Below are 56,515 nucleotides of genomic sequence, written 5' to 3'. Positions count from 1 at the left end.
TATCGCGGTGGTGGTTGGCCTGATCGAACGCGACGGCGAGCGCCTCTACAACACCACGCTGTTCATCACCCCAGAAGGCATCGCCCTGAGTTATCGCAAAACCCATCTATGGGTTGGCGAGCCTGAACTGGTGTTGCCCGGCGACCGCTTCGCCACCGTGCGATGGCGCGGAGTGCGCATCGGTTTGTTGATTTGCTACGACATCGAGTTCCCGGAAAGCGCCTGCGCACTGGCCGCGCTCGGCGCCGAACTGATCCTGATCACCGACGGCAACATGCAGCCCTACGGCCACGTTCACCACACCGCCGTCGCCGCTCGGGCGCAGGAAAATCAGCTGTTCGCCGCCATGGTCAATCGCGTCGGCGATGGCGTTGGCGAAGTGTTTGCCGGCGGCAGCACCGTCGTCGATCCGTTCGGTCAGCGTCTGTTTGAAGCCGGCGCGGAGGAATGCCGGCATGTCATCGAGCTGGACATGACGCGCATCGCTCCGGCCCGCGCGCTCTACGATTATCGCGCCGAGAAACGTTTGAAACTCGCCGCTGACATCACCGAACACCCGGACGGTCGCCGCGAGCTGCTGATCCCCTGAACCTTGCGCTATCCATAACAACAATGTCGCGGCGAACGGCCAAGCGCTGGCCGATCCCCCAGGAGCTCCTATGAAACTCAAGCGTTTGCTGCACCTTGGCGTGTTCACCGTTTGCGGCTTGGTGGCGGCCGTCAGTTCGGCGCAGGGCCCCACGGTGAACTTCTACAACTGGTACGACTTTATCGCGCCGGAAGCGCCAAAAGACTTCGAGAAAGAGACCGGCACGCCAATGCTGCTCGACACCTTCGACAGCGCCGACGTCATGCAGAGCAAATTGATGGTCGGCCGCAGCGGCTACGACGTGGCTGTGGTGACCAACAGCGCATTGCCCAACCTGATCAAGGCCGGCGTCTTGAAGGAACTCGACAACAGCCAGTTGAGCAATCGCACGAACCTTGATCCGGACATTCTCGCCAAAGTCGCGCAAAACGATCCCGGCAACCGCTACTCGATCCCGTATCTGTGGGGCACCACGGGGATTGGTTATGACGTCGATCAGGTAAAGAAAATCTTCGGCGACGAGACGCCAGCGGATTCCTGGGATCTGATCTTCAAGGAAGAAAACATCAAGAAACTCAGCCAGTGCGGCGTGGCGATGCTCGACTCGCCGAGCGAGATCATCCCGATCACCTTGCACTACCTCGGCCTGCCGCCGGACAGCACCAACCCCGCCGACTACGAAAAAGCCGAAGCGCTGCTGCTGAAAATCCGCCCTTACATCACCTATTTCGACTCGTCACGCTTCATCACCGATCTGGCCAACGGCAACATCTGCGCGGTGGTCGCCTGGTCGGGCGGCGTGTACGACGCGAAAACCAGCGCCGAGCGGGCGAAGAATGGCCGACAACTGGCCTATCGCATTCCGCGCGAAGGCTCGTCGGTGTGGATTGAAAACCTCGTCCTGCTCAAAGACGCGCCGCACCCGGAGCAGGGCATGCAATTCATCAATTACATGCTGCGCCCCGAGGTCATTGCGAAAAGCACGAACTACCTGAGCTATCCGAATGGCAACAAAACGGCGCTGGCCTTCGTCAATGAGAACCTGCGGAACAATCCGGACATCTATCCGCCAGCCGCAACACTGGCGACGCTGTTTCCTTCGCAGCCATTGCCGCTGAAGATCGAACGGGTGCGTACGCGGGTGTGGAGTAAAGTTAAAAGCGGCACCTGAATCTATTGATGAAACATTACCTGTGGCGAGGGAGCTTGCTCCCGCTGGGGCGCGTAGCGGCCCTCGCTTTTCAATTCCGAAGAGCAGGAGCCTGCTGCGCAGTCCAGCGGGAGCAAGCTCCCTCGCCACAATTACGGTGTTGTTCGTCGTGTCGCGGGATAGCTTGCGATGCCATTTACATTGGCGGCGCAATCCGCGATCCGCGCCGTAATCCACTCACGACTGTACGCCAGCACACTCTGCGCAAACGGGGTCGGAAAGTGAATGAAACCGTGCGGCGAGGAAGGCAGCAGGTACACCTCGACCGGTGCGTATTTCATCCAGCGCTCGGCGATGTGGAGCGTGTCGTCCCTCAGTGGATCCAGCTCACCGGCAAACAGCAGCGCTGGCGGCAAACCACTGAAGTCACCGTACAACGGAGACAACGGTGGCTGACGCCGTTGTTCATCGCTCATGTCCGGCGTCAGCATGCGCAGCGCTTCAACCATCCCCGGCCCGTCCAGCACCAGCGTATCTGCCCGCGCATTGCGCACACTCGGCGTTCCCGTCAGGTCATAAACGCCGTAGTACAACAGCGCCCCGCAGATTCGTTGCAGCAATGGCGGTGACTGTTTCAGTGCCAGCAAAGTCGCTGCCGCCAGATGACCGCCCGCCGATTCGCCGACGACGATAACCGGCAGGTCGGCAAACTCGTCCTCATTGAGCAACCAGCGTACGGCGTTCAGACAGTCCTCGAGCAGGCCTTCAATCGGCGTCGACACGGCCAGACGATAATCGACCGACACCACCGCGACGTCGCAGGTGTTGACCATGGCGATGTTGAAGTTGTCGTTCATCTGCGCGTTGCCGATGACCCAACCGCCGCCATGAAAATCCAGCACCACACCTTTCGGCTGGCCTTTGGGGCGGATGATCCGAACGGGCACCGCGGCGCTGCCACTGCTAATCATTCTTCGCTCAGCCGTCAGGCCGTGCTGACGCAATTGCTTCGCGCCGCCGCCCACCTGACTGAGCCGCAACAACGCCTGAATCAGCCTCGGCGTAAGCCGATTACGAATGCGAAAACGCGGCAACCAGGCGAGTTTTTTATTGAAGGCGTGCACCTCCGCCAACTCCCGCTCGCCCTGCGGCCACGGTGCTTTTCGGGTCGACCTGAAGCCGCCCATCAACGGTTATTACGCAGAATGGAGAAATTCAGCGCCGCCGCCACGCACAACCACACGAGGTACGGAAACAGAATCAAACCAGTGATCACATCCAGCCGCAACGCCATCACCACCATGACCGCCACCACCAGCCACAGCAGCACCAGAATCACCATCGCGGCCAACACTTGATGCGCGCCGAAGAACACCGGCGTCCACAGCGTATTCAGCGCGATCTGCGCCGCCCACAACGCCAAAACCACCTGACTGCCAGGAATCAGCGTCAAGCGATAACCGGCCCAGGCCAGCAACAGATAAATCACCGTCCAGGCCAGCGGAAATGCCCAGTTGGGCGGGGTGAAACGCGGTTTGTTCAGCGACGCATACCATTCGCCCGGTTTGAAAATCACGCCGGTGGTTGCCGCCGCCGCGCAGGCCAGAAGAAAAATGAACAGAGTCATCGCCAGTCCTTAGCTGTGAACAGCTGGTTGGGGGAGGAGGGCCGAGTTGGCCGTGTTAGAGAGAAGACGCCTGGCGTGGCGAAAAGTTTGGAATTGTCTGCGGTTCAAGCACTGGCGGGTCAGCTACGCTCAGCGCAGGGATATTGTTTGGGATTGCTAAGCACAATGCATAAACCTATCGGGAACCCGCTCTGGCTCTGGCTCCTCATTCTGACGTTCAGCGTGTTGTGCCTGGCGATATACCGCGCGCACGTCAATCACCAGCGCCGTAATAGAAAACGCATCGACCAAGAATTTAGCAAAACCATAGCGCAGCACGGTATTGAGAATGTGCAGATCCACAAAGATCACACCCGGTTGGGCTACCGAACCAAAGGTGGAAAAAGACCGTTTGAAGTCCACCGAATTCTTCACGATCCACCTGATCGCTGGTTTGTTTATTCGCATACCGAAGACAGCGATCCGGTGCTGATGCCTATTTCACAACAGCGTGCGGTGGCCGCACGAGGATAAAATGGACTTCATCCTGGATCTGATAGCCCATCGCATCGGCGTGTTTGTGCTGAGATTGCTCAGCGGTGGCCGCTTCAAGGGCGAGAGTGGATTTGCGTGGGGCTGGGCGGTGGCGGTGGGCGGGGTGATTCTGATCGCGCCATTCGTGGCGTTTATCGCGTTGCTCATTCATTACAGTGGCCCGTAGCGTTTGTCGGCTACGGGTCATTTGTACTTAATCCTGATCCATCGCCTCGGCAATCCCTTGATCCTCACCGAGGAACCCGCCGCTCTGATGGTGCCAAAGCCGCGCATAGATGCCGTTTTTGGCCAGCAGTTCGGTGTGGGTGCCTTGTTCGATGATGCGCCCATCGTCCATGACGATCAGTCGATCCATCGCCGCAATGGTCGACAGTCGGTGGGCGATGGCGATGACGGTTTTGCCTTCCATCATTTTGTCGAGGCTTTCCTGAATCGCCACTTCGACTTCCGAGTCCAGCGCGCTGGTGGCTTCGTCGAGGAGCAGGATCGGCGCGTTTTTGAGCATCACTCGGGCAATCGCCACACGTTGACGCTGGCCGCCTGACAGTTTGATGCCGCGCTCGCCGACCAGGGTGTCGTAACCGCTGTGGCCCTGGCGATCGCTCAATTGACTGATGAACTCATCGGCCTGCGCGTTGGCGGCGGCAGTGCGCACTTGCGCGTCGGTGGCATCGGGGCGGCCATAGGCGATGTTGTCGCGAATCGAGCGGTGCAGCAGGGATGTGTCTTGCGTGACCATGCCGATGGCGCTGCGCAGGCTGTCCTGCGTGACGTGCGCGATGTCTTGCCCGTCGATGCGGATCTGGCCTTTGTCGACATCATAGAAGCGCAGCAGCAAGTTGATCAGCGTGGATTTACCGGCGCCGGAGCGCCCGACCAGACCGATTTTTTCGCCCGGACGAATGTTCAGGCTCAGGCCATCGAGCACTTGGCGTTCGCCGTTGTAGTTGAAGCTGACGTTGTCGAACGTGACCGCGCCGCCGGAGGTGACCAAACCCTTCGCGTCCGGCGCATCCTGCACTTTCGGGCTGCGCGTGAAAGTGGCCATGCCGTCCTGCACGGTGCCGATGCTTTCGAACAACGCGGTCATCTGCCACATGATCCAGTGCGACATGCCGTTGATGCGCAAGGCCATCGCGATGATCGCCGCCACGGCACCGGTGCCGATTTCGCCCAAATGCCACAACCACAGCGCATAGCCGCCGGCGCTCATGATCAGGCCGACGACCAATGCCTGGTTGACGATCTCGAACTGGCTGACCAGGCGCATCTGACGAAAACCGGTCTGTTTGAAATCTTCCATCGCCGCGCGCGCGAAGTGCGCTTCACGGTTGGAGTGGGAGAACAGTTTTACCGTGGTGATGTTGGTGTAGGCGTCGGAAATACGGCCGGTCATCGACGAGCGCGCATGCGCCTGTTCCTGGCCGACTTTGCCCAGACGCGGGACGAAATAGACCATGGCCAGGCCAAACAAGGCGATCCAGCCAACGAACGGCAGCATCAGTTTCAATGCAAACCCGCCGGCCAGCGCGATGATCGCGATGAAATACACGCCAATGCCGGGAAGAATTTCGATCAGGGTGAACAGCACGTCACGCACCGCCAGCGCGGTCTGCATGACCTTGGTGGTGACCCGGCCGGAGAACTCATCGGAAAAGAACGAAAGGCTCTGCCGTAGCATCAGCCGGTGGAAATCCCAACGCAGGCGCAACGGCAAATTGATCGCCAGAATCTGGTGCTGCACCATCGTGCGCAGCGCGACCAGGCCGATGCTCGCCACCATGACGATGCCCATGCCCCACAACACGCGGGTTTCCTGCGCACCGGCTTCGCCACCAGCCTTCCAGGTCGAGAGCAGGTCGACGACCTGACCGAGGAACGAAAACAGCCACGCTTCGTAGATCGACACTGCGGCACTGAGCAGCGCAAACAGCAGGATATAGCCGCGCGTGCCGCGAGTGCAGGCCCAAAGGAACCGCGCCAGACCTGCGGGTGGTGGCGGTACTTCGTCTGGGGGGAAGGGGTCGAGTCTTTTTTCAAAAGCGCGAAGCATGGTGGTTTCCGAAACGATAAAGATGAGGGCGATTTTGCCACTTTAAGACTGCATCAGGGTCGGAAGCCGTCATTTACCGATGACTGATTTCAACCCCGACGCAGTGTGGCGATTAACGGAGATGCCCGTTGCGCTGACCCTCAGGCGCGCTTTGGCAGTTTCCAGTTTGGCCGGATGAAGTGGCAGGTGTAGCCATTCGGGATACGTTCGAGGTAGTCCTGATGCTCAGGTTCCGCCTCCCAGAATGGCCCCGCCGGTTCGATTTCAGTAACGACGCGGCCCGGCCACAGTTTTGATGCGTCGACATCGGCAGCGGTGTCTTCGGCAGTGTCGCGTTGCGCTTCGCTGAGGTAATAGATCGCCGAACGATAGCTCGGGCCGAGGTCGTTACCCTGACGGTTCGGCGTGCTCGGGTCGTGGATCTGGAAGAAAAATTCAAGAATCTGCCGATAGCTGATCACCGCCGGATCGAAGACGATCTCGATGGCTTCGGCGTGGTTGCCGTGATTGCGGTAAGTGGCATTCGGTACGTCGCCGCCGGTGTAACCGACCCGCGTTTGCAACACGCCCGGATAACGCCGCAGCAGATCCTGCATGCCCCAGAAGCAGCCGCCGGCGAGAAGGGCAGTTTCGGTTTGAGTGGTCATGTCAGTGCTTCCTCTTGAGGGCATTGGTGTCTGCGTAGTTATGAGGGCGGGTTGGCGGATTCCAAGGAAAAAGGCACGGATTAGTTTTCCGGTCTTTCGACGGCGCTCACAAAGTGGTGCTCATCAACCCGCCGACAACACCGCTGCCGATCACGACCAGCCACGCGGGAAGCCGCCAAAACATCAACGCGATCAGGGCTGCCAGCGCCAGTCCGAAGTCTTCAAGCGTGAAAATGGCGTTCGTCCAGACGGGGTCGTACAGCGCCGTCAACAGCAAGCCGACCACCGCCGCATTGATCCCGGCAAGCGCAGCCCGCGTGCGCACGCTGCGTCGCAAGCGCTCCCAAAAAGGCAAAACCCCTGCGATCAATAAAAAGGACGGGGCGAAGATCGCCAGCAAGCAAAGCAGGCCGCCTGTCCAGCCGGACGGTGCCTGGTTCATCGACGCTCCCAGAAACGCTGCGAACGTAAACAATGGGCCTGGAACCGCCTGAGCAGCCCCATAACCCGCAAGAAAGGTTTCATTACTGACCCAGCCGGGCGGCACCACCTCGGCTTGCAGCAGCGGTAAAACCACGTGTCCGCCGCCGAATACCAGAGCGCCTGCGCGGTAGAAGGCGTCGATCATTGCCACGCTTCTGTCAGCGGTCAGTCCGGCTAACAGTGGCAGGCCCAGCAGCAGTGCAAAAAACAGCGACAGCCAGATTGCGCCGGACTTGCGGCTGATCGGAATTGGCAGTGAATCGTGCGCATCGCTTGGCCCGGGTTTGCACAGCAACACACCGGCAAGTCCGGCAATGACGATCACGCTGACCTGTCCCCACGCAGACGGTTCAAGCAGGGCGCCACACGCAGCAATAACCATGAGAGCAATGCGCGTGAAATCAGGGCAGAGGTTTTTCGCCATGCCCCAGACGGCTTGGGCAACGACCGCGACAGCGACCACTTTGAGGCCGTGAAGGGCGCCGGGCCCAAGTGCATCGCCGTAACGGGAAATACCCAAGGCGAACACAATCAGAAGAGCGGCCGATGGCAACGTGAAGCCGGCCCACGCCGCCAGCGCTCCGCGATAGCCAGCGCGTGACATGCCCAATGCGATGCCCACCTGACTACTGGCCGGTCCTGGCAGAAACTGGCAGAGCGCGACCAGATCGGCATAACTGCGTTCGCTCAGCCAGTGTCGTTTTGTGACGAACTCATGGTGGAAGTAACCCAAATGCGCGATGGGGCCTCCGAATGAGGTCAAGCCCAGGCGCAAGAAGATTGCCAACACCGACCAGGCACTGCTGCGCGTTTCGTTAAAGGGTTGGGCCATTAATACGGTTACTCAGCAGGTTGCCCAGAGCTTTTTTCAAAGGTGTCTTCCTTGAGTGGAGCGTTTTCAGATGTTTTGAGGGTGAACGGGCGGGCCCCTTCGCGAGCAAGCCCGCTCCCACAGGGGTTCTGTGTCGGGCTCAAAATCCGCGTTTGACGCAGATCCCCTGTGGGAGCGGGCTTGCTCGCGAAGAGGCCGGCCGCGCTACCACAAACCTACCGTTTACCAACCGGTATCTCGTCGAGGGCGCGATAAATCGGCAGCCCCAGCTGCACAGCCAGTTCTTCGATCAGATCGGCGCTCCCGGCGGTTCCACCAACATGCAAAACCCCATCGCAGCGCTGCAACAGCGCCTTCGCATAGTCGCGATAAACCCCATCCCCCAACCCCGCCGACGCCACCAACGGAAAATGTCCCGCCTGCAGCAACTCGCTACCAGTGGCCAGCGCTACCCGATCATCTGAACCACACACCACAATCGTCCGTGCCAGCGACGTCGGCATCACTTGCTTGAGGTACTGCAAAAGCATGATGGTCTTGCCATCCATGATCCGCCCGTCATCAACCATCGCCAGTGCTTCGGCAAACGGCAACTCCAGTACCTCGATGTCTTCGCCTTCCTCGGCCAGACCACCGCCATCGCTGATGCGGTCTTGCGGCTGGTACTCACCGACAAAAAAATGCAGGCGTTCAGTCACCGAGCCAGGGCTCATGAACGCTTCGTAGACCTTGCGCACCGATTGCACGCGATAGCCGGTTTCTTCTTCGGCCTCAAGGCGCACGCGCTCTTCAGGGCTGGCGTCATCCAGCAATCCGGCAGCGGTTTCGATCAGGTAGCCCTCATGGCCATTGACGAACGTCGGGATGCGGAACTGGCGGATGAGAATGACGGTGCGTTTCGCCAGATTGTAGAGACCGATCGTGGCGCCATTGCCGCGATCGTAGACCTCACGGGTGAGCGCCTGCCAACTGCCGTCGCGACGTTGCAGTTCGAAATCGATTTTCTTCAGGATGTACCAGTTGTCCGACAGCAGATGCTGGGCGACGATGCGCACATTGCGGTGATTCATGAACAAGCAGCCTTGCTGGAAATTTATGAATTAATACCACACGTCTGCACGAAACTTCGCTAATCGACAGACACGCCTTGCACAGCCCCGTTGAGCAGGATGAGTTCGACGGCTTGATCGATGCTCAGTTGCGCCGTATCAACCGTGAGCGGTGCTGGCGACCAGGGTTCATAGTCATGATCAAGCACCGATTGCCACGAGGGTGGGATCAACCCCGGAACATCTGACTGCCGCTGTTCAACGCGCCGACGGTGCTCTTGCGGGTCTGAGCAGATCACTTCGATATTCAGCAGTGCAGCGTTAGCACGGGCGGCAACATCGGCCCACGCTTGTCTGCTTTCAGCCACAGGATTGACGCAGTCGACGATGACAGTGTGACCCGGTCGAAGATTGCCCAGCGCCAGTTCAAGCGCAACAAAATAACCACTGCGGCCGACATCGCCTGCGAGAACGTCGGCGTTACGGATAGCTTGTTCAATCGTATCAATCCTCAGGTACGTGGCTTTTAACCGCGTCGCGACAGATTTGGCGAGGGTCGTTTTGCCGGTGCCGGGCAAACCGCTGAACACAATAAGCATGGGGAGTTCCTCAGCGTTGACTCAGCCATTCTTCCCGGCTGATTTCCCAAAGATCCCGGGGCCAGCGGCCGCTGACGAAGTCGCCTTCATCGCTGCCGATCAGGCGCATGCCGCTGCGTTCGGAGAGCCGGCGCGAGGCGATATTGGGCGCCGCTTTTGGCACGCGCATGAGCGTGCGATTCAAGGTTTCGAACCAATAATCGGTGACGGCGGCGCAGGCTTCGGTCATCAAGCCTTGACCGTGCCATGCCGGCGCGAGCCAGAGCCCACGGTTGTTGTCCTGCTCATCCATCAGGCTGATGTTGCCGATCAATTGTTCAGGTGTCGATTTCAGCCGCAGCGACCAATGCCACTCCTTGCCAGCGGCCATCGCCGGCAATGCAATGTCGCGCAGGTAGGTGAGGGCGCCGTCGGCGGGGTAGGGCCAAGGGACGAGGGCGTTCAGGTAACGCACCACTTCCCAGTGCGCAAATTGCTGCTGCACGGCATCAGCGTCGGCCAGTTCCAGCGGGCGCAGGATCAGCCGTTCGGTGTACAACGTCGGTATCTCTTCCATAAACCTGCCGCCTCCTTGAGCATTGCTAATGAACGCTCAAGGCTAACCCATCTTTACCAAGTTGCGGCAGTGGCTTTCGGCAGGCTCAATTTGCCGCTGTCGACAAAACGCATGGTGCCGAACAAGCCGCCGGCGAGTTTTCCGCGCAGCACGTACGGCAGATTGTCGAGGGTTTGCGTCTGACTGAGGCCGAGGGTTTGGCGCAGTACCGAGAACGCGGAAATGCTCACCGGCACGCTGACGATGGTTTCGGAGAAGCGCGGAATCGAGCCGCTCTGATCGCTCACGCCCGAGGCCAGTGAATGGCCGTTGACTTCCAGATCGAGGGCGATGCCGTTGTAGTCGATGGCGGTTTCGTTGGGGTTCTGCACGCGGATCTTGATCGCGAAGCGCACTTCCAGATCCTGGCTCGGCAACGGTTCGAGGCCGACCACGTTGATGTTCACCGGGTCTCGGTTGGGAAACAGCGCGCAGGCACTGAGGGACAGCAACAGTAACGACAGAATGACGGCGTGGACGCGGCGCATAAACGGTCTCTCAACAAAAAAGGGCTGAACCGTTGCCGGTGCAGCCCTTTCTGTTAAAGGCCGGACGTCAGCGGTTCAACTGTGCGACAGCCGCCGGTTGGCCAGGTTCAGCTTTGGACGGCATGTCCGGGTTTTCCATGACCTGAAGAATAGAAGCTTCCGGGTCGAAATCGTCTTCTTCCAGCTCGATGAATTCTTCCGGCAGGAAGACGTTCAGCACGATAGCGCACAACGCACCGACGGTGATTGGCGACTCGAAGATGTTGCGCAGCGCTTGCGGCAGTTCGCGCAGCACCTCCGGCACAGCGGCAATGCCCAGGCCCATGCCGAGGGAAATCGCCACGATAAGCATGTTGCGACGGTGCAGGCCGGCTTCGGCGAGGATCTTGATCCCGGCCACCGCGACGGTGCCGAACATCACCAGCTCAGCGCCGCCGAGCACCGGTTTCGGCATCAGTTGCAGCACCGCACCGATCATCGGGAACAGTCCGAGCAGTACCAGCAGACCGGCGATGAAGAAGGCGACATAACGGCTGGCGACGCCGGTGAGCTGGATCACGCCGTTGTTCTGCGCGAAGGTCACCATCGGCATGCTGTTGAACACCGCCGCCATGGCCGAGTTGAGGCCATCGGCGAGCAGGCCGGACTTGATCCGGCGGATGTACAGCGGGCCTTTGACCGGTTGGCGCGAGATCATCGAGTTGGCCGTCAGGTCGCCCGCAGCTTCGAGCGGCGACACCAGGAAAATCACCGCGATCGGCACAAACGCGACCCAGTCGAAATTGAAACCGTACTTGAACGGCACCGGTACGCTGACCAGCGGCACTTCTGGCATCGAAGCGAAATCGACGGTGCCCATCAGCCATGCAACGAAGTAACCGAGGGTCAGGCCGATAACGATCGCGCCGAGGCGCAGGAACGGCACGTCAACGCGGTTCAGCACGACGATGGTGCCGATCACCAGCGCGGCCAGAAACAGATGGCTGGACGCGCCCAGATCCGCCGCGCCGAAACCGCCGGCAATGTCGGTCATCGCCACTTTGATCAACGACAGGCCCATCAAGGTGATGATGGTGCCGGTGACCACCGGGGTGATCAGCATGCGCAATTTGCCGATGAACTGGCTGAGCGCAACCTCGATGAACGCGGCGAAGAAGCACACGCCGAAGATCGTCGAGAGGATTTCATCGGTGCCACCACCGCGCGCCTTGACCATGAAACCGGCACTGAGAATCACGCTGATAAACGAGAAACTGGTGCCTTGCAGGCACAACAATCCGGAACCGACCGGGCCGAAACGCTTGGCCTGGACGAACGTGCCGAGGCCGGAGACGAACAGCGCCATGCTGATCAGGTAGGGAATTTCGCTTTGCAGACCGAGGGCGCCGCCCATGATCAGCGTCGGCGTGATGATGCCGACGAAGCTCGCCAGCACGTGTTGCAGCGCGGCGAACACGGTGGCGGTGAGGTGCGGACGGTCGTTGAGACCGTAGATCAAGTCGTTGTTGCGCGGGGCTTTTTCAGAGGCGGTCATGGTGATTTATGCGCCGCGAGGCGGGGCCGGGTCAGAAAATGGAGGCGCAGGATGCCGCAAGAGCGCGGCGAGGGCAACGAGCAAGAATTGCCTGAAAGGTCAGGTTTTATTGGGGGTTGTACCCAAATCCCTGTAGGAGCTGTCGAGTGAAACGAGGCTGCGATCTTTTGATCTTTAATGGCAAAGTCAAAAGATCGCAGCCTTCGGCAGCTCCTACAGGGGGTTGAAGGCAGCCAATAGGTCTTCTTCGAAGGCTTTCTGCGCATCCCCCGGTACTTGCGCCCGGTGCCGCGCCAGGTGAAACGCCACATCGAAACTCAACTCACCTTCACGCACCGGTCGCAATAAACCCTTGTCCTGCAAACCCCGCGCGTAGTGATCCGGCAAATACCCCACATGCTTGCCCGACAAAATAAACGCCAATGTGCCTTCAACCTGCTCAGATCGCGCCGAACACACCTTGCCCTGAAACGGCTCGTCACTGCGCAGAAACCGGTACGGATGATCGACCCGATCGCACGCCGCCAGCGCCGCATCGCTGGGCGCATCGTCGGTGAACAGCGGATGCCCCGCCGCGCAGTACAAATGCTGGGTTTCGCTGAACAACTCGCGATAGTCGAACGCACTTTGCACCTGGGAAAAATAACCGATCGCCAGATCCAGCCGCTGCCGCAACAACAAGCGCTCCATCTCGCCGGGCATCGCACTGATCACTTCGATGCGCACCGATTCATCACGCTCGCGAAAGCGCCGAATGGCCTCGGCCACCCGTTGCAGCACCGATTGATCAACGGCTTCAGAAATACCTAGCCGCACTTCACCAATCAAACGTCCGGCGACGCCGTTGGATTGATGGCGAAAGGTTTCAATGGATTCAAACAGCGTGCGCGCGGCGATCAGCAGTTGCTCGCCCTTGGGCGTCACGCCGAAACCACCCTTGCCACGGCTGCACAGACGATAGCCGAGGCGGGTTTCGAGCTTGGCCATTTGCTGGCTGATGCTCGACTGGCTGAGCCCCAGCTCACCCTGCGCCGCACTGAAACCACCGCACTCGACCACGCTGACAAACAGGCGCAACAGCTGCAAATCGACATCGTGGAGCTGACCGAGCATCACATTACTCCGCAATAAAGTCAGGATAACAATTCAGGTATTTTTCTAATGTATCCGACGGCGCACGCTGCAACCACTTCCCTCGGTCAGGTGTGCGTCATGGCTCCCATGTTCAAGCTGTGTTTCCCCGCGTTGCTGTTTACCGTTGTCAGCATGGCTCAAGCCGAGGACAAGACCCTCAACCTCTACAGTTGGGCCGATTACGTGCCGCCGCAAACCCTGCAGCGTTTCGAGAAAGAGACCGGTATTCATGTGCGTTACGACACGTTCGATACCTCGGAAGTGCTCGAGACCAAATTGCTCACCGGTGGCAGCGGTTATGACGTGGTGGTGCCGTCGTCCAGCGTGCTGGCCCGTGGATTGGCCGCGGGGGCGCTGAAGGAAATTCCTCACGAAGGGCTCAAGGGATACGCCAACCTCGATCCGGATTTGTTGACGAAACTGGCGGCCGTCGACCCCGGCAATCGTTATGCCGTGCCGTACACCTGGGGCACGCTCGGGTTGGGCATGAACGTCGAAGCGGTGAAAAAACGCCTGCCGGACGTGCCGCTGAATAGCCTAGATCTGCTGTTCAAACCGGAGTACGCCAGCAAGCTCAAAGACTGTGGCATCGCGATTCTTGATTCGCCGCAGGAAGTCATCGGCCTCGCGCTGCACTACCTCGGCAAAGATCCGTACAGCACCGACAAAACTGATCTGGCCGCCGCCGAAGCGCTGCTGCAAAAACTGCAACCGTCGGTGCTGTATGTCGCCACGGGTCGGCAGATCAGCGATCTGGCCAACGGCACGGTCTGTCTCGCGCTGACCTACAACGGTGACGCGAGCATGGCGGCGGATCAGGCGCACAAGGCCAACAAGCCGTTCGAAGTCGCTTACCGCATTCCCAAGGAGGGCACGTTGATCTGGCAAGACAACCTGGCCATCCCCAAGGACGCGCCACACCCTGAAGCTGCGCGGGCGTTCATCGAATTCATGCTGCGGCCTGACTCGGTCGCCGAGCTGACCAACACGCTGTTTTTTGCCACCGCCAACCAGGCAGCGACGCCGCTGGTGGATGAAGCGGTGCGCAACGATCCGGACATTTATCCGCCGGCCAATGTGCGCGAGCTGCTTTACGCCGACCGCAGCATGAGCCTCAAGGACATGCGTCAGCGCACGCGCCTGTGGACCACTTTCCGTAGCCACCAGTAACGATAAAAAAAGGAGCACTCCGATGGACGTGCCGATGCTCAACGACCAAGCCCTGACGCGCGACAGCCTGTATGGCACCTCTGCCGAAAGCACTTACGCCGGTATCACCAGTTTCATGCGCCGGCGTTACAGCCGTGACCTGCGCGGTGTTGATGTGGCGGTCAGCGGTGTGCCGTTCGACACCGCCACCAGCAACCGCCCGGGCGCACGTTTCGGGCCGCGCGGGATTCGTGCGGCGTCGACCGGGATTGCCTGGGAACGCCACTGGCCGTGGACGTTCGACCCGTTCGATCATCTGGCAGTGGTCGATTACGGTGACTGCGATTTCGATTACGGCTCGCCGCACAGCATCCCGGAAAGCATCGAGGCCCACGCTGAGCAGATTCTTGAATCCGGCGCGGCCATGCTCACTTTTGGCGGCGACCATTTCGTCAGCTATCCGCTGCTCAAGGCCCATGCGCGCAAGCACGGCACGCTGTCGCTGATCCACTTCGATGCGCACAGCGACACCTGGCCGGACGAGGAGGGCAAACGCGTCGATCACGGCACCATGTTCTGGCACGCCGCGAAGGAAGGTCTGGTGGATCCGGCGCGTTCGGTGCAGATCGGTTTGCGTACCACCAACGACGACACTCTGGGTTTTCAAGTGCTTGATGCGCGGCAAGTGCATCGGCGCGGTTGCGAGGCGATTGTCGAAGCGATCCGCGCAAGGGTGGGCGAAAACCCGGTGTATTTGACGTTCGACATCGACTGCCTCGACCCGGCATTTGCGCCTGGCACAGGTACGCCGGTGTGCGGCGGTTTGAGCACGGTGCAGGCGCTGGAGATTCTGGGCGGTTTGCGCGGGATCAATCTGGTGGGCATGGACGTCGTCGAAGTGGCCCCGGCCTACGATCACGCCGAAGTCACTTCACTGGCCGCCGCCACACTGGCCATGGAAATGCTCTGCCTCTACGCCGCGAAACACAAAGTCGACCTATAACCGCAATTGCCTGTGTAGGAGCAGAGCTTGCTCGCGAAAGCGGCGTATCAGTCGATGCATGAGTTGACTGAACCACCGCCTTCGCGAGCAAGCTCTGCTCCTACAAGGGTGTGTGGCGTTGAGGGTGTCAGGCCACTGGCATGATCGGCCGATCCAGCGTCTCCGGCCCGGTGTAGCGGGGTGCTGAATTGGCAATCGTCTCGAACGGCACGCCCGCCGGCACGCTACTCACACCATCCAGCCTCGCCAGTTGTTCATCGCTCAGTTGCACCGCAAGCGCACCCAACGTCGCATCCAGTTGTTCACGGGTACGCGAACCCAAAATCGGGATCAGCGCAGTGGTCGAGCGCTTGGCTTTTTCGCGCAGCCAGGCAATCGCGACGTGAGTGGGGCTAACGCCGATCTCGCTGGCAACCGCAAGCAAGGCATCAAGCAAAGCCGTTTCCCGCACGCTTTTTTCCGCATGCACCAGCATGCCGAGTTTGGCTGCGCGGTTGTTGTCATCGTTGCCGCGATACTTGCCGGTGAGGAAGCCGCCACCCAATGGCGACCACAGTGTTGCGGCCAGTCCGAGGGCTTCGGCCATCGGCAGTAATTCCCGTTCGGCGGTGCGTTCGGCGAGGCTGTACTCGACTTGAATCGCAGCAATCGGCGCGAACCCGCGCACCTCTGCCAACAAGTCGGCGCGAGCGATGCGCCAGGCCGGGAAATTCGACAAACCGGCGTAGTGAATCTTGCCGGCGCGCACCAGGTCGTCGAAGCCGCGCAGGATCTCCTCCATCGGCGTGACGCCATCGCTGATGTGCGCCCAGAACAGATCGATGTGATCGGTCTTCAAGCGCTTCAGGCTTTCTTCGACGGCGCGCACCATGTTTTTGCGGCTGTTGCCGGTGTGGGAAATATCGGCCGCCGGCGTGGTGCCCATGCTGTATTTGGTGGCGATGACCAGTCGATCGCGTTCCGGGGCGATGAACTCGCTGAGCATCGACTCCGATTGCCCACCCTGATAACCATTGGCGGTGTCGATGAAATTGCCGCCGGCCTCGAGGTAACCGTCGAAAATGCGTTTGGCTTCGTCACGCTCTGCGCCATGCCCCCAACCGGTGCCGAAGTTGCCGGCGCCAAGCGCCAGTTCCGAAACGCGGAGGCCGGTTTTACGGCCAAAAACCTTGTAGTGCATGGCGATGCTCCCGATCCGATTCAGTAAGATTACGGTTGAAATATGGCGCCAATATGATGCTGGTAATATTCCTCTGTCAAGACACACTCCGCTCAACGGTACCCTCGTATTTGTAGGAGCCGAGCTTGCTCGCGAAGGCGGTGGATCAGTCAATTCATGCGTCGACTGATACGCCGCCTTCGCGAGCAAGCTCGGCTCCTACAGGGTTTTGCGGTGCTCTCAAGCCTGGTTGGGTAACGGCGATGAGTCCGTTTTTAAGGCGGTCGTGGCATACTCCCGCGCATGACTTTCGACTCCCCCCTCAGCGCCTGGCAACACGCCATCGAGCACAAGGGCTTCATCCAGGATGAAGCTCAGGAGCACGCCGTCTGGGCGTTGCAAAAATGCCACGAAGCTTTGCACGCCGGGGCCAAGTCGGTCACCGGCGTGTACCTGTGGGGCCCGGTCGGGCGGGGCAAAACGTGGCTGATGGATCAGTTCTATCAAAGCCTGCGCGTGCCAGCGCGGCGGCAACATTTCCACCATTTCATGGGCTGGGTGCATCAGCGTTCGTTCCAGTTGACCGGTATCGCCGACCCGTTGCGCGCGCTGGCCAAGGAACTGGCAGCCGAAGTGCGGGTGCTGTGTTTCGACGAACTGTTTGTCAACGACATCGGCGACGCGATCATTCTCGGTCGGCTGTTTCAAGTGATGTTCGACGAAGGCGTGGTGGTGGTTTGCACGTCCAACCTGCCGCCGGATGATCTGTACGCCGATGGCTTCAACCGTGATCGCTTCACGCCGGCAATCGCTTCGATCAAGGCGCACATGCAGGTGGTGCCGGTGAACGGCGCCGAAGACCATCGTCTGCACCCCGGCACCGGGCTGCAGCGTTACTTCGTCGCCACGCCGGCGCAGGGCAGCGCGCTGGATGAGGTGTTTCAAACGCTGAACGCCGGGCAACCTGCCAGCGCCGAACCCGTTGCCGTCGGCCACCGCGTGCTGAACGTAGTGCAGGCCAGTGCGACGGTGCTCTGGTGTCGCTACGCCGATCTCTGTGAGCAACCGTTCGCCGCCATGGATTTCATCGCGCTGTGTGATGCCTATCAGGCTATTCTGTTGAGCGAGGTGCCCAACCTTAGCGCGCAGAAACGCGAAGGGCGCATTGCCCGTGGCACCGAGGACAACGCCGAGCGCGTGGCGGCCGGTGATCGCGAGTTGCCGCAGTTGTCGGTGCATGACGACGGTGTACGGCGCTTCATCGCCTTGGTCGACGAGTGCTACGACCGCAAGGTGCCGCTGTACATTGAGGCGCAAGTGCCAATGGATGCGCTGTACACCGAGGGTTATCTGGAATTCCCGTTCCGTCGCACCCTCAGCCGTTTGCAGGAGATGCAATTGCAGCGCTTTGCCGAAGCGTGAGTGAAGAGGGCGCCAACATGACCCAGCCGCTGTCCCATCATTTGCTGACCATGGCCTATCAAAATGCCTGGGCGAACCATCGTCTGGCCAAGGCCTGAATGCAGCTCGATGGCGCGGATCTCGCCGCGCCGCGCATCAGTTTTTTCCCCAGTATTCGTCTGACCCTCAATCACATCCTCACTTGCGACTGGTTCTACGTCGACGCGCTGGAACGCGAGTTGCGCGGGGCCGAGCCGCACCCGGATTGTTACGTGTTTTTCAATCAGGACGAGCCGTTTACCGAGGCTGCGTCCCTGCGCGAGGAACAGGCGCATGTGGATCGTCGGCTGATCGCCTATTGCGAGCAGATGCGCGATGCCGATCTGGGCCGAATCGTCACCATCGCCCGCGACACGCCGCAACATGACAGCCGCTTGCGCATGCTTTCGCATCTGTTTGAACATCAGATTCATCATCGTGGGCAGGTGCATACGATGCTCACTGATACCGCGGTGAAGCCGCCGCAACTGGACGAGTTTTTCTGCGCGGGAGAGGCCAGGTTGCGGGCTGAAGACTTCGCCGAACTCGGCTGGACGGAAGAGCTGATTTGGGGGCATTGATTTTTCACAAGCAAAAGATCGCAGCCTTCGGCAGCTCCTACAGGGGAATGGGGTCCGTGTAGGAGCTGCCGAAGGCTACGATCTTTTGATCTTGTCGACAACACCGTGCTCGCGCTAAGGTCAGGCAGCCTATCAGTGCGCACTTTGCGCGCCGGGGTTGTGTGTTTGGGGATGGAAATGGATTCCGCAGAAATTCTTGTACTTCAGGCCAGTTACACCAATCCAGTGCATGCCGAGGCCATCGGCGTGGTACTCAACAACTATGCAGAAGATCCCATGGGCGGCGGTCATCCGATTGCCCCCGAGCTGCTGCAACGTCTGCCGGAAGAACTTGCCCGGCGACCGCATGCGTTCAGCGTGCTGGCGTTCGTTGGCGGTGAGCCGGCCGGTTTGGTGAACTGCTTTGAAGGCTTTTCGACGTTCGCCTGCCGACCGCTGGTCAACGTTCACGATGTGGCCGTGGTGAACAAGTTTCGCGGTCTCGGTTTAAGCCAGAAGATGCTGCGCAAGGTCGAGGACATCGCCCGCCAGCGTGGCTGCTGCAAGATCACCCTTGAAGTGCTCGAAGGCAACGCTATCGCCCAGGGCTCTTACCGCAAATTCGGTTTTGCCCCGGGGATGTTTAACCCGGAGCACGGCCGCATGCTGTTCTGGATCAAGGATTTGCAGGCATAAAAAAAGGCGCCCCAACAGGGCGCCCAACTGTCATCTGCGGTGACCGGAGCACAGTCCACGCAGGTCCATCGGTGATTCAGTTGCGATAAGACTCGGTCACTTGGGCCGTCTGGTCGTCGGGAACCCGCAGTTCTTTGGTCTTGGCGTCGCTCACCTGTTCGCTTTGCGCGTGGTGAACGGGAAAGTTGTTGAAGTAGTAGCGCATGCGTTCGGCGCCCCCTTCGGCAAAAGCGCTGGCAGAGCCAAGGGCAAGCAGCCCGGCAAGCATTACAGTCGTGGTTTTCATGGTGCCTCCTACTGAACAATTCGGAGCCGTTCGTCCATGAAGCAGAACTCGAAAGCGAGTGTGTTCTTCAGGAATTAACTCGGGGTTAACACCCTAATACTTGTGGCGAGGGGATTTATCTGTGGCGAGGGGATTTATCCCCGTTGGGGCGCGCAGCGGCCCCGCTTTTAATCTGAAACAGCAGGGGCCTGCTGCGCAGGCCAACGGGGATAAATCCCCTCGCCACAGATAAATCCCCTCACCACAGATAAACCCTGCACCACAGATAAACCCTGCACTACTCAGACAGGGGAGGGACTAAAGCTTCCAGTCCAGACTCAGCGTCACCGTGCGCGGATCACCCCAGAACACGCCGTTGTAGAAGCCGACATTGTCGTAATACTTCTCGTCAAACAGGTTGTCGACGTTCAGCGACGCCGACACGTGCTCGTCGAATTGATAACGCGACATCAACTTGACCACGGTGTACGCGCCCTGATGAATCTTGGTGTTCTCAGTAATGAAATCACCATTCGCCTCACGCCCCACCGGTCGATCAGCGTAGTCGAACATCGCACTCTGCCAATTCACCGCACCGCCCACCGTCAGTGCCTGCCAATCACCCGGCAAACGATACGCCGTCGACACGCGCAGCATGTTCAACGGCGAACTGGTATTGGTGCGCTGTTTGTCGCCGTTAACCGAGTGGGTATAGGTGTAACCGGCCGTCATGTTCCAGCCCGTCATCACTTCGCCAGACACTTCCGCTTCGAAACCGTTGACCTTGTTGCCCTTGCCGCCAGACTTATAAAACTCTTCGCCGCTAGCCGGATCCGGTGGTACCGAATCGTCGAGTTCGGCCACGTTGTCCTGCTTGCTCCAGAACACCGCTGTCGCGACGTTGAGGCGTTCTTCCAGCAGACTGCCCTTGAGGCCGACTTCGTAGTTGCTGCCCACCACCGGATCCAGGTAGTTGCGGCTGCTGTCGCGGTAACTCTGCGGTTTGAAAATATCGGTGTAACTGGCGTAGACCGTGTATTCCGGCGTCAGGTCGTAGAGCAGACCGGCGTACGGCGTCCAGATGTCGTTCTGGCGCTGAGTGGTGCTGTCGACACTGGTCAGTTGCAGGTTCTCGTCATAGTAACGATCGTCCTTTTTGCCTTCCCAACTGCCATAGCGGCTGCCGATCACCGCGTGCAGTTCATCGGTCAGGCTCAGGCGCGTGGCGATGTAGCCGGCCTTCTGGCGGGTGCTGCTGCGCGAGCCGGTGCGGCCGGTAACGGTGTCGGAGAACTTGGCGATATCGCCCATGTATTTCCAGTCAAGAATGCTGTCATAACCCTCTGGCACCGCACCCGCGACGATGGACGGGGAATACGAACGGTGATTCGCCTCGCCGTAACCGAGCATCATTTCGTGCTCACGGCCGAGCAGGCTGTACGGGCCGGACAGATTGAAGTCGTACACATTCATTTTCTGGTTGCCGAGCATATGGCCCCGGTAGGCGTACATGCCGCTGCGATCGGCTTCCGGGAACCCGGTGCCGCCGTAATAAACCTTGCCGTCGACATCGCTGTCGCGGTGGGTATAGGCGGCTTTCAGGTGCCAGCCACCGGCCAGTTGCTGATCCAGCGTGGCGAACGCGGTTTTATCGCGCAGCGGCCACGAACTCCATGACGTCGCCATGTTGGTCGAACGACCGAGCCCGGCCTTCGTGCCATCGGCATTCCAGTACGGCAGCGTGCCCCAGGAGGTGCCCTGAACCTGTTTGTCCTGATAGTCATAACCCACTGCCAACAGGGTGGAGTCAGTCAGATCCGCCTCAAGAATGCCGTAGCCGACTTCACGTTGCAGGGCGTAGCTGTCGCGGAACGACTGGCTGTCGCGATACGCCAGCACCGTGCGCCCGCGCAAACGACCATCGAACGCCAGCGGCCCGCCAACGTCGACGTAGCTGTAGTAATCGTCATAACTGCCGCCGCTGACCCCGGCCAGCGCCTGCCATTGAGCGGTCGGGCGTTTGCGCACCATGTTGATCGTCGCCGAAGGGTCGCCAGCGCCCGTGGTCAGGCCGGTAGCGCCGCGTACCACTTCGATGCGGTCGTAGATGATGGTGTCGGCATCGGTCTTCATCCGGTCGAAGGTGTTGAGCATCCCGTCGATCTGGAAATTGTTGATCGAGTAGCCGCGCGACGAATAACCGACCCGATCCGAATCGTTGTGCTGCACGACGATACCCGTGGTCTGGCTCATGGCTTCGGACAAGGTACCGAGTTTGAAATCGTCCATTTGCTGACGGGTGACCACGGACACAGATTGCGGGGTTTCCTTGATCGACAGGTTCAGCCGGGTCGCGGTACTCATGGCGCCGGTGGTGTAGGCATCGGTGTTTTCGGTGGTGGTGCCCAAACTTTGGGCGGTAATGTTGGTCGACGCCAGTTCGAGCGCTGTAGAGGCAGGCTCTGGCTGTTTTTCAACGTCTGTTTCGGCCAGCAAGTCAGGGCTCAGTGCAGCACCGCAGAGGCCGAGGGTGAGGGTCATGGAACGGGTGATAGGCGCGAACATCGCAGCCGACTCCTTGTCTTCGAGGGGAAATATCCTTTGGTTCAAAGACGAAGAGGGCGGATGCGATTTAGTAACAAACAAGAAATATTGTTATTTGGGTGTTTCAAAACCCCGTAGGAGCTGCCGAAGGCTGCGATCTGTTGATCTTGTCTTCTTAAAAACAAAGTCAAAAGATCGCAGCCTTCGGCAGCTCCTACAGGGAATGGTGGGCATGAAAAAGGGGCCTTTTTGGCCCCTTTTCGTTAATGCTGTTGCGCCACTTCGGGTGGTGCCTCTGCAGGTTTTTTCGGCTTCATCAAGCTGAAGTCGATCAAGGCACGTTGCTGCTTCTCGTACGGGTTGCCGATCAACAACGGGCGTGGCTTGAAGCTGTCACTGACCAGGCTCTTGCTGCGATCCAGCTCATCGGAACTCAAGCCGGCCAGATCCGCCCAGGTGTGAATCAGGTGCGAACTGCTGTACGGCCGATCGAGATCAGCGGCGAAGTTCCAGTCATGGTTTTCACGCCACTTTGGCGATGCCCACGCCATGAACGGAATGGTGTACATCGGCGCGGTCGGTTTGTTCTCGTTGCGGCCCAGCGTGGTGTGGCCGACCGAGTCGAACACGTCTTCACCGTGGTCGGAGAGGTACAGCAGGAAGCCGTTCGGATCGGACTTGGCGTAGTCCTTGATCAGGCTCGATACCACGAAGTCGTTGTACAACACGGCGTTGTCGTAGCTGTTGTAAGTCGGCACCTGATCGTCACGCACGCCGGCCGGTACGCCGGTACGATCCTGGAACTTGTCGAAGCTCGGTGGATAACGGTACTGGTAGCTCATGTGCGTGCCGAGCAAATGCACGACGATCAACTTGCGCGGTGCCGGATCGGTCAGGGCCTTGTTGAACGGCTCGATCACGTCGCCGTCGTACTGCGCGGCGTTCTGGTTGCGGTTGTTGTTCAGGTACACCTGCTCGTCGGCCTGTTCGGAAAAGGTCGTGAGCATGGTGTTGCGCTTGGTCATGGTCTGCTGGTTGGTGATCCAGAAGGTCTTGTAACCGGCCTGTTTCATCATGCTGACCAGCGACGGCGTCGACAGGTACAGATCCGGATTCTCTTCATCAGCGAAGGTCAGCACTTGCTGCAAGGCTTCGATGGTGTAAGGGCGCGGGGTGATGACGTTGTCGAACACCGCGAGCTGATCTTTGAGCTTGTCCAGTTCCGGCGTGGTCTTGCGCGGGTAGCCGTAAAGGCTCATGCGCTGACGGTTGGTCGACTCACCGATTACCAACACCAGGGTTGCAGGCTGATTGGCAGAAGCGTCCTGGAGGTTTTTCAGCGGCGGAATCTTGCTCGCGCTGTGCAGCATGTCCTGCATGTCGGCGAGGGTGTTGACGTAGCGGTGATAGGCCACTGCCATCTGCCACGGCACGGCTGGCTCGATGCGGGTTTCGAACTTCTCGAAGCCTTCAGTAAAGCTGCCGGTGCGCATGGTTTGCTTGATCAGCGGGTAGCCAGCCACTGCAATCACGATCGCGGCGGCAGCCACATAGGCACGGCCACGCGGCATGTACACCGGGCGTAGACGCGTCCACAGGAAGTAGGCGAACAGGGTATGGGCGAGGAACGCCGGCACCATCCACCAGGCAAAGTACTGGGTCATGTACTCGCCCGCTTCAGAAATGTTCGACTCGAACATGATGAAGATGACGCTTTGCGAGAATTCTTGCTGATAGATGAAGAAGTAACCGAGGCTGGCCATCGAGCAGGCCCACAGCACCACGCCGATCACGGCGGCAATCAGTTTCGTGCGCTTGGGGAACAGCAGCATCGGCGCCAGCCAGATGGCGCTCATCACAAACGCCTGACGGAAACCGGTGAAGCCTGAAGTGCCGGTCAACTGGATCAGCAGCTGGGTAATACCCGAGAAGTACCAGAAGAAAACGAACAGCCAGAGAAAACCGGCCCAGTCAAAACCTTTCGCAGTCGTTTTGCTGCGTTTGAACAATGCCATTCAGCACTCCAGCTCTGTTTCACAACCACCGCCGGAACGCTTCATGAAACGAGAGCATGAAACCGACGAACGGAGGCCGAACGCGAACGCCCGGCCAGAATGCGCCGGAGTATGGGCAAGGCAATGTGAAAACTTTGTTAGTTGCGAGTTACAACAGGAGGTGAATCATGTCGGGAACGACACAGGCCGTTCCCGAAAGAGGCGGGGATCAAGCGTTGGGCGCGCGAAGGACAACCGGCAGCGGTTTGGACGCGGGGCCCTGAGTCAGCGCGCGCAGCTGCGCCAGCTCCTGTTTCAAGTGGTCGCGCTCGTCTTTCAACTGGCGCAATTCATCGCGACGGATTGTCACGTACAGGGTTTGTGGCGGCATTGCTGTGTGTACTGTGCCCATTGCTCACCTCGCAAATGGCGTGTCTCAACTGTAAACCACCCCCGTTTTGGGGCAGTGACTTACTATCGGCGCCAATTTTGATTTCTTTTGCCTGCGAATGGAACTTTTTTATTTTTCATGGTCGGTGTGTCTTTGCCACGTTTCGGGGCGTTATCAGTCTGGATCGGGCACAATGCCCGGAAACTTCATCGCAACGCTCTGGACTAACCTCCTATCAGTCGCGTTGGGCTATAACCAATGACACACATTTATTTGTAGTAAGGAGCATCAGCACATGCAACTCGGGATTATTGGACTGGGCCGCATGGGCGGCAATATTGCGCGGCGTCTGATGCTCAACGGTCACACCACCGTTGTTTACGACCGCAATACCGCTTTCATCGACAACCTGGTCGCCGAGGGCTCCACGGGCGTCGCCGACTTGCCGGCACTGGTTGCCGGCCTGGCCAAACCGCGTGCGGTCTGGGTCATGCTGCCGGCTGGGGCGCCGACCGAAGACACCATCAACACCCTGAGCACACTGCTGGAGGCCGGCGACACCATCATCGACGGCGGCAACACCAACTATAAGGATGATATTCGCCGGGCCAAGACCCTGAACGAGAAGGGCCTGCACTACATCGACGTCGGTACCTCGGGCGGCGTCTGGGGCCTGGAGCGCGGCTATTGCATGATGATCGGCGGCGACGCTGAAACCGTGCAGCGCCTCGACCCACTGTTCGCTGCACTGGCGCCGGGCATGGGTGATATCCCGCGCACCAAGGATCGCAAGTCCGATGATCATCGTGCCGAACACGGCTACATCCATGCCGGTCCTGCCGGTGCCGGGCACTTCGTGAAGATGATTCACAACGGCATCGAGTACGGCATGATGGCCGCGTTCGCCGAGGGCTTCGACATCCTCAAGACCAAATCCAGCGAGCGTCTGCCGGAAGATCAGCGTTTTGATCTGAACGTGGCTGACATCGCCGAAGTCTGGCGTCGTGGCAGCGTGGTGTCCTCGTGGTTGCTCGATCTGACGGCTGATGCGCTGGCCAGCGATCCGAAACTCGACGGCTTCTCCGGTTCGGTAGCGGACAGCGGCGAAGGTCAATGGACCATCGAAGCGGCCATGGAACAAGCGGTGCCGGTTCCGGTGCTGTCGAACTCGCTGTTCTCGCGCTACCGCTCACGCGGTCAGGGCACTTTTGGCGACAAGATTCTTTCGGCCCAACGCTTCGGCTTCGGCGGCCATGTGGAGACACCGAAGAAATGAGTCATACGATCCGCAAGAAATCCAAGGCAGAACCCGCTCCACCGACCACGCTGTTCCTGTTCGGTGCCCACGGCGACCTGGTCAAGCGCTTGCTGATGCCGGCGCTGTACAACCTCAGTCGCGACGGCCTGCTTGACGAGAACCTGCGGATCGTCGGCGTTGACCACAACGCCATTACCGATGAGGCCTTCGCGCAAAAGCTCGAAGACTTCATCCGTACCGAAGTGGCGGCGAAGGTCGGCAAGGGCGATCAGATGCTTGATCCGGCCTTGTGGGCCAAGCTCGCCAAAGGTATCAGCTACGTCCAGGGCGACTTCCTGGACGACAGCACCTATTCCGCGCTGGCGGCGAAAATCGCCGACAGCGGCACTGGCAATGCGGTGTTCTACCTGGCCACCGCGCCACGTTTCTTCAGTGAAGTGGTGCGCCGACTGGGCAGCGCCGGTTTGCTGGAGGAAACCCCCGAAGCGTTCAGAAGAGTGGTGATCGAGAAGCCGTTCGGCTCCGATCTGCACACCGCTGAAGCATTGAACGCCTGTTTGCTCAAGGTGATGTCCGAGAAGCAGATCTATCGGATCGACCATTATCTGGGCAAGGAAACCGTGCAGAACATTCTGGTCAGCCGGTTCTCCAACAGCCTATTTGAAGCATTCTGGAACAACCATTACATCGACCACGTGCAGATCACCGCGGCGGAAACCGTCGGCGTTGAAACCCGTGGCAGTTTTTACGAACACACCGGCGCGCTGCGTGACATGGTGCCCAATCACCTGTTCCAGTTGCTGGCCATGGTCGCCATGGAACCGCCAGCGGCGTTCGGGGCTGACGCGGTGCGCGGCGAGAAGGCCAAAGTGGTTGGCGCGATTCGTCCGTGGACGACCGAAGAGGCGCGGGCCAACTCGGTTCGCGGCCAGTACAGTGCCGGCGAAGTCGATGGCAAAGCCTTGAACGGCTATCGCCAGGAGCCCAACGTCGCGCCGGACAGCAGCACCGAAACCTACGTGGCGCTGAAAGTCATGATCGATAACTGGCGCTGGGTCGGCGTGCCGTTCTATCTGCGCACCGGCAAGCGCATGAGCGTGCGCGACACCGAGATCGTCATCTGCTTCAAACCGGCGCCTTACGCGCAGTTCCGTGACACCGAAGTCGATGAATTGCAGCCGACTTACTTGCGTATCCAGATCCAGCCCAACGAAGGCATGTGGTTCGACCTGCTGGCGAAACGGCCAGGGCCGGCGCTGAACATGGCCAACATCGAGTTGGGGTTTGCCTACAAGGATTTCTTCGAGATGCAGCCGTCGACGGGTTATGAAACTCTGATCTACGACTGCCTGACCGGCGATCAGACGCTGTTCCAGCGCGCCGACAATATCGAGAACGGCTGGCGCGCCGTGCAACCGTTCCTCGATGCCTGGCAACAGGACGCGAGCGTGCAGACTTATGCTGCCGGTGACGATGGCCCGCAAGCCGCCGAAGACTTGCTGACTCGCGATGGTCGCGTCTGGCATGGCCTCGGATGAGTGACCTGCCGAAACAACCCATCCGTTTTCTGCTCAGTGACATGGACGGCACGCTGTTGCTGCCCGATCACACGCTGAGCCAGCGCACCATCGAAGCGGTTCGTGCCTTGCGTGAGGCGGGCGTGTTGTTCAGCCTCGCCACCGGGCGTCCACCGAAAGCCATGTTGCAGCAGATCGAAGCTTTGGGCGTTGATCTGCCGACAGCGGCGTTCAATGGCGGCACCATCGTCAATCCGGACGGCAGTTTGCTGGCCGCGCATTACTTGCCGGCGACCACCGCGCTGATTGCACTGGCGACGTTCGCCGATCAGCCGGGCGTGGAAATCTGGGTGTTCAGCGGCGGCGACTGGCTGCTGAAGGATCCGCACGGGCCGATGGTGCCGCGCGAACAGCATGGCCTCGGCTATCCGCCGGTGGTGGTTGAGAGTTTCGAGCCGTATCTGGAGCGCATCGATAAGATCGTCGCGACCAGCAACAACACTGAACTGCTGATCGAACTGGAAGCGCGCTTGATACCGAAGGTCAACGGCATGGCGCAAGTCTCGCGTTCACAACCGGTGTATCTCGACGTGACCGCGCTGGAAGCCAACAAAGGCACCGCACTGACGACGATTGCCGAGCACCTGGGCATCCCGCTGGAACAGACCGCCGCGATCGGCGATGGCGGCAATGACCCGGCGATGTTCCATTGCGCCGGATTATCGATTGCCATGGGCCAGGCTGAGGACGCGGTAAAGCGCCAAGCCGACGTAGTCACCGCCCCCAACACCGAAGACGGCGTCGCCCAAGCCATCGAAAAATACATCCTCCCTCACTGAAAACACCAAAACAAACTGTGAGAGCGGGCTGGCTCGCGAAGGCGTCGTATCAGACAACCAATACGTTGAATGACACACCGCCTTCGCGAGCAAGCCCGCTCCCACAATTATTATGCGCTGTTGGTTAGAGCCAGTAGCTCACGGCGTACCAGCCCAGCAGCCCCATGACGACGGTGTACGGCAGCGCCATCCACACCATCCGCCCGTACGACAAGCGCACCAGCGGGGCAATCGCCGAGGTCAGCAGGAACAGAAACGCCGCTTGGCCATTTGGCGTCGCCACGCTCGGCAGGTTGGTGCCGGTGTTGATCGCAATCGCCAAGGTCTCGAAGTGCTCGCGGCTCATGTGTCCGGCGAGGAAGGCCTGTTTCACTTCGGTGATGTAAATGGTCGCGACAAACACGTTGTCACTGATCGCTGACAGCACGCCGTTGGCGATAAACAGCATCCCCGGTTGTTGCTCGACCGGCAGTGCCAGCACCCACTGAATCAGCGGCGCAAACAATTGCTGATCATGAATTACCGCCACCACCGCAAAAAACACCACCAGCAATGCGGTAAACGGCATCGCGTCCTTGAATGCGCTACCGAGACGGTGCTCATCGGTGATCCCGGTAAACGCCGTGATCAGCACGATCACCATCAGTCCAATCAGGCCGACTTCGGCGACGTGAAATGCCAGGCAACCAATCAAAATCAGTGCCGCCGCACCCTGCACCAGCAAAGCGGCGCGTTGACGCGGGGTACGCTCGGCATCGTCTTCGGCGGCGTAATCGGCCAGCACCGCACGCACGTTGTCCGGCAGCAGCGTGCCGTAGCCGAACCAGCGCAGTTTCTCCAGCAGGACGCAGGTCACCAGACCGGCCGCCAATACCGGCAACGACACCGGCGCGACCTTGCTGAAAAACTCGCCAAAGTGCCAACCCATTTCATGGCCGATCAACAGGTTTTGCGGCTCACCGACCAGCGTGCAGACACCGCCCAGCGCCGTGCCGACCGCGCCGTGCATCAACAGGCTGCGCAAAAACGCGCGGAATTGTTCGAGATCGTCGTGATGCAGTTTGGGTAGGTGCTGATCGTCGGCAAACTCGCTGTCCTGACGCGGATCATTGCCCGAGGCAACGCGGTGATACACCGAATAGAAACCGACCGCCGCACTGATGATCACGGCCGTAACGGTCAAGGCATCAAGAAACGCCGACAGGAACGCCGAGAGAAAGCAGAACATCAACGCCAGCGCCGCTTTCGAGCGAACCCCCAGCAACAGCCGCGAGAACAAATACAGCAACAGATCCTTCATGAAGTAGATGCCAGCCACCATAAACATCAGCAGCAGGATCACCGGGAAGTTGTGCACCAGCTCATCATAGAGAGCCTGCGGCGTGGTCATCTTCAGCAGCAGCGCTTCGATCAGCAGCAGGCCGCCCGGCATCAGTGGATAGCACTTGAGCGCCATGGCCAAAGTGAAAATGAATTCGATCACCAGCAACCAACCGGCAGCGACCGGGCCTGCGGTGAACAGCACCAGCGCATTGAGGATCAGGAATCCGACGATGGTCGCCTTATACCAACGTGGCGAATGCCCGAGAAAATTTTGCGCGAACGCCTGGGCCATTGAACCGGACATCGGTTGCTCCTTGTCTTAAGAAGCGCGCAAGTTGCCGCATGTGTCGAGCAAGTTCAAGTTGTTAATGACTTGGCCCGGCCTTCCTTTGTAGGAGCTGTCGAGTGAAACGAGGCTGCGATCTTTTGACTTTAAAGATCGCAGCCTCGTTTCACTCGACAGCTCCTACAGGTCGACCGTCCTGCAGCCCGTTATGGGTTGAGGTAGCGCGCGACCATTGCCCGGTAGTTGCCATCCAGTGAATAACCGCCGACCAGAATCCCGCCATCGGCTTGCAGGGCCAGTGAGTTGGCGGTGTCGAGGCTGCGTCCCAGGCGTGTGCGCAACCAGCCGCAGCCATCGCCGAAACTTGGGTCGAGGTTGCCGTCAGCCAAATAGCGCGCGACGATAAAATCCGCTTCAACGCCGCCGATGGTCGCGCCGACTGCGATCATGCGACCGTCTGCCATGCGTTGCGCAGCGCTCCACTGGCAGCCGCTCGGGCCGATTTCCAGCAGCTGCGCCAAACCGTCATGGCTGTGCAGATCCGGGCGGCCGTTATGGTGCAGCGACAATGCCACGCAGCGAATCGGATCACGGCTGCTGCCGAAACAATGCAGATGTTCCGCCGATTCAATCACCTGGCTGACCTGTGCGCTTCGCCCCTGAGCCTTGAACGCCATAAAGCCGTCCACCGCAAAACGTTCATCCAGACTGCCGTCGGGCAGATAGCGCGCGAGCAGGCCTTCCTGCGGAAAGTCGATCGAACCGGCCACCACGATCCGCCCGTCCTCCTGCAACAGCAGGCTGCTGAGCCAGGTATTGAGCAATAGGTGACGGATCATCACAAAGCCACGGCCGTTGAACGTGTCGTCGAGACTGCCGTCGGGTTTGAGGCGAATCAGCATGCCGGCGTGGTCGGCCAGTTCGAAATGGTGGTTGGCGATCAGCAGGATGTGCCCGTCATCCTGTACAGCGAAGTCGCAGGCTTCGGCCCCGGGCACGCCCGGCGGTAGCCAGGTATCGCGCGAGCCCATGGACAGATTGCCCGGCAGGCGCACGACTTGCCGGCCATTGTCGCCGAAGGTCGGGTCTGGCTGACCGTGGGCATCGAAGCAGGCAAAGGCGGGAAGGGTTTGATGGGCGCTTTCATAATGCAGGCCGGCGAGCAGGATTCGGCCGTCCGGCAGCGCCAGCACCTTGCTGGCAGCGGCCTCGAAGCCGGCGGCGAACTCGCCGATGACGCTGCCCTGATGGCCGAACCCAAGATCGGCAGAACCATCGGCCAGCAATCGCGCCAGGCCAAACCGGCTGCCATGAGCGGTGCCGATTTTTGCGGCGACCAATACACGACCTTGCTGATCGAGTGCCACGCCTTGCGTCATGCTCGACAGGCTGCCGGCGAAATAAACCTGCGCCACGCCGGTCGCAGCGAATGTCTGATCAAGATGTCCGACTTTATTTATGGGGGTTGCCAGCGCAAAAGCATTCGAGCTGAACATGCACGCATCTCCTTGCGAGTTGACCATAACCCGGGAGCCGGGTGGGTAACTGCATGAGCGGAACATTCAATCCCTGATAACAAAGAAGCACAACGGTAAGAACTAACAGGCGGAGGGTCGCACTGTGCCGAAACAGTGTCTTTTTGAACCAAATGCAAGCCTGCCAAGCAGTTGTGCCTGGTTTCGTTGCTTAGCGATGTAAAAAGTGCGCGGGGTTAAAACAACAGGGCAACTAACCAAGAAGAGGGCGGATGACATTGAAGTCATCCGCAATGCCCTCTGCTCAGTGCGGCATCGACCACGATTGCAGCTCGTAACCTTCTTCGCTCAATTGTGCGCGAGCTTGCTGCAAGAACAATTCAAGTTGTGCCGGATCCGAATAGTCACTGCTGGAAATCTGTTTGCGACCAATGTGATTGTTGGTGCGGTCGATGACGGTCAGGCTGACTTCGCCATTGCCGTCTTGTGGGGCCCAAGCCACGCACTGGAAAGGTTTGAACGCGTGGTTGGCAATCAAAAGAGCTTCGTTGATACGGAGCGGGGCGGTCATGGGGTCTTCTCTCTGTCGTGCCCAATCAAGTGATGTGCCGTCGGTTGGGCTTACCGTTCGGCTGGTTACTTGTACTGATGCACGCAACCGGGTGACAGGTCACACCTGAAACAAAGAAATTTCAACTTTCTTTCATATACTCAGTTTGTCGACAGCTATTGAAAGCTGGCTGAAAGATTCAAAGTCGATAGCTGACTAACAACTTCGCTTCTTATAACTGGTTCGCTTGTATCCCTATAAGCAATCGATACAAGGCGCTGTCAAAATCTTGCTAATGTTACAGCCAGGTCTGCCAAATGACTGTTTTTACAATCATTTCTTATAATTTGGCGCCAAGGAACAGTCATGAGCGAAGCGCCTGCATTAAGACGTTTATTGGTCGTCGATCCTTGCGACGATTGTCATCGCCTGTTGCCCGGTTTACGTGCGATAGGCTGGGATGTCGACAGCTGTACTTTGGAAAACGCCGCTGACCGAAGTTGTGATGTTGGGTTGCTGCGCTTGCAGCCGTTTCACCTCGAACGCCCCGAAGCCGTCAAAGAACTGATCAGCCGCAGCGGTACTGAATGGATCGCCGTGCTGAATCAGGAAGTCCTGCGTTTACAGAACGTTGGCGACTTCGTTTGCGAATGGTTTTTCGATTTTCATACCTTGCCGTTCGACGTCTCGCGGGTGCAGGTCACCCTTGGTCGCGCGTTCGGCATGGCGCGCCTGCGCGGGCAGGGCACGATCCATGTGGATCAGCCGGAGCATGAGTTGCTCGGTGACAGTCGACCGATTCGTGAACTGCGCAAATTGCTCAGCAAACTGGCGCCGACCGAATCGCCCGTACTGATCCGTGGCGAAAGCGGCACGGGCAAAGAGCTGGTGGCGCGCACCCTGCATCGACAATCGCAGCGTCACAGCAAACCTTTTGTAGCGATCAACTGCGGGGCGATCCCTGAACATTTGATCCAGTCGGAATTGTTTGGCCATGAGAAGGGCGCGTTTACCGGCGCTCATCAACGCAAGGTCGGGCGCATCGAAGCGGCCAACGGTGGCACGCTGTTTCTTGATGAAATTGGTGATCTGCCGCTGGAACTGCAAGCCAATCTGCTGCGTTTTCTCCAGGAAAAACACATTGAACGGGTTGGCGGCAGTCAGCCGATCCCCGTGGATGTTCGGGTATTGGCCGCGACGCACGTTGATCTGGAGTCGGCGATCGAGAAAAAGCGCTTTCGCGAAGATCTGTATTACCGGCTCAACGTGCTGCAAGTGGTCACCGCGCCGTTGCGCGAACGCCACGGTGATCTGTCGATGCTGGCCAACCACTTCTCGCATTTCTACAGCCACGAAACCGGTCGGCGACCGCGCAGTTTCAGTGAAGACGCGCTGATTGCGATGGGCAAACACGACTGGCCGGGCAATGTGCGCGAATTGGCCAACCGCGTTCGTCGTGGTTTGGTGCTGGCCGAAGGGCGACAGATTGAAGCGCGAGATCTGGGTTTGATCAGCCAGCAGTCGATCGCCACGCCGATGGGCACCCTGGAAGACTATAAAACCCGCGCCGAACGCCAGGCCTTGTGCGATGTATTGAATCGGCACAGCGACAACTTGAGTGTGGCGGCAAAAGTGCTGGGGGTTTCGCGACCTACGTTCTACCGGTTACTGCACAAACATCAAATTCGTTAAATCAAAAGATCGCAGCCTTCTGTAGGAGCCGAGCTTGCTCGCGAAGAGGCCGGTACATTCAACATCAATATTGAATGTACTGACGCCTTCGCGAGCAAGCTCTGCTCCTACAGAATCATGGCGTACGCGCAGTTTAATTTGCACCACGAAACAGTGTAGGAGCCGAGCTTGCTCGCGAAGAGGCCGGTACATTCAACATCAATATTGAATGTACTGACGCCTTCGCGAGCAAGCTCTGCTCCTACAGAATCATGGCGTACGCGCAGTTTAATTTGCACCGCAAACCAGTGTAGGAGTCGAGCTTGCTCGCGAAGAGGCCGGTACATTCAACATCAATATTGAATGTACTGACGCCTTCGCGAGCAAGCTCTGCTCCTACAGAATCATGGCGTACGCGCAGTTTAATTTGCACCACGAAACAGTGTAGGAGCCGAGCTTGCTCGCGAAGAGGCCGGTACATTCAACATCAGTATTGAATGTACTGACGCCTTCGCGAGCAAGCTCTGCTCCTACAGAATCATGGCGTACGCGCAGTTTAATTCGCACCACGAAACAGTGTAGGAGCTGAGCTTGCTCGCGAAGAGGCCGGTACATTCAACATCAAAATTGAATGTGCTGACGCCTTCGCGAGCAAGCTCTGCTCCTACAGATTTCTGTGGTTAGAAGTAATACGGGAATTTCAGGCTGAAGGAAAAGTCCGGCGCATCTTCGGTCATGCCGATGGACAGGTTAGGCACGATCGTTAAGTTGTCGGTGGCCGCGATGGTCATACCGATGTTGAAGTAACCGGCGTTGGCGTCACTGGAGACAACCGACTCCCAATCGCCGCCATCCTGTTTGATCTTGCTCTTGCGTTGCACCAGGTCGGAGACCGAGAACGACATACTCATCTTCTCGTTCAACGCAAACGCTACACCGGCGCCGATCTGGAAGCTGTCGCCCAGTTGCACTTTACCGCCAATTTTCTCGTTGACCCGTGGACTGATGTCGTCAAACGAATCTTCGAAGTTGTGGGTGTAGGACAAGCTACCGAAGAGCACGGCAGGGTCGAAGGTTTTCACCAGCGAGATGCCCGGCGTGATCGACCAGACACCGTTACCGGTTGGCAGGCTGTCAGGCACGAAGAGGTTGGTGTTGTCGCCCGGGGCCTGACGCAGCTTGATCCCGAACGGGTCTTTGCCGGTTGGCGCTTTTACGCGCAACGTCACCACCGCATCCGGCAGGTTCGGCGATTCGTCGAGGAATTTGTAGGCAATACCTGCGTTGACATCGCCAAGGGTCGGATCCTGAGTGACATCCTGTTCACTGAGGGCGCCCGATGCGCCGCCTTGCGCACCGCCGGACTGGTAAGTCGAGTCGCGGTAAATGACTGGAGCGTTGATATCGAACTGCCAACGGTTGTTGTAGTTGTAGCGTGCCGTCAGGTCGAGGGTCCAGGTATCAGCCTTGATCCGGTCCAGGTTGATGCTGCCGAGGAAGATCGAATCCAGCGCCAGAAAGCCGTTAAGCGCCAGTTGACGGGTGTCGTAGCGCGAATAGGTGATGCCGGTTTCAACGCTGAAACGACCGCCACCGAAGAAGCCGCTGGCCTCGTCGTAAAGGTTGGATACCGATTGCGCGGGTTGCGAATCATCGGCCAGTGATTGGCCATAAGAACTGCCCGTGCCCCCTCCGGCTGCGCCCCCCGACGCGGCTGCTGCACCAGTCCCTGTTGCGGCCGCCACTTTTTGAGTTCTGAGGTCGGCCGGCGATTTCACCAGGCGTTTGGGTTGCGGCGCAGCGGGTTGGTCTTCGACCTGGCGGACACGTTGTTCAAGGACCGCCAGGGCTTTTTGTTGTACTTCGTATCGTTGCTTGAGTTCCATCAGTTCTTGTTTTAGCGCTTCTACATCGGCGTCAGGTGCAGCTTGCAACATTGCCGCCGGGAGAAGCGTACTCAGACATACAGCAGCACGCAGTGATACTGATCGATACATGAAAAAGCCGTCCCTTTAAGCCCAATGATCGAGACTCAGCGTAGTTCAATATCCTATGTTGCGTAGGGCCCTGAGTTGAGTCAGGTTGCAATCCAGTGCGCCGGCGCTCATGCCGTTATTGTTCAACACAACGTTGAGTTGAGTCATGTTATTGACCACGTTCGAACTGCCCAGCAAACGGGTGTTCTGCAGCAGCCCGCTCTGGGCAACCTGTTGCAGGGCGGTGCCCTGATTGCCGCTGGCCTGAATTGCCATTTGCACGCCACCGCCGGTAGCGGAAACCGCGACATTGCCGGCGGCGTTGCTGCCGGTGATGGTCTGGCCTGCAATCAAAGCCTGGCCTTGGGAAGGCGTAATGGCGGGGGCCTGGCTGGCTTCTTTGACGTTGATCGCAACGTTGTTGTAAGCGGTATTGTCATCACCGGCTGCGCGCACGCTTTGCGTTACGCCCTGGCTGGTATTCAAGGCTGCGCCACCAATGATGGTGCCGGTGCCTTGTTGTTGGGCCGGTTGGGTCGTTGGGGCGGCGCCGCCATTGTTGGCGCTGGCGACGGCGTTCTGCGCCGAATTGACGATATTGCCGGCCTCTTTGATGGTCGAAACATAGAATTCGGGTTTGATCGTGGATTGCTGGATCTGCATCGAGGCGGCTGCACCGATCAGATCGCCACTGGCGTTGCGCCAGGTACTGCTCATAACAATGCCGAAGCTGATAATCCGCCCCGGCATGACATACCGACCACGCAGCTCAGAGAGCTCCTGATCCTTTATTTCGATGGGTGTGAATCCTGCATTGGCATAGCCTGACGCACTCGCGGCCAGGCAGGCGGCGGCCAGCCAGTATGAGGTTTTCATCTGCTGCTCCCGGGACATCCAGTCCCATTTTTTTATAAGCGGCGATTAAAAGAAGTCGCTCTGAATGAATCCGAAGTCCATCAATTCAGCATCTTTGACAGGGTTGAAGCCATCCAGCTTGTTCTTCGCCGTCAGCGGTACCGGTGGGCTGCGTAGTGCGTTTGCCTTGTCATAACCGGGGCCCACAATGGCGAAGACGATGCCGTTCCAACCTTTGACAAAATCATCATGTTTATAGCGTTTGTGTCCCAGCACCGGGTCTCCGATGTAAACCCAATCCTTATCCGAACGCTGTAGCACGACGAAATGCTTGTAGCCGCGAATTTCCATCAGTACCACCACCGGGATTGTTACTGCGTCGAGCTTCTCCGGTGGAATCTTGTAGCCCCTGGCGCGCATGCCGATGCTTTCTATGTAGCGCTTCATGTCGAGCATGGAAAAACCTTGAGTACGGACAAGGTCCTGGTCAGCGTTGACCAGCATGCCTTTGATGATGTGCTCCTCATCGACGTCGAGCCAATAGGCCTGGCGTAACACCGTCGCCAGTGCAGCAGCGCCGCAGCTGAAGTCGGTTTTCTGTTCGACGATGTCGGCAAACTTGCGCTCACGAATGCTCTGCACATCCTTGTAAATGAGTACGCCACCCGGGAGGGCGGCCACTGGCATTTGCGCGGCCTGGCTCAAGCCAGACAGGCAAAGCAAAGCGATAAGGGCAGTTTTACGCATGATCGATACGCCTTGGCGGACTGAAGGAAAAGCCCCGTTGCCGGGGCTTTCAGTTCGATCGCGATTACATGCAGGCTTTGCAACCTGCGGCGATGGACAACGAGTTGCTTTGTTGGTTGCCAACACCGGCGGCGTTGTTGAAACCAGCGTTGCCGGAGAAGTTGTTGCCAACGTTGCTCAGGGTGGCATTGTTGGTCACAGGGTTTTTCCAGCCGTCTGGAGTCATCACTTGTTGAGTGGTTACGCCAGCCAGACCGAAGACACCCACAGCTTCGAAGGTAGCTTTCTGATCTTTGCTACCACCGTTGCCACCGTGGCCACGATCGTCATAGCCGCCACCGCCGTGACCGCTATCGCCTTTGATGGTTGCTTCGCCAACTGCACCGAACGCGCCAAGAGCGGCGACAGTACCGGTGAGGGTAGTGGTTTTGTAGGTTTGAGTGGCGGAGTTGGCCACAGTCAGACCGGTGGAGCTTTGGTTGGCTGCAGCGGCAGCATTCGCTACACGGCCACCCGATACAGCAATTGCCAGGTTGTTTTTCTGTTGGTTGAAGTTGCCGGCACTGTTGTTGATACCAATGTTGCCGGAACCGCCGTTACCCACATTGTTCAAGCTTGCATTGTTGGTCGTCGAGGCGTTAGCCACAGCGTTGTTGTTGTTAACCTGGGTAGCGCTGGAAACAGCAACAGCGGTGCCGAAGATGAAGCTTTCGTCAGCGGTGGCCAGTGCAGCAGCGTTGTCTTGCTGGTTGCCGTCGCCGGCGGTGTTGTTCATGCCCAGGTTGCCGTTGGAACCGTTCGCCGAGTTATCGACAGTGGCATTGTTTTTAGTGCCCTGGTTGCCAACGATGTTGCTATCGCTGTTTTGCGAGTCGAGTACAGCAGCCCCAGCGCCGGCCCCGATTTGCAGAAGCTCTTCGAGAGTAGGGCCTTTTGGTTGATTGTTATGACCACCGTTATTGTGGCCGCCGTTACCATGACCGTGATCGTCATCACGACCGCCTGCCTGTGCTGCGATTGCCATCACTGCTGCAAGTGCGAAAACCAGTGGTTTGAGAGCCATTGTAGGTTTCATGGTGTTTCTCCATCGTGCTTATTAGTTGGTTAAGTGTTGGTACTTTCTAATTGCACAGCTTTTATTGTTTGGGTCAGTCTGCGACCCGGATGCTCAGGGTGTTAGCCATTCGGTTCCCCACCCCGGCACTCTGGTTCACCTGGATTACCCCGCGGCTGCCGGTGAAGGCCTGATCACTTGTGGTGACCTGGCGGCTGCTGATTGAGGTACCAGTTGCTCCTGAGCTCGGTAACAACGCCACGTTCTGTTGCGAAAGGGCGCTATCGTCAACGCTCTGCGGGGCAGCACTGATGCTGACGCGCGTCACGTTGGCCATTTGGTTGTTGGCCCCGGCACCCTGGTTCACGCCCAGAATCCCGTTACCATTACTGAAAGAGTTGCCGCCGATATTGGCGCTGGCATTGGCCGAGCGTTCGGCCGGAGTGTCTATGCGCTGAATCACGCTGGTCGAGGTGCTGGCATTGGTGCCGATGGCGATTGCCTTGGTGTTGGTTTGTTGCATCTGGTCGCCGGCGGCCTGGTTAACGTTGTAGTTACCTTTGTATTGGATGCCGGTGTTCTGAATGTCTGCGTTGTTGCTGGAGTCGGCCATGGCGCTGGTGCAGCTGAGCAGGGCCAGAATGAGTAGAGTGCGATTCATCTCATTGGCCTCCAGCCATGCGGGTCAGCGGGGCGAGACCGGTGCTCAGAGAGCGATTGATGGTGTTGGAAATGCTGCCGCCGCTGCCGCCACCGTGACCGGCACTCATACCGGGCAACCCGTTGGGGTTGGTGATGACGTTGGTACCGGGCAGCGCACCGTTCTGATTCATGATGGTGCCGCTGATGGAGGAACCGCTGGCGACGCTGGCAAACTCGCCGTCGCTGAGTTCACCGCTGTTCACGGCCTGATTGACGCGTGCCGAAGGGTTGGCGTTGACGGTGGTTGGGTAGGGGTCTTTGCCCCTCTCGCGGCCGATCGAATGAACCTGCACATCGCGATTGAGCACAATCACGCCGTTGCCTTCGGCCTGAGCGTTGAAACTGATGAATGTGCTGGCTGCAGATCCGATCAGCACCAGGCAGGTGAAGCCTTTTTTGATATTCCCCACGGCGGCAATTCCTTCTTCAGTGGGCTGGCCCTAGTCAGCGTTGGGAAGGAGAGAGCGAAAGCTGTGCCGCTTTTTAAAAAAGACGGTTTTTCAATGGGTTATCGGAAAAGTTCGCAGGGCTGAAACACGTGATGTTTCATCGCTGAAACAGTGCTTGGCCAGAAGACCTGTCTGTTCGCTGAACAAAGCTCTGGAACAAAGGTTTGCGGGGATGTGTTTCATCAGCGTAACAAGCGGCATGACAAAACGATGAAGGGCGTTGAAACGGCCACTTTGCACTCGGGCGAGTGTTTCAGAAACGGACACAATTCCCCCAAAACAGGGTGAATTAGTGGGGCAAAAGCCCCACGTCGCTGATCACTCAGCCAATAGATCTGCGACCGCGGCTACGGCTTGCGCCTGTCGCTCGGCCCAATTGCCTTGAATGATTTGAAAGGGCTGCTGGTGTTTTTCCAGCCAGTTTTGTGTGGCTCGAAAGAACATCAGACGTTCCTGCAGATCCGGTTGGCAGCGCTGACCGTCATCCGTCCAGTCGATCTGCTCAGGGGACAGCAACAGGTGCAGATCGTAATGCCGCGCCAACAACTCGGGCTCCAGCCAGTCCGGGCAATCACCGAACAGCGTCTGACTCCAGAGGATATTGCTCAACAGGTGGGTGTCGAGAATCAGCAGCGCTGGCCGCTGCGCGCGCGCCTCGTCTTCCCATTGCAACTGGCCACGGGCGATCGCGGGAATATCGGCCAGACAAGTATCGCGCGGATTCTCTTCGATGAACCGGCGCACGTACTCATCCACCCGAACCCCGCCGAATTGCTTTTGCAGGCCGGCGGCGAGCCAGCTCTTGCCCGTCGATTCAGGGCCGGTGAGCACCACGACTTTCATGTGCGCAACGCCGGATCCGCCCGCCATTCGCGCCAGCCTTGCACGGCGATCAGGGTGAACAAGGCGTACAGCGCGGCCGTGAGGTACAGGCCTTTATAGATGAACAGGCCGACAAAAATGACATCCAGCACAAACCACAGCGCCCAGCATTGCAGACGTTTCTGCGCCATCCACAACTGTGCGACCAGGCTAAAACCGGTGAGCGCTGCGTCCAGCCAAGGTTGCGCGGCGTCCGTCCAGTGCGCCATCGCCGCGCCCAGCAACAAACTGCCAACCGCGCCGACACCCAGCCCCAACAGAATCGAACGCTGATCGAGCCGCGTGACCTGACGCCCGTCATGCATCGTCCCGGCCCTCGTCCACTGCCACCAGCCGTAGACTTGCAGGGCGGCATAGATCACTTGCAGCAGCATGTCCGAATACAGCTTCACTTCAAAGAAGATCCAGCTGTAGAGCAACACCATGACCAGCCCGATCGGCCAGCACAGCGGATTCTGTTTAACCGTCAGCCACACGGCAATCACACCGAGAGCGGCGGCAAACAGTTCGAGCCCGGACATGAGTCTTCCTTGGGGGAGTTGAAGAGGGGGGGCGGATTGTACCCAGAGACGGCTAAGGGGCGTTAGCTACCGTACACGCACTGTTGGCAACAAATTTCCCTGTGGCGAGGGGATTTATCCCCGATGGAGTGCGCAGCGCTCCCAAAACCAGCCAACGCGTTCTGGCAGTTAGAACGCGCTGGCTGGTTTTACGACGGCTACGCCGCCGATCGGGGATAAATCCCCTCACCACAGGATTAGTGTTCCACAGGCAATTGGGGGGTTAGACACGGAATTGGCGCAGCAAGCCGTTCAGCTGTTCGCTGAGTTGCGCAAGCCGTACGCTGGCCACACTCGACTGTTCCGCCGCCAACGCCGTGCTGTGCGATAGTCCGGCCGCTTGCGTCACGTTCTGGTTAATGTCCTCAACCACATGCGCCTGTTGCAGCGTGGCGCTGGCAATCGAAGCGTTCAAGCCATTCAGATTGCGCAGTGCCTGGCCAATCGCACTCAAACTGGCCCCGGCCAGTCCTGCTTGCTCAATGGTCAGCTGCGAAGCCTTGCTGCTGTCGCCAATCACTTTAACGGCGGCTTCAGAATGATTCTGCAAACGCTCAATCATCGTCTGAATTTCCGCCGTCGACTTCTGCGTCCGTTGCGCCAGCAATCGAACCTCATCCGCCACCACCGCAAAACCGCGACCCTGTTCTCCAGCACGTGCCGCTTCGATAGCAGCGTTGAGCGCGAGTAGATTGGTCTGCTCGGCAATCGAACGAATCACTTCCAGCACACTGCCAATCTGCGTGCTCTCAGCAGCCAATGTGCGAATCACTTCAACCGCCTGATCAATCGTCCCCGACAGTTTGTCGATCTGCTGCAAGCTGCCATCGATATTGATCTGTCCCTGTTGCGCCTGCGCTTCGGCATCGCGCATTTCGGCGGCGGCGTGCTCGGCGTTTTTTGCCACGTCCTGCACGCCGTAGGTCACCTCGTTGATCGCGGTGGACACCAACTCCATTTGCTGCGATTGCTGCTGACTGCGTTGCTGCGCCTGCGAGGCATCGTTGCCCAGTTCGCTGGACGACACCCCCAGCGCACTGGCCGAGACCTGCAAGTCGCCGATCACCCTACGCAGCTTGGCCGTGAAGGCGTTGAAGTGGTGCGCCAGCTCAGTGACTTCGTCCTGACCGTGGGTATCGAGACTGCGGGTCAAATCGCTTTCGCCGCTGGCGATGTTGGCCATGGCGTTCACGGTTTCCTGCAACGGCCGGACGATGCTGCGCGCGATCAGAATCACCAGCAGCGCCATGATCACGGCAATCGCCAGACCAATCGCCGAGGCTTTGATCACCTGGCCCTGAAATTCGGCCTGTACGTCGTCGATATACACGCCGGAGCCAAGTACCCAGCCCCACGGCTCGAACAGTTTGACGTACGAAGTCTTGGCCACAGGTTCGCTGGCACCGGGTTTTGGCCAACGGTAATCCACCATGCCGGCGCCCTTGGCTTTGGCGATGGCGACCATCTCGTTAAACACCGCAAAACCGTCCGGATCGCGGATCGCCGAAAGGTTCTGGCCTTCAAGTTTGGGGTTGGTCGGGTGCATGACCATCACGGGCGTGAGGTCGTTTATCCAGAAATAGTCGTTCTGGTCATAGCGCAGGCCGCGGATCGCAGTCAGTGCCTGTTTCTGCGCAGCCTCCTTGCTCAAGGTGCCGGCGGTTTCCAGGTCGTGGTAATAGGTCAGCAGGCCGCTGGCGGTTTGCACCACATGCTGGGTTTTCTGGGCTTTGGCATGATAGAGGTCGGTGTGGATCTGCTTGAGCATCAAGGCGCCCAAGGTCAACAACATGACCACCGCTACCACCAAGATGAGCCACAAGCGTCGGCTGATCGACACACTGCGCAAGCTGTTCATAACGCTGTCACTCCGGGTTCTTTTTATTGTCATAAACCATCGCCAGCATCCAACCACGATTCGGTGATGCGGCCTACGCGACCCAAGTCGTATAACGCGGCAGCGCTTTTGCGGCTTGTCTGATAGGATTTCGGCCCCGCGCGTAAAAACCTGAATCCAAGTTGATATTTCACGGAATTTTGACCATTTCGTGTGGATCCTGTGCGCGCGGAATCGGTACAGCCATAAACAGCTACGCTGATCGCAGTGAACGTCAGAAAAATACTATCGGGGCATGCCGGCGTGCATCGCTCTTTGGGGGATTGATGGATCTTTGGACCGCCTTGCAGGCACTGATACTTGGAGTTGTAGAGGGGCTCACGGAGTTTTTGCCCATTTCCAGTACCGGACACCAGATCATCGTTGCCGACTTGCTCAACTTCGGCGGCGAACGGGCCATGGCGTTCAATATCATCATCCAGCTCGGCGCGATCCTCGCGGTGGTCTGGGAATTTCGCCGCAAGATTCTCGACGTGGTCATCGGTTTACCGACCCAGCCGAGCGCGCGGCGTTTTACCGCTAATCTGCTGATCGCTTTCTTGCCGGCAGTGGTATTGGGGGTGATTTTTGCCGACCTGATCCATGAGTACCTGTTCAACCCGATCACCGTTGCGGCGGCTCTGGTCATTGGCGGCATCATCATGTTGTGGGCGGAAAAGCGTCAGCATGAAGTGCATGCCGAAACGGTCGATGAGATTCGCTGGACGGACGCCTTGAAAATCGGTTTCGCCCAATGTCTGGCAATGATTCCGGGGACTTCGCGCTCCGGCTCGACGATCATCGGTGGTTTGCTCTTCGGTCTGTCGCGCAAAACCGCAACCGAGTTCTCGTTCTTCCTCGCCATGCCAACCATGGTCGGTGCAGCGGTTTACTCGGGCTACAAGTACCGCCACTTGTTTGTGCCGGCGGACTTTCCGGTGTTCGCCATTGGTTTTGTCACCGCCTTCATCTTTGCCATGATCGCGGTGAAAGGCTTGCTGAAGTTCATCGCCAGCCACAGCTATGCGGCGTTCGCCTGGTACCGGATCGTCTTCGGTCTGGTGATTCTGGCGACCTGGCAGTTTGGCTGGGTGGACTGGTCGGCAGCCAAGCCATGAGTGATTCCCGCGCACGGCGGCCGGAAGGGCGACCTTCGGGCGGCAACATTCAGCACCCGAAATTGAAGCTGGTGGTGCTGCTGATCGTTCTCGCGCTGCCGCTGTTCGGCTCGCTGTCGATGTGGCTGCGCGGGATCTCGCTGGTGCCTTTGGCGGCATACGGCATTGTCAGCGTGCTGGCGTTCTTTCTGTACTGGGCGGACAAACGCAAGGCCCGCGCCGATGCCTGGCGCACGCCGGAGAACATCCTTCACGCCGTGGAACTGGCGGGCGGCTGGCCGGGTGCGTTGATCGCCCAGCAAGTGTTTCGGCACAAGACGCGCAAGGTGTCGTTTCAGGTGCTGTTCTGGATGATCGTTGCGCTGCACCAGGTGTTCTGGATCGACCAGATCTTCCTCGGCTCGAACCTGCTGGCCCTGTTCTAAACAAATACCGACTCCCCCCTGTAGGAGCTGCCGAAGGCTGCGATCTTTTGATTTTTCTTTTTAAACCTCAAAATCAAAAGATCGCAGCCTTCGGCAGCTCCTACAGGGGGTTAGGTTTACAGCAGTAGGCCGATCTGGGTTTTCTTGGGCAGTTTGCTTACTACCAACTGGTGCGAACGCTGCAACAATCCGCGCAGTTCCTCAGCGCCCAGCGGGTAGGGCGGGTGCATGATGATCCACTGCGCCCGCGCCAAATACGGCGCCGGGTGAATTCCCGGGCGGTCGCAATGGCCGAGGAACAGATCCTTGTCGACCTTGAACGCCAGCGAATCACCGCGCAGTCCCTGCAAGGCAAACATCTTGTTGCCGGCAATCGAGAACACGCGCACGCCGCCCCATTTGTAATCTTCCCGAGCACCGGGCAGGCCCAGGCAAAACGCGGCGACGTCCGCTTCGCTCATTTTTCCTTTCGTCATAGCAACCGCTCCCCACAGGCATTGAACGACTCGACCAGATGATCGATCCACGCGCGCACCGCCGGCATCACCCCGCGACGATGCGGGTACACCGCTTGCAGCCAGCCGCCGGGCAGCGACCACTCCGGCAGCATCTGCACCAGCGTGCCGTTTTCCAGTTCGCTTTCGCAATACATCATCGGCAACAGCGTAAAGCCCTGACCGGCCAGTACGCAGGCTTTGCGCACCACAAAATCGTCGATCCCCAAACGTGCTTCCATGCTTAGCTCGAAGCTCTTGCCGTGTTGATCGAGCAAGCGCACATGCACCATGCGATCAGCTTCCAGCGCGCCGAGCACCGGCAGATTTTTCAGGTCTTGCGGATGTTCGATCGTCTTGCCTTCAAGAAAAGCCGGGCTGGCGATCACCACCATCTGTGCCTGACGCAATCGCCGAGTCACCAGCAATGGATCTTCGTCACCCAGTTCTCTGACGCGCAACGCGACATCAATCCCTTCGGTGACCAGATCCACCCGGCGATTGAGCAGCACCACTTCCAGTTGTACCTGCGGAAATTTGCCGAGAAAGTCGCTGATGACCATCGGCAACATTTCATGGGCCAACCCGGTAGGGCACGACACGCGCAATCGACCGCGCGGTTCGCTGGACATGCTCGCCACGGCCTCGTCAGCCATTTCCGCTTCCAGCAACATCGCCTGACAGTGGCGCAGATAACGCTCGCCGACCGCAGTGAGATTGAGCTGGCGTGTGGTGCGCTGCAGCAGACGCGCGCCAAGGCGCTCTTCGAGTTCGGCAATTCGCCGCGACAGTCGTGACTTGGGAATGCCCAGCAAACGGCCCGCCGCCGCAAAGCCACCGGCCTCGACGACTTTGGCGAAATAGTAGAGATCGTTGAGATCTTGCATCAGGGAAATCCAACTGTTCTATCAGTGGGACAAACTATCGCATTGTCGGCGGCTAATCATCCATTGGTTTCTTGCGTAGGATTGTCTCCATTCAGTCGCCACAGGCGATTCATTCCAGGAGATTCCGCATGAAACTGCTGCATATCGATTCGAGCATTCTGGGCGACAACTCGGCTTCCCGTCAGTTGAGCAGCCAAGTCACCAAAGCCTGGCAAGCCGCCGAGCCGAGCGCCGTGGTTACTTACCGCGACCTGGCCGCTGACGCCATCAGCCACTTCTCGTCGACCACCCTGGTTGCCGCCGGCACCACCGCTGAACTGCGCAACGCCGCACAACAGCATGAAGCCGACCTGAGCGCGACCACCCTGGCCGAATTCATCGCTGCTGACGCGATCGTTATCGCCGCACCGATGTACAACTTCACCGTGCCAACCCAACTCAAAGCCTGGATCGACCGCATCGCCGTTGCCGGCCAGACTTTCCGTTACACCGAAGCCGGCCCTGAAGGCCTGTGCGGTGGCAAGAAAGTCGTGATCGTGTCCACCGCTGGCGGCATCCACGCCGGTCAAGCGAGCGGCGTTGCTCACGAAGACTACTTGAAGCTGGTGCTGGGTTTCCTCGGCATCACCGACATCGAAATCGTTCGCGCTGAAGGTCTGGCGTACGGCGACGAAGTACGCAACAACGCGATGACCGCTGCTCAAGCGAAAATCAGCGAGCAACTGTTCGCCGCTGCGTAAGGCTTGCGTAAAGAACAGCTGTTGTTCAGGTAACACCCAAAAAACTCTGTATTCTGGTTCTGCAAGGGCCAAATACGGAGTTTTTTGTTTCTGACTGTTACATAATCTGGCCCGGGTTATGCAGTTAAACGAACAGCGTCTGAGTGTATTGCCATCGCCTAAAGCCGAATCCTCGGCGCTTGGGCCTTCGCAACACGGCGGATCTTTCGATTGAGTAACAACAGGGTGGGGCATCCGATGATGCGTCTTTGTGCAACGTTACTGATTTGCCTGCTAGGCAGCCTGAATACAGTGCACGCCGCCCCCGGGTTGCATCCACGCTGGAGCGTCGGCTACCACGAGATGACGTTCCTCGATCCACTGGATCTGCAACCGATGCGCGCCATCGCCTTCTATCCTTCCAGCGATCGCGAGCACACCGCGCTGATTGAGGGCTACACAGTCGAGGCGGGTGAAGACACCAAAATCGCCATTGGCCGTTTTCCCATGCTGATGTTGTCCCATGGCAACACCGGGACGCCGCTCGCATTGCATGACCTCGCGACCTCACTGGCGCGTAAAGGCTTCGTCGTCGTAGCGGTCATTCACCCCGGCGACAACTCCAAGGATCACAGCCGGCTCGGTACCCTCAGCAACCTCTACGGGCGGCCGATCCAGATATCCGAAGCGATTACCGCCACGCTTGGCGACCCAATGCTTGCGCCATTCGTCAACGCCGACCAGGTCGGGGTGATCGGCTATTCGGCAGGCGGTGAGACCGCGCTGATCCTTTCGGGGGCGCAGCCGGATCTGGATCGCTTGCGTCGCTACTGCCAAGAGCGTCCTGACGATCGCGACGCCTGCAACACTAAGGGCGAGTTGATAGTCGATCGCGATGATTTGCAGCCTGTCGCCGATCCGCGCGTACATGCCTTGCTGTTAATGGCGCCGCTGAGTCTTAAATTCGGCCGTCATACCTTGGCCGACGTGCATGTGCCGGTGCTTCTTTATAGCGGTGATGGCGACAAACTGGTGGCTTTCGACAAAAACGCCGCCGCGCTGGCGCGCAAACTGCCGACCGCGCCGGACTTCAAGTTGCTGGCCGGGGCAGGGCACTTTGTGTTTATGGCGCCGTGCACTGAAGAGCAGCTCATGGCGATGCCGGCGTTGTGTACCGACGCTGATGGTGTTGATCGAGAAGACATTCACCGCAACCTGATCTCCGAGGCTGGCCGGTTTTTCTCGCATGCGCTGGGTAAACCGACGCGGGCCGGGATGCAGACCGCGGATCAATAACCCGATCTGCGCTACACCGACGTCCCCTGTGGGAGCGGGCTTGCTCGCGAAAGCGGTGTGTCATTCAACCCATGCGTTGTCTGATACGGCCCCTTCGCGAGCAAGCCCGCTCCCACAGTTTTGATCGCATTTCAGGCCTGGGTTGTTGCTCGGCGCTTGAGCAGCAGGGTCAGCCCCAACCCGATCACCGACAGCAGCGCCGCACTAAAGAAAATCCACGAATACCCAAGATTCAACGCCACCGCGCCCATCAGCGGCCCGGCAATCGCCAACGCCAGATCAAAGAACACCGCATAAGCCCCAAGCCCCGAACCACGGCTGGAACTCGGCACGCGTTTGATCGCCTCAACCCCCAGCGCTGGATACACCAGCGACAGGCCAAACCCCGCCAACCCGGCGCCAATCAAGGCGAACGCGGTGGAGGGCGCGAGCCACAACATCACCAGTCCCACAGTCTCGATGGTCATGCAGGCAATCGCCGAGGTAAAACCGCCGAAACGACTGATCGCTGAGATAAACAGCAGTCGCGACAGAATGAAGCACACGCCAAACACCGTCAGGCAGTACGCCGCGCCACTCCAGCCACGGTTGAGGTAATAAAGCGTGATAAACGTGGTGAGTGTGCCGTAACCGATCGACGCCAAGGTCAGGCTCGCGCCGAACGGGGCAATGCGCCCGAACACTGCCCAGAACGGCAGACGTTCGCCACGAATCACCGGTACCGAAGGTTTGTTGCGGATCAACAGCAGCGCGCCGGCGGCCAATACCGATAGCGCAATCCCGAGACTGGCGAAACCATATTCAGCGACCATCACCACGCCCAGCGGCGCGCCAATTGCAATCGCGCCATACGAAGCAATACCGTTCCAGCCAATTGATTTTGCCGTGTGTTCGACGCCGACCTGGCCCATGCACCAACTGATCGTGCCGACACCAATGAGGCCCTGCGCGACCCCCAACAGCAAACGCCCGAGAATCAGAATCAGCAGGCTGGTCAGTGGAAAACTCTGCAACAGCGTCGAAAACAGGGTGAGCACGCCACTCAGCACAATCCCTAGCAAGCCATACACGATCGCCCGTTTGGTGCCGATGGTGTCCGACATGCGCCCGGCCATCGGGCGGCTGAGCAGAGTGGCCAGGTACTGTGAACCGATGACGAGCCCGGCAATGATTGCGCTGAAACCCAGTTGCTCGTGGACGTAACCGGGCAACACCGCGATCGGCAGACCGATGCAGAGGAAGGCAATAAAGGTATAGAAAACGATGGAAACGATCTGCAGGGTGATCGCCATGGAGCTTTGCGGTGGCAGTTGCTGCGCAGACATGAGGACTCGTTCGCGGGCGGCGGTGGGAGAGTTCGCATGATGGCGTGGGTGAGGGATAAAAGGAAGCAGGCTAACTATTTATCCTTGGATTAATGGCGCTGCTGACGGCCCCTTCGCGAGCAAGCCCGCTCCCACTTTCGAAGGCATTCCCCTGTGGGGGCGGGCTTGCTCGCGAAGGAGTCCGCACCGGCCGATCCCTGGCCTTGAATACAAAAAGCCCCGTCACATGGACAGGGCCTTTAACTTGCAACTAGCAGCTCAAACCTCGAAGCCGCTTTTAGAACACCACACCCTGGCTACGCAGGTAGTCATCGTAGGTGCCGCTGAAGTCAGTCACGCCATCCGGGCTCAGCTCGATAATGCGCGTGGCCAGGGACGATACGAACTCACGGTCGTGGCTGACGAAAACCAGCGTGCCCGGGTAGTTTTCCAGCGCCAGGTTCAGCGCCTCGATCGATTCCATGTCCAAGTGGTTGGTCGGTTCGTCCATGATCAGCACGTTCGGCTTCTGCAAAATCAGCTTGCCGAACAGCATGCGACCTTGCTCACCACCGGAAATCACTTTGACCGACTTGAGGATCTCGTCGTTGGAGAACAGCATGCGGCCCAAAGTACCGCGAATCATCTGCTCGCCTTGAGTCCACTGACCCATCCAGTCGAACAGGGTGACATCGTCTTCGAAGTCGTGCGCGTGATCCTGAGCGTAGTAGCCCAGTTCAGCGGCGTCGGTCCACTTGACGCTACCGGCATCCGGGGTCAGTTCGTTGACCAGAGTGCGCAGCAGGGTGGTTTTACCGATACCGTTCGGGCCGATGATCGCCACGCGCTCGCCGGCTTCAACCTGGAAGCTGAAGTCTTTGAACAATGGTTTGCCGTCGAAGCCTTTAGCCATCTTCTCGACGATGACTGCCTGGCGGTGCAGCTTCTTGTTCTGATCGAAGCGGATGAACGGGCTCACACGGCTCGAAGGCTTGACCTCGGCCAGTTGGATCTTGTCGATCGCCTTGGCGCGGGAGGTCGCCTGCTTGGCTTTCGAGGCGTTGGCCGAGAAGCGGCTAACGAACGATTGCAGCTCGGAAATCTGTGCTTTCTTCTTGGCGTTGTCCGACAGCAGTTGCTCGCGGGACTGGGTCGCCACAGTCATGTACTCGTCGTAGTTGCCCGGGAACAGGCGCAGCTCGCCGTAATCCAGGTCAGCCATGTGCGTGCACACGCTGTTCAGGAAGTGACGGTCGTGAGAGATGATGATCATCAGGCTGTTACGCTGGGTCAGAATGTTTTCCAGCCAGCGAATGGTGTTGATGTCCAGGTGGTTGGTCGGTTCGTCGAGCAACAGCACTTCCGGATCGGAAAACAGTGCCTGAGCCAGCAACACACGCAACTTCCAGCCTGGCGACACTTCGCTCATCGGGCCGAAGTGCTGCTCGATGCCGATACCCAGACCCAGCAGCAATTCACCGGCGCGGGACTCGGCGGTGTAACCGTCCATCTCGGCGAATTCGGTTTCCAGCTCGGCCACGGCCATGCCGTCTTCTTCGCTCATTTCCGGCAGCGAGTAGATGCGGTCGCGCTCGGCCTTGACCTTCCACAGCTCTTCGTGACCCATGATCACGGTGTCGATCACGGTGAATTCTTCGTAGGCGAACTGATCCTGACGCAACTTACCCAGGCGTACGTTCGGCTCAAGCATGACCTGACCACCGGACGGATCGAGATCACCGCCGAGGATTTTCATAAAGGTCGACTTGCCGCAACCGTTGGCGCCGATCAGGCCGTAGCGGTTACCCGCGCCGAATTTGACCGAAACGTTTTCGAACAGCGGCTTGGCGCCGAACTGCATCGTGATGTTAGCTGTAGAGATCAAGAGTTATTCCTGCGAAGCATTCTGAGTAGCGAGGGTGCGGCCGGAGCGCTTGGCCCGAGTCAAAGTGCGCTGAGGCGGGAAAGTCCCGGCATCAACCAAGGGGGCGCGTAAAGTTTGGCGGCAATTGTACTGGTCTGGCGCTCTTAACGATAGGGCGAACACGCCATGACCGCTGATTGGCGCACACCCGGGACAGTTTTTAACACTTACAGGTTCACTATCGGATACAAAGTGTGGCTAAAATGCCATCCATTCACCCAGCGGCCTTCAACGGCGCGGGCTCAGGGACGTGCCATTTGTAATCCGACCACTGCATCAGACGCCGGGCCAGAGGCCTTCAGGCGCGCAGTTTGTTCACTACTGACATGTGACGATTTCCGTGAAACTCATCATTGCTGCTATTTATGTCATTTCCATTGCATACGTTCATCTTCGTGGACGGGTGCGGCACAAATTGGGTCGCCAACTGAGCGATCATTCGTCGTTTCTCGCGCCGATCAACTGCTTCCTCTATCTGTTTTCGAAAAAACCGAACAAGCCTTATCTGGATCCGTCGGAGTTTCCCGATCTGAGTCCATTGCAGGAACATTGGCAGGAAATCCGTGAAGAAGGCCAGAATCTGCTGCGTGCCGGCGAGATCAAACGCTCGGATCAGTACAACGATGTCGGCTTCAATTCGTTCTTCAAGACTGGCTGGAAGCGCTTCTACCTGAAGTGGTACGGCGACAGCCATCCGTCGGCGATGAAACTGTGCCCGCGCACCACCGAACTGGTGCAAAGCATCGGCTCGATCAAAGCGGCCATGTTTGCCGAACTGCCACCGGGCTCGAAACTGGTGCGCCACCGTGACCCGTACGCCGGTTCGTACCGTTATCATTTGGGTCTCGATACGCCAAATGATGCCGGTTGCTACATCAACGTCGATGGCGAAAACTACCACTGGCGTGACGGTGAAGCGGTGATGTTCGATGAAACGTTCATTCACTACGCGGAAAACACCACTGATAAGAACCGCATCATCCTGTTCTGCGACATCGAGCGTCCGATGAAGTACCGCTGGGCGGCGGCGTTCAACGGCTGGTTCAGCCGTAACGTTATGTCCGCGGCAGGTGCGCCGAACGATGCCGGTGACCGGACTGGCGGCATCAACCGTCTGTTTGCCAGAATCTACAAAATTCGTCTGCGTGGTAAAGAGCTGAAAAAACGTAATCGCAAGCTGTACTACATGGAAAAGTGGGCGATCTTCGGTAGCTTGTTGGCGATCTTTATCCTGATCTGATGCATTTTTAGCAGTGGCGGACTCCGGTAGGAGCTGTCGAGTGCAACGAGGCTGCGATCTTCTGTTCTATAAGGTCAAAGGATCGCAGCGTGCCGCAGCTCCTACATAGCTTTTGCTCGGTCGGGTCAAATGACTCTCGCAAAAGCAACCTGTCAGTTGGCTGACGCTTTCTTCGTTTTCTTCGCTGGCGCAGCTTTTGCCTTCGGCTTCGGCGCCGCTTTACCGCCCAGACTGCGTTTCAGCAGCTCCGTCAAATCGATCACATCGGCCGTTTTACGCTCTTCCTCGCCACCCACCGTTTCGACATCCTCGATCTTGCCTTCATGGGCTTTCTTCTCCACCAGCGCCATGATCTTGTCTTCAAACTCGTCGTTGTAATCTTCAGGCTTCCAGTCCGCGCTCATGTCCTGCACCAGCCGTTTGGCCATGTCCAGTTCGCCCTTGGCCAGTTGCGGCTTGGTCACTTCACTCCCAAGCTCTAGCGTATCGAGGCTGCGCACCTCCTGCGGCCAGCGCAGCTTCACCAACACCAGCGCTGACTCCAGTGGCATCAGCGCCGCCAGGTACTGACGAGTATGTAAAACGACGCGGGCAAGGGCGACCTTGTTGGTTTTGCTCAGCGTCTCCCGAAGCAGCGCATACACCTTTCCGCCTCGTTTGTCGGGCGCCAAGTAGTAAGGTGTGTCGATGTTTTGCAGGGGAATCTGCTCGGCATCAACAAAAGAAAAGATATCAATGGTTTGCGTGGAAACCGGGTGTGCCGAACGGATTTCCTCTTCGCTGAGCACTACGTAACGACCTTTTTCATAGGCCACACCTTTGACGATATTTTCTTTGGTGACCTCTTTGCCGGTGACCTTGTTGACCCGTTTGTAGCCCACCGGATCCATGCTGCGGCTGTCGAGCCAGTCAAAGTCCACGCCTTGGGACGATGTCGCTGAAACCAGCGCGACGGGGATGTGAACCAGTCCAAAACTGATCGCGCCTTTCCAGATTGCCCGAGCCATGGTGATGATCTCCCAAGTGATGATCAGGTGACCTGTGGCCCAGCGTGAAAGTTTCCAGTGATTGCGCGGGCTCTGGGGCCAGCGGTCGTGTCTGGTTACATGTTGTTTAAAGCCTGTGACTTAACAAATGCGAACCCTGGGCGTAGCGTGGACTCGAAGGCTCTAATCCACTTGCATCGAGAGGCTGCCCCATGAACCGAATTCTGCTTGGCATCGCCGTCCTCGGCTTGAGCGTGGGTTGGGCTCATGCGGACGTCTCGGTGCCAGCCTCGACGCTGTTGCTGGCGCAAAGTCCGACCGGCAATAGTAATAATCCCTACAACAGCCCGATCCGCCGGGCCAACCCCAACAGCATGCAAGGCACTCAGCCGAGCAACCCGCCGATTCGTGGCCCGAGCACTGCGCCGACGCCGCGTACGCCCACCGTGGAAAACCGTGGCATCGGCAACGGCCAGCCGATTCGTTCGGTGCCAAGTACACCGCCGACGTTTATTCCCAATCCACCCTCACGGGGTACCGACAGCAACCGTTGAACGGCAGGACTGAGGTTCTGTCAGCCTTTCAAGCGAACATAAGGAATCGTGCATGTTGCGTAAAACCCTACTGGCCAGCCTGTGTGCCGGCGTTCTGATCAGTGCTCCGGTATTCGCCGCAGCGCCCAAAGAGCTGAAAAGCGAGCAGGGCATCCTCGAAGTCACCACGATTACTCAAGGACTAGACCATCCTTGGGCACTGGCTTTTTTGCCGGATCGCCAAGGCATGTTGGTGACCGAGCGGCCGGGCAATCTGCGTGTAGTGGGCACGGACGGCAAGTTGTCCGAGCCAATCAGTGGCGTACCGCAAGTCTGGGCCAAGGGGCAGGGTGGTTTGCTCGATGTAGCGCTGTCGCCGGACTTTAAACAGGATCGCATGGTGTACCTGTCTTACGCCGAAGGTGGCGGCAAGGGCGACAAGGCCGGCACAGCGGTCGGGCGGGGGCGCCTGTCGGATGATTTGAAAACGCTGAAGGATTTTAAAGTGATCTTCCGCCAGGAGCCGAAGCTCTCGGTTGGCAATCACTTCGGCTCACGGCTGGTGTTTGATCGCGACGGCTATCTGTTTATCACCTTGGGTGAAAACAATGATCGATCAACCGCTCAGGATCTCGACAAGCTGCAAGGCAAGGTCGTACGCATTTATCCCGATGGCCGAGTGCCGGACGATAACCCCTTTGTCGGGCAATCCGGTGTGCGTCCAGAAATCTGGTCTTATGGTCAGCGTAACCCGCAGGGTGCGGCGCTCAACCCTTGGAACGGCACGCTCTGGGAAAACGAGCACGGCCCACGCGGTGGCGATGAGGTGAACATCATCGAACGTGGGAAGAATTACGGCTGGCCGCTTGCGACTCACGGCATCAACTATTCGATGCAGCCGATCCCTGAAGCGCAGGGTAAAACGGCTGAAGGCACGGTTGCACCGCACCATGTCTGGGAGAAATCACCGGGTGTGTCTGGCATGGCGTTTTACGATGCTGACCGGTTTAAACCGTGGCAGCACAACGCGTTTATTGGTGCATTGGTGACGCAGGAGTTGATCCGGTTGCAGTTTGATGGCGATAAGGTAGTGCATGAGGAACGTTTGCTCGGCGAGCTTAAAGAGCGGATTCGGGATGTGCGCCAAGGGCCGGATGGTTATTTGTATGTGCTTACGGATGAGTCGAAGGGTTCGTTGTACAAGCTTGGCTTGAAGTAAGGCGCTGAGAACGCTCTATACCTGTGGTGAGGGGATTTATCCCCGATGGATTGTGCAGCTTCTCCAGGAAGAGAGGGCTGCTTCGCTGCCCATCGGGGATGAATCCCCTCGCCACAGGGGTTTTGGTGGCTATAGGTTTTGGGGGAATAGCACCACTGCGGCGCGTAGTTTTCCTCGGCCAAATCGGCACATTTTTTCAAACTCGCCATGGCTGACTGGCACGTGCTGGCAGTCCATCGGTTGTCGGTGCTGGCTGTGATCGACATCAGGATCATGCAGGTAAACGAAGTCCTCATCGCAATCGGTCACTACAACCCAGTGCGGTGATTTTGAGCGGGTCAGACGATAGCTGCTGATCAGCACCAAAGGCTGGCCACCGGCGTCGAGCAATCGCGGCAAATCCACTGTTGCGCCGATCACACGTTCCACATCGGTTTCTGCCAGTTGCGCAGTGAACTCTTCATGCACCAAACGCATGACGTCTTTTTTATGCGTATCGCGTACGCCATCAAGGAACAGCGGCCCCTCCAGGCTCAGCTCCAAACGCACGCGAAAACCTCTACGCCACGCCGCCAGTGCCAAACCTTGAGGGCTGCAGCCGCCATGGCCGGAGGTCATGAACACGGTCGTCGCCTCGCGCCAGATCTGTAATTCCTCACGACGCTCCAGCAAGCGTCCGGCCTGCAAGGCGCCCATGGCCATCAACAGACAGGCCGGGCCGCAGGTGAAGTCGGTGGTCTGCGCGTAGTAAGGCACCGTGATGCTGCGTGAGTCGCGGTGCTGGAGAATGCGTTTCTCCAAGCGCAACGCATCGGCATGGTCTTCGTAGTAATCGTGGATCAGCGCAAAACGCCGGTAACCGTTGCGCTCATAAAGGGCAATGGCGGTGGGGTTGTCGGTACGTACTTCCAAACGCAGATACGCGCAATCATGTTCCAGCGCGCAGGCCTCGATTTTCTGCAGCAACTGCTTGCTCAGCCCTGTGCCGCGAGCCTCGGCAGCCAGGGCTATCGAATACAGCCGCGCCAACGAGGTGCCGCGATGAAACAGTACCAGCGCGTAACCGAGCAGATGTTCATCGCGTTCTGCGACCAGCAACTGCGCATGGGCGCGCGTAATCATCCAGTGAAAACTGCGACTGGTGAGCCGATCCGTGGTGAAACATTGCATTTCCAATGCCAGCAACGCCGGCAAGTCTTCAACTACGGCCAGGCGAAAAACAGTACTCATATGACCACCGTAAAAGTTGCGTAACGAAACGAGACTTTCGTAAAACTTCGTGCTTAATAGAAAAGGTCTTGTTCTCCAACGGATCAATCTCTATGTCAGCGGTACAGGGTCATTGGCGCGAAGTATCCGAGCAAAGTTTGCCGACGGCAACTTATTTAAAACCAGCGATCAGAACCTCCAGTCAAGTGTTGATCATTGTCGAGCGCAAGGAAGATTGGGCTTCTTATTTTCCCAGCGAAGACATCGTCACCGCTCAGGAATACCTCGAGCAAACACGCGAAGCCGAGCCCGGCAAACGGGTTCAGGTGATCAACCTGTGCCGCAGCTACAAGTACTTGGGCCATGGCTATTACTGCTCGCTGCTGGCGGAAGCCCGTGGGCACAAGGTGATTCCGTCGGTGCGTACCATCAGCGAACTGACGAAAAAATCACTTTATGGCCTGGCACTGGATGACCTGGATAAAACCCTGGAAAAAGCCCTTAGTCACCACCTCTACAGCGATACCGAAGGGTTTACCCTGACACTGTATTTCGGCAGGACTCATATCGAGCCGTTGCAGGATCTGGCGCGTCAGTTGTTTGAAGTGTTTCCTTGTCCGATTCTG

54 protein-coding genes and 1 pseudogene (2 of these 55 only partly in view) are annotated in these 56,515 nt (G+C 58.5%); 21 read left to right on the top strand and 34 right to left on the bottom strand.

What is annotated here, in order from left to right; genetic code table 11:
* Positions 1-589 carry the 3' portion of a carbon-nitrogen hydrolase family protein gene (locus GVL50_RS00705; protein WP_159811390.1) on the top strand. 224 nt of this gene lie to the left of the window's left edge, so 589 of the gene's 813 nt are visible here — the last part of the coding sequence; its start codon lies off the left edge, out of view; it ends in the stop codon at positions 587-589.
* 70 nt (positions 590-659) lie between these two features.
* On the top strand, positions 660-1,760 hold the full coding sequence (locus tag GVL50_RS00700) for a polyamine ABC transporter substrate-binding protein (RefSeq protein WP_159811389.1): 1,101 nt from the start codon (positions 660-662) through the stop codon (positions 1,758-1,760).
* 131 nt (positions 1,761-1,891) lie between these two features.
* Here the strand turns inward: GVL50_RS00700 and GVL50_RS00695 are convergent, their stop codons facing one another.
* Together GVL50_RS00695 and GVL50_RS00690 are read right to left on the bottom strand one after the other, a co-directional pair.
* Positions 1,892-2,926, bottom strand: a complete 1,035-nt coding sequence (locus GVL50_RS00695; protein ID WP_159811388.1) for an alpha/beta hydrolase — start codon at positions 2,924-2,926, stop codon at positions 1,892-1,894.
* A complete protein-coding gene (locus GVL50_RS00690; protein WP_053119764.1) occupies positions 2,926-3,366 on the bottom strand; it encodes a TspO/MBR family protein in 441 nt (146 codons plus the stop codon). The genes GVL50_RS00695 and GVL50_RS00690 overlap by 1 nt, the downstream gene beginning before the upstream one ends.
* Before the next feature lie 165 nt (positions 3,367-3,531).
* On the opposite strand from GVL50_RS00690, the gene GVL50_RS00685 reads away from it, so the two are divergent.
* Positions 3,532-3,879, top strand: coding sequence for a hypothetical protein (locus GVL50_RS00685; protein ID WP_159811387.1), 348 nt, complete (start codon positions 3,532-3,534; stop codon positions 3,877-3,879).
* 1 nt (position 3,880) lies between these two features.
* Entirely contained in the window at positions 3,881-4,066 is a 186-nt protein-coding gene (locus GVL50_RS00680; protein ID WP_053119766.1) for a hypothetical protein, read from the top strand.
* 27 nt (positions 4,067-4,093) lie between these two features.
* Here the strand turns inward: GVL50_RS00680 and GVL50_RS00675 are convergent, their stop codons facing one another.
* From GVL50_RS00675 to GVL50_RS00635, 9 genes are all read right to left on the bottom strand, one after another.
* Positions 4,094-5,953 carry an ABC transporter ATP-binding protein gene (locus tag GVL50_RS00675; RefSeq protein WP_159811386.1) on the bottom strand — a complete coding sequence of 620 codons (1,860 nt, stop codon included), beginning with the start codon at positions 5,951-5,953 and terminating at the stop codon, positions 4,094-4,096.
* A gap of 140 nt (positions 5,954-6,093) precedes the next feature.
* A complete protein-coding gene (gene msrA, locus GVL50_RS00670) occupies positions 6,094-6,600 on the bottom strand; it encodes a peptide-methionine (S)-S-oxide reductase MsrA (protein ID WP_159811385.1) in 507 nt (168 codons plus the stop codon).
* A gap of 106 nt (positions 6,601-6,706) precedes the next feature.
* Positions 6,707-7,915, bottom strand: a complete 1,209-nt coding sequence (gene chrA, locus GVL50_RS00665) for a chromate efflux transporter (protein ID WP_159811384.1) — start codon at positions 7,913-7,915, stop codon at positions 6,707-6,709.
* A gap of 215 nt (positions 7,916-8,130) precedes the next feature.
* Entirely contained in the window at positions 8,131-8,985 is an 855-nt protein-coding gene (locus GVL50_RS00660; RefSeq protein WP_159811383.1) for an NUDIX domain-containing protein, read from the bottom strand.
* 59 nt (positions 8,986-9,044) lie between these two features.
* Positions 9,045-9,563, bottom strand: coding sequence for an AAA family ATPase (locus tag GVL50_RS00655; RefSeq protein ID WP_159811382.1), 519 nt, complete (start codon positions 9,561-9,563; stop codon positions 9,045-9,047).
* A gap of 10 nt (positions 9,564-9,573) precedes the next feature.
* Positions 9,574-10,119: a GNAT family N-acetyltransferase gene (locus GVL50_RS00650; RefSeq protein ID WP_159811381.1), complete on the bottom strand. Its 546-nt coding sequence runs from the start codon at positions 10,117-10,119 to the stop codon at positions 9,574-9,576.
* A gap of 53 nt (positions 10,120-10,172) precedes the next feature.
* Complete coding sequence (locus GVL50_RS00645; RefSeq protein WP_159811380.1) at positions 10,173-10,646, bottom strand: LEA type 2 family protein; 474 nt, start codon at positions 10,644-10,646, stop codon at positions 10,173-10,175.
* A gap of 67 nt (positions 10,647-10,713) precedes the next feature.
* Entirely contained in the window at positions 10,714-12,180 is a 1,467-nt protein-coding gene (locus GVL50_RS00640; RefSeq protein ID WP_053119783.1) for a nucleobase:cation symporter-2 family protein, read from the bottom strand.
* 213 nt (positions 12,181-12,393) lie between these two features.
* Positions 12,394-13,293: a LysR family transcriptional regulator gene (locus GVL50_RS00635; RefSeq protein ID WP_159811379.1), complete on the bottom strand. Its 900-nt coding sequence runs from the start codon at positions 13,291-13,293 to the stop codon at positions 12,394-12,396.
* A 99-nt stretch (positions 13,294-13,392) separates the two neighbouring features.
* On the opposite strand from GVL50_RS00635, the gene GVL50_RS00630 reads away from it, so the two are divergent.
* Complete coding sequence (locus GVL50_RS00630) at positions 13,393-14,484, top strand: polyamine ABC transporter substrate-binding protein (RefSeq protein ID WP_159811378.1); 1,092 nt, start codon at positions 13,393-13,395, stop codon at positions 14,482-14,484.
* Between the two features lie 22 nt (positions 14,485-14,506).
* Positions 14,507-15,466: an agmatinase gene (speB, locus tag GVL50_RS00625; RefSeq protein WP_159811377.1), complete on the top strand. Its 960-nt coding sequence runs from the start codon at positions 14,507-14,509 to the stop codon at positions 15,464-15,466.
* A 127-nt stretch (positions 15,467-15,593) separates the two neighbouring features.
* On the opposite strand, the gene GVL50_RS00620 is transcribed toward speB, so the two are convergent.
* Complete coding sequence (locus tag GVL50_RS00620) at positions 15,594-16,646, bottom strand: aldo/keto reductase (RefSeq protein WP_159811376.1); 1,053 nt, start codon at positions 16,644-16,646, stop codon at positions 15,594-15,596.
* Positions 16,647-16,928: 282 nt separating this feature from the next.
* Here GVL50_RS00620 and zapE point away from each other — a divergent pair, with 282 nt between their 5' ends.
* From zapE to GVL50_RS00605, 3 genes and pseudogenes are all read left to right on the top strand, one after another.
* On the top strand, positions 16,929-18,047 hold the full coding sequence (gene zapE, locus GVL50_RS00615) for a cell division protein ZapE (RefSeq protein WP_159811375.1): 1,119 nt from the start codon (positions 16,929-16,931) through the stop codon (positions 18,045-18,047).
* A 17-nt stretch (positions 18,048-18,064) separates the two neighbouring features.
* Positions 18,065-18,646: pseudogene (locus GVL50_RS00610) on the top strand (DinB family protein).
* Positions 18,647-18,823: 177 nt separating this feature from the next.
* Positions 18,824-19,321 (top strand): GNAT family N-acetyltransferase, encoded by a 498-nt coding sequence (locus GVL50_RS00605; protein WP_159811374.1) that lies wholly within the window; start codon positions 18,824-18,826, stop codon positions 19,319-19,321.
* A gap of 76 nt (positions 19,322-19,397) precedes the next feature.
* Here GVL50_RS00605 and GVL50_RS00600 read toward each other — a convergent pair whose 3' ends face one another.
* From GVL50_RS00600 to GVL50_RS00585, 4 genes are all read right to left on the bottom strand, one after another.
* On the bottom strand, positions 19,398-19,607 hold the full coding sequence (locus GVL50_RS00600; RefSeq protein ID WP_053119794.1) for a hypothetical protein: 210 nt from the start codon (positions 19,605-19,607) through the stop codon (positions 19,398-19,400).
* A 297-nt stretch (positions 19,608-19,904) separates the two neighbouring features.
* Entirely contained in the window at positions 19,905-22,151 is a 2,247-nt protein-coding gene (locus GVL50_RS00595) for a TonB-dependent siderophore receptor (protein ID WP_159811373.1), read from the bottom strand.
* A 242-nt stretch (positions 22,152-22,393) separates the two neighbouring features.
* On the bottom strand, positions 22,394-24,145 hold the full coding sequence (locus tag GVL50_RS00590) for a phosphoethanolamine transferase CptA (RefSeq protein WP_159811372.1): 1,752 nt from the start codon (positions 24,143-24,145) through the stop codon (positions 22,394-22,396).
* A 208-nt stretch (positions 24,146-24,353) separates the two neighbouring features.
* Positions 24,354-24,536, bottom strand: a complete 183-nt coding sequence (locus GVL50_RS00585) for a DUF6026 family protein (RefSeq protein ID WP_159811371.1) — start codon at positions 24,534-24,536, stop codon at positions 24,354-24,356.
* Between the two features lie 274 nt (positions 24,537-24,810).
* On the opposite strand from GVL50_RS00585, the gene gnd reads away from it, so the two are divergent.
* From gnd to GVL50_RS00570, 3 genes are read left to right on the top strand one after another with little or no spacing between them, the layout of a single operon-like run.
* Positions 24,811-25,791 (top strand): phosphogluconate dehydrogenase (NAD(+)-dependent, decarboxylating), encoded by a 981-nt coding sequence (gnd, locus tag GVL50_RS00580; RefSeq protein ID WP_008082539.1) that lies wholly within the window; start codon positions 24,811-24,813, stop codon positions 25,789-25,791.
* Positions 25,788-27,311: a glucose-6-phosphate dehydrogenase gene (gene zwf / locus GVL50_RS00575; RefSeq protein WP_159811370.1), complete on the top strand. Its 1,524-nt coding sequence runs from the start codon at positions 25,788-25,790 to the stop codon at positions 27,309-27,311. Before gnd ends, zwf begins: the two co-directional genes overlap by 4 nt.
* On the top strand, positions 27,308-28,129 hold the full coding sequence (locus GVL50_RS00570) for an HAD family hydrolase (RefSeq protein WP_159811369.1): 822 nt from the start codon (positions 27,308-27,310) through the stop codon (positions 28,127-28,129). Before zwf ends, GVL50_RS00570 begins: the two co-directional genes overlap by 4 nt.
* Before the next feature lie 124 nt (positions 28,130-28,253).
* Here GVL50_RS00570 and nhaB read toward each other — a convergent pair whose 3' ends face one another.
* The 3 genes from nhaB to GVL50_RS00555 form a co-directional block, all read right to left on the bottom strand.
* Positions 28,254-29,756 (bottom strand): sodium/proton antiporter NhaB, encoded by a 1,503-nt coding sequence (gene nhaB / locus GVL50_RS00565; protein WP_159811368.1) that lies wholly within the window; start codon positions 29,754-29,756, stop codon positions 28,254-28,256.
* 188 nt (positions 29,757-29,944) lie between these two features.
* A complete protein-coding gene (locus GVL50_RS00560) occupies positions 29,945-31,234 on the bottom strand; it encodes a hypothetical protein (RefSeq protein WP_159811367.1) in 1,290 nt (429 codons plus the stop codon).
* Between the two features lie 283 nt (positions 31,235-31,517).
* On the bottom strand, positions 31,518-31,784 hold the full coding sequence (locus GVL50_RS00555) for a hypothetical protein (protein ID WP_159811366.1): 267 nt from the start codon (positions 31,782-31,784) through the stop codon (positions 31,518-31,520).
* Positions 31,785-32,129: 345 nt separating this feature from the next.
* Here GVL50_RS00555 and GVL50_RS00550 point away from each other — a divergent pair, with 345 nt between their 5' ends.
* The gene (locus GVL50_RS00550) at positions 32,130-33,455 is read left to right on the top strand and encodes a sigma-54 dependent transcriptional regulator (protein WP_053119813.1); all 1,326 of its coding nucleotides are present in this window, start codon (positions 32,130-32,132) and stop codon (positions 33,453-33,455) included.
* A 659-nt stretch (positions 33,456-34,114) separates the two neighbouring features.
* On the opposite strand, the gene GVL50_RS00545 is transcribed toward GVL50_RS00550, so the two are convergent.
* The 9 genes from GVL50_RS00545 to GVL50_RS00505 form a co-directional block, all read right to left on the bottom strand.
* Complete coding sequence (locus GVL50_RS00545) at positions 34,115-35,431, bottom strand: hypothetical protein (protein WP_159811365.1); 1,317 nt, start codon at positions 35,429-35,431, stop codon at positions 34,115-34,117.
* A 45-nt stretch (positions 35,432-35,476) separates the two neighbouring features.
* On the bottom strand, positions 35,477-36,286 hold the full coding sequence (locus GVL50_RS00540; protein WP_159811364.1) for a hypothetical protein: 810 nt from the start codon (positions 36,284-36,286) through the stop codon (positions 35,477-35,479).
* Between the two features lie 45 nt (positions 36,287-36,331).
* A complete protein-coding gene (locus GVL50_RS00535) occupies positions 36,332-37,012 on the bottom strand; it encodes a C39 family peptidase (RefSeq protein ID WP_053119820.1) in 681 nt (226 codons plus the stop codon).
* 64 nt (positions 37,013-37,076) lie between these two features.
* Positions 37,077-38,087, bottom strand: coding sequence for a hypothetical protein (locus GVL50_RS00530; RefSeq protein WP_053119822.1), 1,011 nt, complete (start codon positions 38,085-38,087; stop codon positions 37,077-37,079).
* 73 nt (positions 38,088-38,160) lie between these two features.
* Positions 38,161-38,727, bottom strand: a complete 567-nt coding sequence (locus GVL50_RS00525) for an adhesin (RefSeq protein WP_159811363.1) — start codon at positions 38,725-38,727, stop codon at positions 38,161-38,163.
* Position 38,728: 1 nt separating this feature from the next.
* Positions 38,729-39,178, bottom strand: coding sequence for a hypothetical protein (locus tag GVL50_RS00520; protein WP_159811362.1), 450 nt, complete (start codon positions 39,176-39,178; stop codon positions 38,729-38,731).
* 357 nt (positions 39,179-39,535) lie between these two features.
* The gene (locus GVL50_RS00515) at positions 39,536-40,060 is read right to left on the bottom strand and encodes an AAA family ATPase (protein WP_159811361.1); all 525 of its coding nucleotides are present in this window, start codon (positions 40,058-40,060) and stop codon (positions 39,536-39,538) included.
* Positions 40,057-40,620 carry a nicotinamide riboside transporter PnuC gene (pnuC, locus tag GVL50_RS00510; RefSeq protein ID WP_159811360.1) on the bottom strand — a complete coding sequence of 188 codons (564 nt, stop codon included), beginning with the start codon at positions 40,618-40,620 and terminating at the stop codon, positions 40,057-40,059. Before pnuC ends, GVL50_RS00515 begins: the two co-directional genes overlap by 4 nt.
* Before the next feature lie 262 nt (positions 40,621-40,882).
* The gene (locus GVL50_RS00505) at positions 40,883-42,517 is read right to left on the bottom strand and encodes a methyl-accepting chemotaxis protein (protein ID WP_159811359.1); all 1,635 of its coding nucleotides are present in this window, start codon (positions 42,515-42,517) and stop codon (positions 40,883-40,885) included.
* 305 nt (positions 42,518-42,822) lie between these two features.
* Here GVL50_RS00505 and GVL50_RS00500 point away from each other — a divergent pair, with 305 nt between their 5' ends.
* Both GVL50_RS00500 and GVL50_RS00495 read left to right on the top strand, forming a co-directional pair.
* Entirely contained in the window at positions 42,823-43,653 is an 831-nt protein-coding gene (locus GVL50_RS00500; RefSeq protein ID WP_159811358.1) for an undecaprenyl-diphosphate phosphatase, read from the top strand.
* Positions 43,650-44,078 carry a DUF1294 domain-containing protein gene (locus tag GVL50_RS00495; protein WP_159811357.1) on the top strand — a complete coding sequence of 143 codons (429 nt, stop codon included), beginning with the start codon at positions 43,650-43,652 and terminating at the stop codon, positions 44,076-44,078. The genes GVL50_RS00500 and GVL50_RS00495 overlap by 4 nt, the downstream gene beginning before the upstream one ends.
* A 116-nt stretch (positions 44,079-44,194) precedes the next feature.
* Here the strand turns inward: GVL50_RS00495 and GVL50_RS00490 are convergent, their stop codons facing one another.
* Positions 44,195-44,554 carry an MmcQ/YjbR family DNA-binding protein gene (locus tag GVL50_RS00490; RefSeq protein WP_159811356.1) on the bottom strand — a complete coding sequence of 120 codons (360 nt, stop codon included), beginning with the start codon at positions 44,552-44,554 and terminating at the stop codon, positions 44,195-44,197.
* Positions 44,551-45,459, bottom strand: coding sequence for a LysR substrate-binding domain-containing protein (locus tag GVL50_RS00485; protein ID WP_159811355.1), 909 nt, complete (start codon positions 45,457-45,459; stop codon positions 44,551-44,553). Before GVL50_RS00485 ends, GVL50_RS00490 begins: the two co-directional genes overlap by 4 nt.
* A 128-nt stretch (positions 45,460-45,587) precedes the next feature.
* Here GVL50_RS00485 and GVL50_RS00480 point away from each other — a divergent pair, with 128 nt between their 5' ends.
* Complete coding sequence (locus GVL50_RS00480; protein ID WP_053119839.1) at positions 45,588-46,199, top strand: FMN-dependent NADH-azoreductase; 612 nt, start codon at positions 45,588-45,590, stop codon at positions 46,197-46,199.
* 237 nt (positions 46,200-46,436) lie between these two features.
* Positions 46,437-47,474, top strand: a complete 1,038-nt coding sequence (locus tag GVL50_RS00475; RefSeq protein ID WP_159811354.1) for a dienelactone hydrolase — start codon at positions 46,437-46,439, stop codon at positions 47,472-47,474.
* Between the two features lie 131 nt (positions 47,475-47,605).
* Here the strand turns inward: GVL50_RS00475 and GVL50_RS00470 are convergent, their stop codons facing one another.
* A complete protein-coding gene (locus tag GVL50_RS00470) occupies positions 47,606-48,799 on the bottom strand; it encodes an MFS transporter (RefSeq protein ID WP_159811353.1) in 1,194 nt (397 codons plus the stop codon).
* A 277-nt stretch (positions 48,800-49,076) separates the two neighbouring features.
* Positions 49,077-50,663 (bottom strand): ABC-F family ATPase, encoded by a 1,587-nt coding sequence (locus GVL50_RS00465; RefSeq protein ID WP_082341426.1) that lies wholly within the window; start codon positions 50,661-50,663, stop codon positions 49,077-49,079.
* A gap of 379 nt (positions 50,664-51,042) precedes the next feature.
* On the opposite strand from GVL50_RS00465, the gene lpxO reads away from it, so the two are divergent.
* A complete protein-coding gene (gene lpxO / locus GVL50_RS00460) occupies positions 51,043-51,942 on the top strand; it encodes a lipid A hydroxylase LpxO (protein WP_053120461.1) in 900 nt (299 codons plus the stop codon).
* A gap of 152 nt (positions 51,943-52,094) precedes the next feature.
* On the opposite strand, the gene GVL50_RS00455 is transcribed toward lpxO, so the two are convergent.
* The gene (locus GVL50_RS00455) at positions 52,095-52,949 is read right to left on the bottom strand and encodes a Ku protein (protein ID WP_159811352.1); all 855 of its coding nucleotides are present in this window, start codon (positions 52,947-52,949) and stop codon (positions 52,095-52,097) included.
* A gap of 191 nt (positions 52,950-53,140) precedes the next feature.
* On the opposite strand from GVL50_RS00455, the gene GVL50_RS00450 reads away from it, so the two are divergent.
* Both GVL50_RS00450 and GVL50_RS00445 read left to right on the top strand, forming a co-directional pair.
* Complete coding sequence (locus GVL50_RS00450; protein WP_159811351.1) at positions 53,141-53,482, top strand: hypothetical protein; 342 nt, start codon at positions 53,141-53,143, stop codon at positions 53,480-53,482.
* Positions 53,483-53,534: 52 nt separating this feature from the next.
* Positions 53,535-54,680: a PQQ-dependent sugar dehydrogenase gene (locus GVL50_RS00445; RefSeq protein WP_159811350.1), complete on the top strand. Its 1,146-nt coding sequence runs from the start codon at positions 53,535-53,537 to the stop codon at positions 54,678-54,680.
* A gap of 129 nt (positions 54,681-54,809) precedes the next feature.
* Here GVL50_RS00445 and GVL50_RS00440 read toward each other — a convergent pair whose 3' ends face one another.
* A complete protein-coding gene (locus GVL50_RS00440; protein ID WP_159811349.1) occupies positions 54,810-55,910 on the bottom strand; it encodes a GNAT family N-acetyltransferase/peptidase C39 family protein in 1,101 nt (366 codons plus the stop codon).
* A gap of 92 nt (positions 55,911-56,002) precedes the next feature.
* On the opposite strand from GVL50_RS00440, the gene GVL50_RS00435 reads away from it, so the two are divergent.
* Positions 56,003-56,515 carry the beginning of a RimK family protein gene (locus GVL50_RS00435; protein ID WP_159811348.1) on the top strand. The gene runs 1,062 nt beyond the window's last position, so the window shows 513 of its 1,575 coding nt (coding positions 1-513); it begins with the start codon at positions 56,003-56,005; its stop codon lies off the right edge, out of view.

It is taken from the genome of Pseudomonas sp. 18058, assembly GCF_902706155.1.
Lineage (GTDB): Bacteria > Pseudomonadota > Gammaproteobacteria > Pseudomonadales > Pseudomonadaceae > Aquipseudomonas > Aquipseudomonas rustica.
Note: the sequence above shows the minus strand (reverse complement) of the source record. Positions and strands in the feature narration are given on the sequence as shown.

Bases quoted from the DNA above. Each gene is read 5' to 3' on its own strand.
- GVL50_RS00440 (WP_159811349.1), bottom strand. From the start codon at position 55,910: ATGAGTACTGTTTTTCGCCTGGCCGTAGTTGAAGACTTGCCGGCGTTG.
- GVL50_RS00640 (WP_053119783.1), bottom strand. From the start codon at position 12,180: ATGACCGCCTCTGAAAAAGCCCCGCGCAACAACGACTTGATCTACGGT.
- GVL50_RS00470 (WP_159811353.1), bottom strand. From the start codon at position 48,799: ATGTCTGCGCAGCAACTGCCACCGCAAAGCTCCATGGCGATCACCCTG.
- GVL50_RS00600 (WP_053119794.1), bottom strand. From the start codon at position 19,607: ATGAAAACCACGACTGTAATGCTTGCCGGGCTGCTTGCCCTTGGCTCT.
- GVL50_RS00645 (WP_159811380.1), bottom strand. From the start codon at position 10,646: ATGCGCCGCGTCCACGCCGTCATTCTGTCGTTACTGTTGCTGTCCCTC.
- GVL50_RS00525 (WP_159811363.1), bottom strand. From the start codon at position 38,727: ATGAATCGCACTCTACTCATTCTGGCCCTGCTCAGCTGCACCAGCGCC.
- GVL50_RS00560 (WP_159811367.1), bottom strand. From the start codon at position 31,234: ATGTTCAGCTCGAATGCTTTTGCGCTGGCAACCCCCATAAATAAAGTC.
- zwf (WP_159811370.1), top strand. From the start codon at position 25,788: ATGAGTCATACGATCCGCAAGAAATCCAAGGCAGAACCCGCTCCACCG.
- GVL50_RS00595 (WP_159811373.1), bottom strand. From the start codon at position 22,151: ATGTTCGCGCCTATCACCCGTTCCATGACCCTCACCCTCGGCCTCTGC.
- GVL50_RS00450 (WP_159811351.1), top strand. From the start codon at position 53,141: ATGAACCGAATTCTGCTTGGCATCGCCGTCCTCGGCTTGAGCGTGGGT.
- GVL50_RS00605 (WP_159811374.1), top strand. From the start codon at position 18,824: ATGGATTCCGCAGAAATTCTTGTACTTCAGGCCAGTTACACCAATCCA.
- zapE (WP_159811375.1), top strand. From the start codon at position 16,929: ATGACTTTCGACTCCCCCCTCAGCGCCTGGCAACACGCCATCGAGCAC.
- GVL50_RS00540 (WP_159811364.1), bottom strand. From the start codon at position 36,286: ATGAAAACCTCATACTGGCTGGCCGCCGCCTGCCTGGCCGCGAGTGCG.
- pnuC (WP_159811360.1), bottom strand. From the start codon at position 40,620: ATGTCCGGGCTCGAACTGTTTGCCGCCGCTCTCGGTGTGATTGCCGTG.
- GVL50_RS00490 (WP_159811356.1), bottom strand. From the start codon at position 44,554: ATGACGAAAGGAAAAATGAGCGAAGCGGACGTCGCCGCGTTTTGCCTG.
- gnd (WP_008082539.1), top strand. From the start codon at position 24,811: ATGCAACTCGGGATTATTGGACTGGGCCGCATGGGCGGCAATATTGCG.
- GVL50_RS00630 (WP_159811378.1), top strand. From the start codon at position 13,393: ATGGCTCCCATGTTCAAGCTGTGTTTCCCCGCGTTGCTGTTTACCGTT.
- GVL50_RS00700 (WP_159811389.1), top strand. From the start codon at position 660: ATGAAACTCAAGCGTTTGCTGCACCTTGGCGTGTTCACCGTTTGCGGC.
- msrA (WP_159811385.1), bottom strand. From the start codon at position 6,600: ATGACCACTCAAACCGAAACTGCCCTTCTCGCCGGCGGCTGCTTCTGG.
- chrA (WP_159811384.1), bottom strand. From the start codon at position 7,915: ATGGCCCAACCCTTTAACGAAACGCGCAGCAGTGCCTGGTCGGTGTTG.
- GVL50_RS00680 (WP_053119766.1), top strand. From the start codon at position 3,881: ATGGACTTCATCCTGGATCTGATAGCCCATCGCATCGGCGTGTTTGTG.
- GVL50_RS00475 (WP_159811354.1), top strand. From the start codon at position 46,437: ATGATGCGTCTTTGTGCAACGTTACTGATTTGCCTGCTAGGCAGCCTG.
- GVL50_RS00505 (WP_159811359.1), bottom strand. From the start codon at position 42,517: ATGAACAGCTTGCGCAGTGTGTCGATCAGCCGACGCTTGTGGCTCATC.
- GVL50_RS00650 (WP_159811381.1), bottom strand. From the start codon at position 10,119: ATGGAAGAGATACCGACGTTGTACACCGAACGGCTGATCCTGCGCCCG.
- GVL50_RS00590 (WP_159811372.1), bottom strand. From the start codon at position 24,145: ATGGCATTGTTCAAACGCAGCAAAACGACTGCGAAAGGTTTTGACTGG.
- GVL50_RS00570 (WP_159811369.1), top strand. From the start codon at position 27,308: ATGAGTGACCTGCCGAAACAACCCATCCGTTTTCTGCTCAGTGACATG.
- GVL50_RS00500 (WP_159811358.1), top strand. From the start codon at position 42,823: ATGGATCTTTGGACCGCCTTGCAGGCACTGATACTTGGAGTTGTAGAG.
- GVL50_RS00660 (WP_159811383.1), bottom strand. From the start codon at position 8,985: ATGAATCACCGCAATGTGCGCATCGTCGCCCAGCATCTGCTGTCGGAC.
- GVL50_RS00545 (WP_159811365.1), bottom strand. From the start codon at position 35,431: ATGTATCGATCAGTATCACTGCGTGCTGCTGTATGTCTGAGTACGCTT.
- GVL50_RS00455 (WP_159811352.1), bottom strand. From the start codon at position 52,949: ATGGCTCGGGCAATCTGGAAAGGCGCGATCAGTTTTGGACTGGTTCAC.
- GVL50_RS00690 (WP_053119764.1), bottom strand. From the start codon at position 3,366: ATGACTCTGTTCATTTTTCTTCTGGCCTGCGCGGCGGCGGCAACCACC.
- GVL50_RS00555 (WP_159811366.1), bottom strand. From the start codon at position 31,784: ATGACCGCCCCGCTCCGTATCAACGAAGCTCTTTTGATTGCCAACCAC.
- speB (WP_159811377.1), top strand. From the start codon at position 14,507: ATGGACGTGCCGATGCTCAACGACCAAGCCCTGACGCGCGACAGCCTG.
- GVL50_RS00620 (WP_159811376.1), bottom strand. From the start codon at position 16,646: ATGCACTACAAGGTTTTTGGCCGTAAAACCGGCCTCCGCGTTTCGGAA.
- GVL50_RS00675 (WP_159811386.1), bottom strand. From the start codon at position 5,953: ATGCTTCGCGCTTTTGAAAAAAGACTCGACCCCTTCCCCCCAGACGAA.
- GVL50_RS00445 (WP_159811350.1), top strand. From the start codon at position 53,535: ATGTTGCGTAAAACCCTACTGGCCAGCCTGTGTGCCGGCGTTCTGATC.
- GVL50_RS00480 (WP_053119839.1), top strand. From the start codon at position 45,588: ATGAAACTGCTGCATATCGATTCGAGCATTCTGGGCGACAACTCGGCT.
- GVL50_RS00635 (WP_159811379.1), bottom strand. From the start codon at position 13,293: ATGCTCGGTCAGCTCCACGATGTCGATTTGCAGCTGTTGCGCCTGTTT.
- GVL50_RS00495 (WP_159811357.1), top strand. From the start codon at position 43,650: ATGAGTGATTCCCGCGCACGGCGGCCGGAAGGGCGACCTTCGGGCGGC.
- GVL50_RS00550 (WP_053119813.1), top strand. From the start codon at position 32,130: ATGAGCGAAGCGCCTGCATTAAGACGTTTATTGGTCGTCGATCCTTGC.
- GVL50_RS00685 (WP_159811387.1), top strand. From the start codon at position 3,532: ATGCATAAACCTATCGGGAACCCGCTCTGGCTCTGGCTCCTCATTCTG.
- GVL50_RS00695 (WP_159811388.1), bottom strand. From the start codon at position 2,926: ATGGGCGGCTTCAGGTCGACCCGAAAAGCACCGTGGCCGCAGGGCGAG.
- GVL50_RS00515 (WP_159811361.1), bottom strand. From the start codon at position 40,060: ATGAAAGTCGTGGTGCTCACCGGCCCTGAATCGACGGGCAAGAGCTGG.
- GVL50_RS00655 (WP_159811382.1), bottom strand. From the start codon at position 9,563: ATGCTTATTGTGTTCAGCGGTTTGCCCGGCACCGGCAAAACGACCCTC.
- GVL50_RS00585 (WP_159811371.1), bottom strand. From the start codon at position 24,536: ATGGGCACAGTACACACAGCAATGCCGCCACAAACCCTGTACGTGACA.
- nhaB (WP_159811368.1), bottom strand. From the start codon at position 29,756: ATGTCCGGTTCAATGGCCCAGGCGTTCGCGCAAAATTTTCTCGGGCAT.
- GVL50_RS00485 (WP_159811355.1), bottom strand. From the start codon at position 45,459: ATGCAAGATCTCAACGATCTCTACTATTTCGCCAAAGTCGTCGAGGCC.
- GVL50_RS00530 (WP_053119822.1), bottom strand. From the start codon at position 38,087: ATGAAACCTACAATGGCTCTCAAACCACTGGTTTTCGCACTTGCAGCA.
- GVL50_RS00535 (WP_053119820.1), bottom strand. From the start codon at position 37,012: ATGCGTAAAACTGCCCTTATCGCTTTGCTTTGCCTGTCTGGCTTGAGC.